Below are 55,775 nucleotides of genomic sequence, written 5' to 3'. Positions count from 1 at the left end.
ATGGGTGTGGTGATCGGGGAGACCTGTGAAATCGGCGATGATGTGGTGATCTATCAAGGCGTTACATTGGGCGGGAGCGGCAAAGAGAAGGGCAAACGCCATCCGACCATCGGCAACAACGTTGTTATCGGGTCCGGAGCGAAGATTTTGGGCTCTTTCACGGTGGGGGATCAAAGCAACATCGGGGCAAATTCGGTTGTTTTGAAAGAAGTTCCCTCCGGAAGCACAGTAGTCGGCATCCCGGGAAAAGTGGTCCGTCAGGGCGGCAAACGTCTGGATCGCCTCAGCCACCAGCTGCCGGATCCGGTTGTCGATGCGCTGCGCTCGCTTCAGCAGGAGATTGAGCGGCTGCAAAGTGAAGTGGAGCGCTTGAGGGGAGAGCGGCAAGAACAGCAGGAGCGACATGAGCGATCTGAGCAGCCTGAGCTGAACGAGCGGCAGATAAAGCAAGATCAACAAGGGGAACATCCTCAACAGGGGAACAAGACCCGGCCGGAAGTGCTGGAGAAAAAATGACAAAATAGATTCACGCATAACGTTTCCCGAAAGAACGACCATGACGGCAGGGAATCAAGGGTACAATAATAATAGAACTTTTTAGCGGAAAGGAACATTGCTATGGCGCTGCAAATCTATAACACGCTGACGCGAATGAAGGAGAATTTTGTCCCGCGGGAGCCAGGAAAGGCTTCCATTTATGTGTGCGGGCCGACCGTATACGGGTATATCCATATCGGGAATGCGCGGCCGGTGATTTTTTTCGACGTCGTTCGTAACTATTTGGAAAATCAAAACTATGAGGTCAACTACGTTGTCAATTTTACGGACGTGGATGATAAGCTGATTCGCAAAGCCGAAGAGATGAAGATGACTGTACCCGAGGTCGCTTCGATGTTTATCGACGCCTATTATAAAGACCTGGAGGGGCTGGGCATCCCCAAAGCGACGGCCAACCCCCGGGTGACGGAGAACATGGAGCTCATCATCGCGTTTATCCGCGAGCTGGAAAGCAAAGGATATGCTTATGAGAGCGGCGGGGACGTCTTTTTCCGCACCAAAAAATTCGCGGGCTACGGCAAGCTCTCGGGTCAAAATATCGAGGAACTGCAGTTCGGCATCCGCATCGAGGTGGACGAACGCAAAGAAAATCCGGAGGACTTCGTGCTCTGGAAAGCCGCGAAACCGGGGGAAATCCATTGGGACAGCCCTTGGGGCAAAGGCCGGCCGGGTTGGCATATCGAGTGCTCGGCGATGGCGCGCCACCATCTTGGCGAAACGATGGATATCCACGGCGGCGGACAGGATTTGCAATTCCCGCACCATGAGTGCGAGGTGGCCCAATCCGAGTCGTTGACCGGCAAGCCTCTGGCCAGCTATTGGATGCATAACGGGTATGTTAACATCGGCGGGGAAAAAATGTCGAAGTCGCTCGGCAACGGCATCCTGGTCAAGGACCTTCTCCAGCGTTACAACAGTGTAGCCATCCGCTACTTCATGCTGTCGACCCATTACCGGAACCAGTTGAATTTTTCGGAGGAAGCGATGCTCCAGGCCGAACGAGGGGTAGAGCGGATCGCGAACGCCGCGAGCAACTTGCGCTACAGGTTGGAGGAATCCGCGGATGCGCCGGATGGCGGTGAGGTCACTCCGGAATGGGAGCGGAAGCTGCGCGAAATCTGGCTGGCTTTCCACGCCAGGATGCAGGACGATTTCAACACGCCGGACGCGATTACGGCGGTGTTCGAATGGGTAAGCGAGGTCAACGGCCTGCTGCAGCGCCAAGAGGTGTCACGCGCCGACCTGGAGGCGGCGCATAAACTGTTCGCGGAGATGAACGGCGTGCTGCGAATCGCCGCGGAAGCGGAGCGGGAGCTGCTCGACGAGGATATCGAAGCGCTGATCGCGGAGCGGGCGGAAGCGCGCAAGAGCAAGAATTGGGCCCGGGCCGACGAAATCCGCGATCTGCTGCAGGAGCAGGGCATCCTGCTCGAGGATACGCCGCAGGGCATGAGATGGCGGCGCAAATGACGGGCCCGGGAACAACCGGCGGCGGCCCGGAGCTGCCCGCCGCTGCCGTCCCGGGCGCGCCGAGCCCGGCCGTGCCGCCGGCGCCCGAGCCCGCGGCGCTCTGGTTCCCGGAGCCGCCGGCCAGGCCGGCCCGGCTGCTGCCGCCGCTCGCGCTGGCCTATATCGGCGACGCCGTCTACGAGGTCGCCGTCCGCCAGCATGTGATGGCCCGGCCGAATCTCCGGCCTCACCACCTGCACGGGCAGTCGACCAAGTACGTCTCCGCCAAGGCCCAGGCCAAGCTGCTGGCCCTGCTGGAGCCGCAGCTGACCGAGGGGGAAAAGGACGTTGTCCGGCAGGGCCGCAACGCCAAATCCGGCACCGTTCCCAAAAACGCGAACGTGCAGGACTACCGTCATGCGACCGCGTTGGAATGCCTGATCGGGTATCTGTACTATACGGGGGCGCATGACCGCATGCGGGATTTGCTTGCCCAGGGCTTTGCCAAGCATGAACAGGACCAGGCTTGAACGTTAACATATATTTTTTTACAGGAGGATACGTATGGAGGACCAGGAATGGATCGCCGGCAAGCATTCGCTGCTTGAAGCGCTGAAGGCCGGGCGAACAATCAACAAAATTTGGGTGGCTGAAGGCGCACAGAAGCATTTGACCCAGCCGATTCTGGCCGAAGCCAAGAACCGCGGCATCGTCGTCCAGTTTGTGGACAAGCGGAAGCTCGATCAAATGGCGCCGGGCATGCAGCATCAGGGCGTGGTGGCCCAGGCGGCCCCTTATGCCTATGTCGAAGTGGAGGAACTTCTGTCGAGAGCCGTCGAGCAAGGGGAACCGCCGTTTTTGCTGATTCTGGACGAAATCGAGGACCCGCATAACTTGGGCTCGATTTTGCGGACAGCGGAATGTACCGGGGTACACGGTGTGATCATTCCCAAGCGGCGTTCGGCGGCCGTGACGGCTACCGTCTCCAAAACATCCGCCGGGGCCGTCGAATACGTCCCGGTGGCCCGGGTGACCAATCTGGTGCAGACGATGGAACAGCTGAAAGAGGCCGGGGTTTGGATCGTGGGTACCGATGTCGCGGCCAAGGATGAGATCTATGGCGGCGGCGATATTTTGACCGGTTCGGTGGCGGTGGTCATCGGAAACGAAAACCAGGGGATGGGCCGGTTGGTTCGCGAAAATTGCGACGTGCTGCTGAAACTTCCGATGAACGGAAGGCTGAATTCCCTGAACGCCTCGGTCGCCGCGGGCGTTGTGATGTATGAAGTGCTGCGCAGACGCCGGGCACAGGGATAGACATTTATGCGCGATATGCGCGACGTTCTTCTGGTGGACGGGTACAACATGATCGGCGGGTGGACGGAGCTGGCCGCTTTGTCCAAAAATGATTTGGAGGAGGCCAGAAACCGCCTGCTGGCGAGGCTCGCCGATTACCAGGCCTTTTCGGGGAGAAAGGTGATTGTGGTTTTCGATGCCTACCGGGTACCCGGCCTCGGAAAATCGTTCGCTCAATACAAAATCGATATCTATTACACCAAAGAGAAGGAGACGGCGGACGAATGCATCGAGCGGCTGGTGGGTGAGCTTTGGCACCGGCGCCGGCAAATTTATGTGGCCACTAGCGATATGGTGGAGCAGCACGTGATTTTTGGGCAGGGGGCTCTACGAATTTCGGCCAGGGAACTATTGACACAGGTCGAACAAAGCGAGAAAGAGATTCAGACGAAATTGACGGAGCGCAGCAGCAATACCGCCCGCAACACGCTGGATGGAAAATTAAGCCCCGAGCTGCGCCAGATGTTCGAAAGATGGCGAAGGGAATAGGCGAGAAATCTGTCGGATTCCTCCTAAATGCCCTTGACAAAGTTCGACTTTACATCTTTTGGTACTTTTTTTGTTGACGCTCATGTGCGGCATCATATATACTGTTCGTATTACTTGACTGAGTGACGGGGCACCGTGCGTTGCAGCCGGAGGGATTTGTGGTGAGTGTCAACCTCGAGACATGGGTTAGATTCGACTATGAGGTTCTGAATGACGAAGACATTGTCGAAGCCGTGCGTAACGGCGACAGTGAAGCTCTGGAGTACTTGATCAACAAGTACCGCAGTTTTGTGCGTGCCAAAGCTAGATCCTATTTCCTGATTGGTGCTGACCGTGAGGATATTATCCAGGAAGGCATGATCGGTCTTTATAAATCAATCCGGGATTTTCGGGGAGACAAGCTGGCTTCGTTCAAGGCATTCGCCGAGCTCTGCATCACACGGCAGATTATTACAGCGATCAAGACGGCGACGCGGCAGAAGCATATTCCGCTGAACTCCTACGTTTCTTTGGACAAGCCGATTTATGATGAGGATTCCGACCGAACGCTGCTGGATGTCATCTGCGGTTCCCGGGTTTGCGATCCCGAAGAGCTCATTATCAACCAGGAGGAATTTACCGGTCTCGAAGACAAAATGTCCGAGATTCTAAGCGATCTGGAACGTAAGGTGCTGATGCTTTATCTGGACGGACGTTCGTATCAGGAGATCGCGGTCGATCTGAAGCGGCACGTCAAATCTATTGATAATGCGCTGCAGCGAGTGAAACGGAAGCTTGAACGTTATCTAGAAGTGCGTGACGGTGGAATTTGAAATCATTATCTTTATCTTTTTATAAGCTATTCCGCGGAAACAAGGGACGAGGACTTAAGGTCGTCCTTTTTTGCTTTTATTGAGGAACTCTTTCATTTGTAACGGGAAGGAAGTTTATCCTCCGAGAAGTTGAGCAATACTGGAACAAGTACGCATTCGATTCCAGCACTTTCCTGGCGATCCATTTTTGACTCGGGGCCCTCGGCGAATTACCTCAATTTTACGATGTCGGAAGCTTGTTTGGCTCGTTGACACGGGTATTGGCATGTGATAAAGTGTTTTAGGTAGGCCTAAATTTGCGCTTTTTTGAATTTCAGGTCAATTCATGAGACTTTCTCATAAAAGAAATGTCTTCGGGAGGTGCACATCATGCGGGTAATTATTACGTTGGCTTGTACGAATTGCAAACAAAGAAACTACACGACAACGAAAAACAAGCGTAACCACCCCGACCGCATGGAGATGAAGAAATTTTGCAAGTTTTGTAACGAGCAAGTTCCTCATCGCGAAACCAGATAGTCTTTGGAGGTGTAGTCGCGGATGAAACGTAGTTTCAAGTCGTTGTTCTCTTTTTTCTCTGAAAGCTGGGCTGAGCTTAAAAAGGTTCGCTGGCCTAATCGTAAAGAGCTGACCAATTATACGCTGATTGTGCTGGGTACAATTGTGGCTGTCGCGATTTATTTTTGGGTTCTTGATATCGGCATCTCTGCTGTGATCGAAGCGATAATTTAAGAAGGGTCCATAGGTGGCTTGATATGGAGAAGAGATGGTATGTAGTTCATACCTATTCCGGGTATGAGAACAAAGTCAAAGCCAATTTGGAGAAGCGTGTCGAGTCCATGGGCATGGAAGACAAGATATTTCGGGTTCTTGTTCCGATGGAAGAAGAAGTGGTGAACAAAGACGGCAAGAAGAAAACCGTCATGCGCAAAGTTTACCCGGGATATGTCTTGGTTGAGATGATCCAGACCGACGATTCTTGGTATGTTGTTCGCAACACACCGGGCGTCACCGGATTTGTCGGCTCTACGGGTTCGGGATCCAAGCCTACGCCTCTGCTCCCTGAAGAAGTGGAACAGATTTTGCAGCATATGGGCATGGAAGAACCGAAGCCAGTTATCGAGTTCGATCTGAAAGAATCCGTACGCATCAAGGTTGGTCCGTTTGCCAATTTTGTCGGGTCGATTGAAGAGATTCTGGTCGACAAAAGCAAGCTTAAGGTTCACGTCAACATGTTTGGACGAGAAACCCCGCTTGAGTTGGACTACACTCAGGTGGAAAAGATATAGGTTTCTTAGGGTTTCTATGTGGGAGGAGCCAAGCTCCGTCTACCACCATTAGGGCAAGGAGGTGTTTTACATGGCGAAAAAGGTTATCAAAGTGGTAAAACTGCAAATTCCTGCAGGGAAAGCGAATCCTGCGCCTCCGGTAGGTCCGGCTTTGGGTCAAGCGGGTGTCAACATCATGGCATTCTGTAAAGAATTCAACGCTCGTACTGCCGATCAAGCAGGTTTGATCATTCCGGTTGAACTTTCGGTGTTTGAAGACCGTTCTTTTACTTTCATCACCAAAACTCCTCCGGCAGCCGTTCTGCTTCGCGTTGCTGCGAAGATCGAGAAGGGTTCCGGCGAACCGAACAAGAAGAAAGTGGCTACCGTGAAGCGCGACGTCGTTCGTCAAATCGCGGAGCAAAAAATGCCTGACCTGAACGCGGCTTCCGTTGAATCGGCAATGCGTATGGTCGAAGGTACAGCCCGCAGCATGGGCATCACGATCCAAGACTAATTCTTGGGGCGTACAAGCAATGAAGTAGTTGCAGAACATCCTAGAAAAACATCAAGACATTTGCAACGGAAGTTGCCTTTAATTAATTTGTTATTCGCTTAGCGAACAAGTTAATTAAAGACCAGTGGGAGGATATTCCGCTAATACCACAAAGGAGGAACAATTTCATGGCTAAACACGGTAAGAAATACCTGGAAGCCGCTAAGCTGATCGACAGCGAAGCGACATATGAGCCTTCCGAAGCCGTTGAACTGGTGAAGAAGGCAGCGACTGCGAAATTCGACGAAACCGTTGAAGCTGCAGTTCGTTTGGGCGTTGACCCTCGTAAACAAGACCAAGCCGTTCGCGGTGTCGTTGTCCTGCCTCATGGCACGGGTAAAACACAACGCGTTCTGGTATTCGCCAAAGGCGAAAAAGCTAAGGAAGCGGAAGCTGCCGGTGCTGACTACGTCGGCGATCAAGATATGATCAACAAAATCCAACAGGGTTGGTTCGAGTTCGACGTCTGCGTAGCGACTCCGGACATGATGAGCGAAGTTGGTAAATTGGGTCGTCTGCTCGGCGGTAAAGGCCTCATGCCTAACCCTAAAGCAGGTACGGTTACGTTTGACGTAGCCAAGGCCGTTCAAGAAATCAAAGCGGGTAAAATCGAGTACCGTCTGGATAAAGCAGGTCAAATCCATGCGCCGATCGGCAAGGTTTCCTTTACTGCCGAGCAGTTGAACGAGAACCTGAAAGCTCTCGTCGACGCATTGAACCGGGCTAAACCGGCTGCTGCCAAAGGGGTATACTTGAAGAACATCGCGATTTCTTCGACGATGGGCCCTAGCGCTCGCGTGAATACAGCCGTTTACAGATAATACCGCTCGCTACGACGGGAAAAGAGATTGACTTGAAGTTGATCTCCTGGTAAACTAAACGAGTTGTTTCCTCAGCGAACAATAAAATTCGAATATGCTTACCGTAGACAGTAGGTGCCAAAGAGGCTTAATTTCCTACCGAGGTGTTGTGATAGAATATCAGTGTACTGCAGTTTTTCTGTAGTTGATGATTCATCAGGCCTTCGTGATTCTACGGAGGCTTTTTTCATGGATATGAAGAGAGCCGAGTAAATCTATCAGGAGGTGTACAGGTTGGCAAACGCAAAAGTGATTCAAGCAAAACAAGAAGCCGTTGATGCCGTAACTGCGAAATTGCGCGAAAGCGCGACAACTGTAGTAGCGGACTATCGCGGTCTGAACGTTGCACAAGTTACGGAATTGCGCAAACAGCTTCGTGAAGCTGGTATCGAGTTCCAAGTGCTGAAGAACACGCTCGTTCGTCGTGCTACGGCGGCTGCTGAACTGACTGAACTGGACGAAGTATTGACGGGTCCTACGGCAATCGCGTTCAGTACGGAAGATGCAGTAGCTCCAGCTAAAATTCTGAGCGATTTCGCGAAGAAGAACGAAGCGTTGAAAGTAAAAGGTGGCGTGGTTGAAGGTCGCGTTGTAGGCGTGGACCAAATCAAAGCGCTGGCGGATCTTCCTTCCCGCGAAGGTCTCCTTTCGATGCTCCTCAGCGTGCTTCAAGCTCCGGTTCGCAACTTTGCTTTGGCTGTCAAAGCCGTTGCAGAGAAAGAAGAAGGCAGCGCAAGCGCGTAAGACTTTCTTCAAAGAGGTCATTTAAAACAATAAAATTCAAATAATGGAGGTTCTATCATGAGTAAAGAACAAATCTTGGAAGCAATTAAAGGCATGACCGTTCTTGAACTGAACGACCTGGTTAAAGCAATTGAAGAAGAATTCGGCGTAACTGCTGCAGCTCCTGTAGTTGTAGCTGGTGGCGGCGGCGGCGCAACTGAAGCGGCTGAGCAAACTGAATTCGACGTAATCCTGACTAACGCAGGCGCATCCAAAATCAACGTTATCAAAGTGGTTCGTGAAATCACTGGCCTCGGCTTGAAAGAAGCCAAAGACCTGGTTGACAACGCACCAAAACCGTTGAAAGAAAAAGTAGGCAAAGAAGAAGCCGATTCCGTCAAAGCAAAATTGGAAGAAGCAGGCGCAACTGTAGAAGTGAAGTAATCACTTTTCTTTAAAAAGCAAACCCCTTGAATATGATTCAAGGGGTTTCTTTTAACCCTGGGGCAAGTCGAATGAAGTTTTAGTTTTTGGGCCTGGTGCTCTTTTGCTCACGGATCCGGATTTGAGATAGATTGCAAGGGATCCCCAGTCTCAAAAGCATTTTAATAGCGTTTAACGGAGGTAGTTCTTGGACGATGCCTGATCACTATTACACGAATGAACCTACTGCGGCACATAACCGAAAAACGTGGGATACTACGTTGCGCGGACATTCCTTTCGCTTTACGAGCGATGCCGGTGTTTTTGCCAAAGGAGGCGTTGATTTCGGGAGCCGCACGTTAATTGAAGCGATGGATATACCGGAGCAGGCCGAAGTGCTGGATGTTGGTTGCGGTTACGGACCGATCGGGCTGGCGGCAGCCAGACTGGCGAGTCAGGGCCATGTCACGATGATCGACGTCAACAGCAGGGCCGTGGAATTGGCACGGGAGAATGCGGCGGCGAACCGGATTGCCAACGTTACCGTGCTGCAAAGCGATTTGTTTGCGGCGCTGGGTGAACGGGAATTCGATGTGGTATTGACCAATCCACCGATTCGGGCAGGAAAGGAAACGGTCCATGCTATTTTTGAAGGAGCATTTGCAAGATTAAGGGATGGTGGCGAATTGTGGATTGTAATTCAGAAGAAGCAAGGGGCGCCGTCGGCAAAGCAGAAGCTCGAGACATTGTTTCGTCAGGTGGAGGAAGTTACGAAGGATAAGGGTTACCGCATCTACAAGGCGGCAAAATAGGGTTTGACTTGCAGAGTCCGTTGTGTTATTATTATAAAATGTCAGTATTAGGATGCCCTCTGTGGCTTTGCTTAACGGAATAGAATGTTTTACGCAGGCGATGTATAAAATCACATCGCTTCACGTATAATATGTACATTTCGGGTAAATCTACTGAATACGGGGGACATCAGGCTGGAAATGGCACGGATAATGATGCTCTTTTTTCGAAAGCATTCGATAAGGGCTTTTCTTTATTTGTGTAGATGAATCCGTATGGTCCTATTATAAGGGCACAAACACGGGTTCGCAATAAATTTTTAAGTGAGTAGACATGAGGGGTGAGTATAAGTTGGCAGGACATCTTGTTCAATATGGTCGACGCACTCGGCGAAGTTATGCACGAATTAACGAGGTACTCGAAGTTCCGAACCTGATCGAAATCCAACAGAAATCCTATGATTGGTTCTTGGAAGAAGGCCTTCGGGAGATGTTCCAAGATATTTCGCCGATTCAGGATTTCACCGGAAATCTGGTGTTGGAATTTATCGATTACAGTCTCGGGGAACCGAAGTATACGGTAGACGACGCGAAGGAACGCGATGTCACGTATGCTGCGCCGCTTCGGGTAAAAGTCCGGCTCATTAATAAAGAAACCGGCGAAGTCAAAGAGCAGGAAGTTTTCATGGGGGATTTCCCGCTGATGACGGAAACCGGCACCTTCATTATTAATGGTGCGGAACGGGTTATTGTCAGCCAGTTGGTTCGCTCTCCTAGCGTCTATTTCAGCACTAAAGTAGATAAGAACGGTAAGAAGACCTATACCGCTACTGTGATTCCGAACCGTGGCGCATGGCTGGAATTGGAGACGGATGCGAAGGACATTATCTACGTTCGGATCGACCGTACCCGTAAAATTCCTGTGACCGTGCTGCTTCGCGCGCTCGGTTTCGGCACGGATGCCGAGATTCTGGATCTTCTCGGGAACGATGAATATATTCGCAACACGCTTGATAAGGATAACACGGATTCTACGGAAAAGGCCCTCATCGAGATCTACGAGCGTCTTCGTCCGGGCGAGCCGCCGACGCTTGAAAACGCCAAGAGCTTGCTGGTAGCCCGCTTCTTTGATCCGAAGCGCTATGATCTGGCTAATGTCGGACGTTATAAAATCAACAAGAAGCTGCACATCAAGAACCGTCTGTTCAACCAGCGTCTGGCGGAATCTTTGATCGACACGAATACCGGTGAAATTATCGCCGAAGCCGGCCAAATGGTAGACCGTCGTCTGTTGGATCAAATTCTTCCGTACCTGGAGAACTCGATAGGATTTAAAAACTACCATGTCGCCGGCGGCGTTTTGGATGCCAACGACGTGCCGCTGCAAACGATCGATATCTTCTCGCCGATCGAGGACGGCAAAGTGGTGAAGGTGATCGCGAACCGCAACATCGATAAATCGGTGAAGCATATTACGCCTGCCGATATTATCTCGTCGATCAGCTACTTCCTGAACCTGCTCCACGGCATCGGCAGCACGGACGATATCGACCACTTGGGTAACCGCAGACTGCGTTCCGTAGGCGAATTACTGCAGAACCAGTTCCGTATCGGTTTGTCCCGGATGGAACGTGTTGTGCGCGAGAGAATGTCGATTCAGGATGCGAACGTGATCACGCCGCAGGCTTTGATCAATATTCGTCCCGTGATCGCTTCGATTAAAGAGTTCTTCGGCAGCTCCCAGTTGTCCCAGTTCATGGACCAAACAAACCCGCTTGCGGAACTTACGCATAAACGCCGTCTGTCCGCACTCGGACCTGGTGGTTTGACGCGGGAACGCGCGGGCTTTGAAGTGCGTGACGTCCATCACTCCCACTATGGCCGGATGTGTCCGATCGAGACGCCGGAAGGTCCGAACATCGGTTTGATCAACTCCTTGTCGACGTTCGCACGGATCAACGAATATGGCTTCATCGAAGCGCCTTATCGTTGGGTCGATCCGAACACCAGCAAAGTTACCGATCAAATCGCTTATCTGACCGCGGACGAGGAAGATAACTACATCATCGCCCAGGCGAACGCGGTCCTCAATGAGGACAATACGTTCCGCGACGCGAATGTTATCGTTCGTTACAATAAGCAGTCCGACAACATTTTGACGATGCCGAGCGATCGTGTTGACTACATGGACGTATCGCCAAAACAGGTGGTATCCGTCGCTACCGCGTTGATTCCGTTCCTGGAAAACGATGACTCCAACCGTGCCCTGATGGGTTCGAACATGCAGCGTCAGGCGGTTCCGCTTCTGATTCCTAAGGCTCCGCTCGTCGGGACCGGGATGGAGCATAAATCGGCCAAAGACTCCGGCGTATGTATCGTTTCGAAATACGACGGGGTTATCGAGCGGTCGGCCGCCAACGAAATCTGGCTTCGCCGGATCGAGACGGTGGACGGCAAGGAAGTGAAGGGCGATCTTGTTAAATATAAATTACACAAATTTATGCGTTCGAACCAAGGAACATGCATCAACCAGCGTCCGATTGTGAAACGCGGCGATATCATCAAGAAGGGCGATATCCTCGCGGACGGGCCGTCCACCGAAATGGGCGAATTGGCGCTTGGCCGCAACGTGGTCGTTGCGTTCATGACTTGGGAAGGCTATAACTACGAGGATGCGATCCTTCTTAGCGAAAAGCTCGTGAAAGAGGATGTTTATACTTCGATTCACATCGAGGAATATGAATCCGAAGCCCGCGATACGAAGCTCGGGCCGGAAGAAATTACCCGCGATATTCCGAACGTCGGGGAAGAGGCGCTCCGCAATCTTGACGAGCGCGGCATTATCCGTGTCGGTGCGGAAATCGGCGCAGGGGACATCCTTGTCGGTAAGGTAACGCCGAAGGGCGTCACCGAATTGACTGCGGAAGAGCGGCTCCTTCATGCGATCTTCGGGGAGAAAGCACGCGAAGTGCGCGATACTTCGCTGCGCGTGCCTCACGGTACTGACGGGATCGTCGTGGACGTGAAGGTCTTTACCCGCGAGAACGGCGACGAATTGCCGCCGGGCGTAAATCAACTCGTTCGGGTATATATTGCCCAAAAACGTAAAATATCTGAAGGCGACAAGATGGCCGGACGTCACGGTAATAAAGGGGTCGTGGCCCGTATTTTACCGGAAGAAGATATGCCGTTCATGCCGGATGGCACGCCTGTTCAAGTCGTATTGAACCCGCTCGGCGTTCCTTCGCGGATGAACATCGGTCAGGTGCTGGAAATCCACCTGGGTATGGCCGCGCTGAAGCTCGGTATCCACGTGGCGACGCCGGTATTCGACGGTGCGAACGAGTACGACGTTTTCGACACGATGGAAGAGGCCGGCATGCAACGCAACGGTAAAACCATCCTGTACGACGGTAGAACTGGCGAACAGTTCGAACGTGAAGTCACCGTCGGCGTCATGCATATGATCAAGCTGGCGCACATGGTTGACGATAAAATCCATGCCCGTTCCACGGGTCCTTACTCGCTCGTTACGCAGCAGCCTCTCGGCGGTAAAGCGCAGTTCGGCGGACAGCGTTTCGGGGAAATGGAAGTTTGGGCGCTCGAAGCTTACGGCGCCGCCTATACGCTGCAAGAGATTTTGACCGTCAAGTCGGACGATGTGGTCGGCCGGGTGAAAACCTACGAATCCATCGTCAAGGGCGAGAACGTGCCAGAACCTGGTGTGCCGGAGTCGTTTAAAGTCTTGATCAAGGAGCTTCAAAGCTTGGGGATGGACGTAAAGATCCTCACCGAGAACGAAGAAGAGATCGAGATGAAGGAAATCGACGACGAAGACGATGCGTCCGGGGACAAACTGAGTCTGAACCTGGAAGGCGCGGAAGTCGGAGTGGAATAAGCATCCCTGGCGGCGGGTTCGCCGCCGCCCAGAGATGATGTATAGCCGGAAAATGTCAATATCAGGACTTGGTTAAGGAGGGATGCTCCTTGTTGGACGTCAACAACTTCGAGTATATGAAAATCGGGCTCGCTTCCCCGGATAAAATTCGTTCTTGGTCCCGCGGAGAAGTGAAGAAACCGGAAACGATCAACTACCGTACGCTGAAACCGGAAAAGGAAGGGCTGTTTTGCGAGAAAATCTTCGGTCCGACCAAAGACTGGGAATGTCATTGCGGTAAGTATAAACGCGTTCGTTACAAAGGCGTTGTCTGCGACCGCTGCGGCGTCGAAGTGACGAGAGCCAAAGTGCGCCGCGAACGGATGGGGCATATCGAACTGGCCGCACCGGTTTCCCACATTTGGTATTTCAAAGGGATTCCAAGCCGGATGGGGCTGGCGCTCGACATGTCGCCGCGTTCGTTGGAAGAGATTATTTATTTTGCATCTTATGTAGTTACGGATCCGGGGGAAACTCCGCTGGAGAAAAAGCAGCTCCTGTCCGAGAAAGAATACCGCAGCTACCGCGAGAAATACGGCTACGGCTTCCAAGCCGGCATGGGTGCCGAAGCGGTGAAGAAGTTGCTTCAGGATCTCGATATCGACAAAGAGCTGGAATTCTTGAAAGAAGAGCTGCGCACGGCCCAAGGCCAACGCCGTAACCGTGCGATCAAGCGCCTGGAAGTTATCGAGGCGTTCAAAAGTTCCGGCAACGAGCCGGAATGGATGATTCTCGACGTGCTTCCGGTCATTCCGCCGGAGCTTCGTCCGATGGTACAGCTGGACGGCGGCCGCTTTGCGACCTCCGACTTGAACGATCTGTACCGCCGCGTCATCAACCGGAACAACCGTCTGAAGCGCCTGCTTGATCTGGGCGCGCCGGACATCATCGTACAAAACGAGAAGCGGATGCTTCAAGAAGCCGTTGACGCTCTGATCGATAACGGCCGCCGCGGCCGTCCGGTTACCGGGCCGGGGAACCGCCCATTGAAATCGCTCAGCCACATGCTGAAAGGGAAACAGGGCCGCTTCCGGCAGAACCTCCTCGGAAAACGGGTTGACTATTCCGGTCGTTCCGTTATCGTCGTAGGTCCTTACCTGAAGATGTACCAATGCGGTTTGCCGAAAGAAATGGCGCTGGAACTGTTCAAGCCGTTCGTGATGAAAGAGCTCGTGAACAAAGGTCTGGCTCACAACATCAAGAGCGCGAAACGGAAAGTGGAACGCGTTAGTCCGGAAGTATGGGATGTCCTCGAAGAAGTGATTAAGGAGCACCCGGTTCTGCTGAACCGTGCCCCTACGCTTCACAGACTCGGAATCCAAGCGTTCGAGCCGATCCTCGTGGAAGGCCGCGCGATCCGGCTTCACCCGCTCGTATGTACGGCGTACAACGCCGACTTTGACGGTGACCAAATGGCCGTGCACGTGCCGTTGTCGGCGGAGGCCCAGGCCGAAGCCCGCATCTTGATGCTGGCCTCCGGCAACATCCTGAACCCGAAAGACGGCAAGCCGGTTGTAACGCCTTCGCAGGATATGGTCCTCGGATCTTACTACCTGACGATGGACAACAAGGAAGCCAAAGGTGCCGGCATGATTCTCGGTTCGGTCAACGAGGCCTTCTCCGCTTACCAACGCGGTACGGCCGCTCTGCATGCCCGCGTGGCGATTCCGGTCAAAGCGCTCGGCAAGACCAGCTTCACCGAGAAACAGCAAGAAGCGCTGCTCATCACGACGGTAGGGAAGATTATCTTCAATGATATTTTCCCGGCAAGCTTCCCTTACATTAATGAGCCTTCCAGAGCGAACCTGTTCCAAGGCACGCCGGAAGACTACTTCATTTATGAAAAAGGCGCCGATATCAAAGAGCGAATTTTTGCGGCGAAGCAAGCGGGCGGCGTAGGTAAAGAATACCTCGGCGAAATTATCGGCCGCTGCTTCGAGATCTATCATACGACCGAAACTTCGGTTATCCTTGACCGGATCAAGCAAACCGGGTTTACCTATTCGACCCGTGCGGGCGTAAGTATCGCTGTGGCCGACGTTATCGTACCTGATGAGAAACAGGCGATTCTGAAGGAATCCGATGAGAAGGTACAAGTGATTACGACGCAATACCGCCGCGGTCTGATTACTAACGAAGAACGCTATGACCGCGTTATCGAGATCTGGTCCAAAGCGAAGGACCGGATTACCGATGTGCTCATGAAGTCGATGGACCGTTACAACTCCATCATGCTCATGGTTGACTCCAAAGCCCGGGGTAATAAATCGCAGATTACCCAGCTGGGCGGTATGCGGGGGCTGATGGCCAACCCGTCGGGTCGGATCATCGAACTCCCGATCAAATCGAACTTCCGCGAAGGCCTTACAGTCCTCGAGTACTTCCTTTCGACGCACGGTGCGCGGAAGGGGCTGGCGGATACCGCCCTCCGGACCGCGGACTCGGGTTACCTGACCCGCCGTCTGGTCGACGTGGCCCAGGACGTTATCGTTCGCGAGGAAGATTGCGGTACGGATAAAGGCTTCATGGTCAGCGTTATTCAGGACGGCAAAGAGGTCATCGAAGGCCTGTATGACCGGATTGAAGGACGTTACTCGTTTGAGACCGTCAAACATCCGCAAACGGGTGAGATTATCATTCACCGCAACGAGTTGATCGATTCCGACAAGGCGCATGAAATCGTCAACGCCGGTGTCGAGAAGCTGCAAATCCGTTCCGTGCTGAGCTGCCGCGCCCGCCATGGCGTATGTAAAAAATGCTACGGCCGCAACTTGGCGACAGGCAAGCACGTTGAAATCGGGGAAGCGGTCGGCATTATCGCCGCGCAATCGATCGGTGAACCGGGAACCCAGCTCACCATGCGTACGTTCCATACCGGGGGCGTAGCCGGTGACGATATCACCCAAGGTTTGCCGCGGATTCAGGAGCTCTTTGAAGCCCGGAACCCGAAAGGTCAAGCCACGATCAGTGAAATCGACGGCGTCATCAAGGAAATCCGCGAAGCCAAGGACCGCCGCGAAATCGAGGTACAAGGCGAAGCGGAAACGAAAGTGTACTCCGTTACCTATGGTTCCCGCCTGCGCGTAAGCGAAGGGCAGGAAATCGAAGCGGGCGACGAGCTCACGGACGGTTCCATCGACCCGAAAGAAATTTTGCGCATCAAGGGGATACGCGGCGTGCAGAACTATATCCTTCAGGAAGTTCAGCGCGTTTACCGGAACCAGGGCGTAGAAATCAACGACAAGCACATCGAAGTTATGGTGAGACAAATGTTGCGTAAGATTCGCATCGTCGATGCCGGAGATACGCCGCTCTTGCCGGGTTCCTTCGTTGACCTGCACGAATATGAAGTTGCGAACAAGGATGCGATCCTGTCCGGCAAAGAGCCGGCCGTGGCCAAACCGGTCCTGCTCGGGATCACCAAGGCATCGCTCGAAACGGATTCCTTCCTGTCCGCCGCCTCCTTCCAGGAGACGACACGGGTGCTTACCGATGCCGCGATCAAAGGCAAAGTGGATAAACTCCTCGGCCTGAAAGAGAACGTCATTATCGGTAAATTGATCCCTGCGGGTACAGGCATGAACCGTTACCGCAGCGTTCAATTCGAAGAGCCGGAAGGCGAAGATACCGCGGAAGAAAGTCTGGAGCCGGTATCTGTAGAATAGAAGTTATGCAGCAGCGGGTGGCGGTTCGGGTTTTGGCTCGAGCGCAGACCGCTGCTGCTTTCTTTTACCGCCAGTTGGTTGTAACGGTTATATGAATAATTTATTCCAAGCTTCAAAACAATCGCTTGACATCATCTACTCGGAATGCTAATATATCAAAGTGCGTGAGTACGGATATCCCTGTTTCTTTGGAGGACGTAGATATGTCTAATGATAAAGGTTTACAGGACGCTCATGTCAAGATCGGCACCAAGCAAACCATGCGAATGGTGGAATTGGGACGAGCCGATGAGGTTTACGTAGCTGAAGATGCAGATCCGCGCCTTACTTCGAAGATCATTGCGCTGTGCAACCAACGTTCCGTCAAGGTAACGATGGTGGATACGATGGTCAATCTCGGCAAAGCTTGCGGGATTGATGTCGGAGCGGCAATGGCTGCGATCGTAAGACAATAGTTGATAGGAATGTTTTTGTTGAAGGGAAGCTTTCGGCAAAAACTTTTCATTTGTTCTTTTATGAACCGCCTGGGTCTGTGGGCTTAAAAAAAGGTTTGTAAGAAGCTTGGAAAATTTGAGGAAGGGGGTGGCAACTAACATGCCAACAATTAACCAACTCGTCCGTAAAGGACGTCAAGACAAAGTGTACAAATCGAAATCGCCAGCACTGCAAAGAGGTTTCAACGCCCTGAAGCGTGAGGCAACGGATTTGAGCTCTCCGCAAAAACGCGGTGTCTGCACTCGTGTGGGTACTATGACTCCTAAGAAACCGAACTCCGCACTTCGTAAATATGCTCGTGTTCGCTTGACGAACCGCGTAGAGGTAACGGCGTACATTCCAGGGATCGGTCACAACCTGCAAGAGCACAGTGTGGTTTTGATTCGCGGCGGCCGGGTTAAGGACCTTCCGGGTGTACGTTATCACATCGTACGCGGAGCCTTGGACACAGCTGGTGTGAACAACCGCATGCAAGCTCGTTCGAAATACGGCGCTAAGCGTCCAAAAGCTAAAAAATCCTAAGTTGACCGCAAGGTGACTTAATGAACCGCTAGGTTTGGATTAATACTGAAAGGGGGATAACTATGCCACGCAAAGGTCCAGTTACAAAGAGAGACGTGTTGCCAGATCCGGTGTATAACAGCAAGCTCGTTACTCGTCTGATCAACCGCATCATGCTCGACGGTAAACGCGGCGTTGCTCAGAGCATTCTGTACAACGCGTTCAACCTCATCCAAGAACGTACGGGGAATGACCCAATGGAAGTGTTTGAAGCCGCGCTGAAGAACATCATGCCTGTACTGGAAGTTAAAGCTCGCCGTGTCGGCGGTGCCAACTACCAGGTACCTATCGAAGTTAAACCGGAAAGACGTACATCCTTGGGATTACGTTGGCTCGTAAACTACTCCCGCAACCGCGGCGAGAAGACGATGGAAGAACGTTTGGCTGCCGAGATTATCGACGCATCGAACAACACAGGCGCTTCCGTGAAGAAACGCGAAGATACGCACAAAATGGCCGAAGCGAACAAAGCGTTCGCACACTACCGCTGGTAGGATCCGGTTTAATCTAATAAACTTTCTATTTTGAAGGGAGACAGATTCATGGCAAGAGAGTTCTCCTTGAAAAATACACGTAATATCGGGATCATGGCGCATATTGACGCCGGTAAAACGACCACGACGGAACGTATCTTGTTCTACACAGGCCGTACGCACAAAATCGGGGAAGTTCACGAAGGTGCTGCTACGATGGACTGGATGGAACAAGAGCAAGAGCGCGGTATCACGATTACGTCCGCTGCTACGACCGCTCAATGGAAGGGCCACCGCGTTAATATCATCGATACCCCGGGACACGTTGACTTCACTGTTGAAGTTGAACGCTCCCTGCGTGTATTGGACGGGGCAGTAGGCGTTTTCAGTGCGAAAGAAGGCGTTGAGCCACAATCTGAAACCGTTTGGAGACAGGCTGACCGTTATGGCGTTCCTCGGATCGCTTATGTAAACAAAATGGATATCATCGGTGCGGACTACCTGAACGTTGTTAGTGATATGCGCGATCGTCTGCAAGCGAACGCAGTTGCTATCCAACTGCCGATCGGTGCGGAAAATGATTTTGTCGGGATCATCGACATTATCGAGAAGAAAGCCTTCATGTACAAAGACGATTTGGGTCAAAACATCGAAGAAGCCGAAGTTCCTGCGGATCTCGCCGATAAGGTAGAGGAACTCCGCGCGGAATTGATCGAGAAGGTTGCCGAGCTGGACGAAGAATTGACGATGAAATACCTCGAAGGCGAGGAAATCACCGTTGAAGAACTGAAGGCCGCACTGCGCAGAGGCGTTTGCGAAGTGAAAATCTTCCCGGTTATCTGCGGTTCTTCTTACCGCAACAAAGGGGTTCAGTTGATGCTGGACGCTGTTATCGACTACCTGCCTGCACCGGTTGACGTACCGAGCATCCAAGGTCACCTGGAAGACGGCAGCGAAGTTGAACGCCATTCTTCCGACGAAGAGCCGTTTGCGGCATTGGCCTTTAAAATCATGACTGACCCGTACGTAGGTAAGCTGACGTTCTTCCGCGTATACTCCGGTGTTTTGCAATCCGGTTCTTACGTGTTGAATGCAACGAAAGGCAAACGCGAACGGATCGGACGCATCCTGCAAATGCATGCGAACAGCCGTCAAGAAATCACTGAAGTTTATGCAGGGGATATCGCGGCTGCCGTAGGTTTGAAAGATACGGGCACAGGTGATACACTGTGTGATGAGAAGAACCCGGTTATTCTCGAGTCGATGAACTTCCCTGATCCGGTTATCGAAATCGCGGTTGAGCCTAAAACCAAGGCCGACCAAGACAAGATGGGCGTTGCTCTCGGTAAATTGACGGAAGAAGACCCTACGCTTCGCGCTCATACAAATGAAGAAACTGGCCAAACGATCCTTGCGGGTATGGGTGAGCTTCACCTGGATATCATCATTGACCGTATGCGCCGTGAATTCAAAGTAGAGACGAATGTTGGTAAGCCGCAAGTTGCTTATCGTGAAACGTTCAAAGCTCCGGCTCGCGTAGAAGGTAAATTCGTTCGCCAATCCGGTGGTCGTGGTCAATACGGTCACGTATGGGTTGAGTTCGAACCTCTGGAGCCAGGCAGCGGCAACCAGTTCGACAGCAAGGTCGTCGGCGGTTCCGTTCCGAGAGAATACATCGGGCCTGCTCAGCAAGGTATTGAAGAAGCCATGAAGAATGGTGTCCTTGCGGGCTTCCCGTTGGTAGACGTTAAAGCAACCATCGTTGACGGTTCTTATCATGACGTCGACTCCAGTGAAATGGCGTTTAAAATCGCCGGTTCCATGGCTTTGAAGGCAGCTAAAGACAAATGTCAAGCTGTTCTGCTCGAGCCAATCATGAAAGTCGAAGTAACGGTTCCTGAAGAGTACATGGGCGACGTTATGGGTATGCTGAACTCCCGCCGCGGACGGATCGAAGGTATGGATTCCCGTGGTGGTGCGCAAATTATCCGTGCGAAAGTGCCTCTCTCCGAAATGTTCGGTTACTCGACAACACTTCGCTCCGGTACACAAGGACGCGGCGTGTTCTCGATGGAACTCTCCCACTATGAAGAAGTTCCAAGAACCATCGCCGAAGAAATCGTGTCCAAAAATAAAGGCGGAGAATAAATTCAGTACCTGCTAGCCGGGGAACTCCTTGAGCCTGAAAGGGAACGGGCTCCCTGGTTAGTCCAACATAACAATCCATATTTTAAGGAGGAAATGTTTAAAATGGCAAAGGCTAAATACGAACGTACAAAACCGCATGTTAACATCGGTACAATCGGTCACGTCGACCATGGTAAAACAACTCTGACTGCAGCCATCACGACTGTATTGTCCAAAACATATGGCGGTGCTGCTGTAGCATTCGACCAAATCGACAAAGCTCCAGAAGAACGCGAACGCGGTATCACAATCTCGACGGCACACGTTGAGTATGAAACAAACAACCGCCACTACGCACACGTTGACTGCCCAGGGCACGCCGACTATGTTAAAAACATGATCACCGGCGCAGCTCAAATGGACGGCGCGATCCTGGTTGTATCCGCAGCTGACGGCCCAATGCCGCAAACTCGCGAGCACATCCTGTTGTCCCGTAACGTAGGCGTTCCTTACATCGTCGTATTCTTGAACAAATGCGATATGGTTGAAGATGCCGAACTGATCGAACTCGTTGAAATGGAAGTTCGCGACCTGCTTAACGAATACGAATTCCCTGGTGATGACACTCCAATCATCCAAGGTTCCGCTCGTGAAGCTCTTCAAAACCCTGAAGGCGACTGGGCTAAGAAAATCGTTGAAATGTTCGAAATCATCGATGAATACATTCCGCTTCCAGAGCGTCCAGTGGACAAACCGTTCCTGATGCCTGTCGAGGACGTATTCTCGATCACTGGCCGTGGTACGGTTGCTACAGGTCGTGTAGAACGCGGTACGGTTAAAGTCGGAGACGAAATCGAAATCGTGGGTATCCGCGAAGAAACTAAGAAATCCGTTGTTACGGGCGTTGAAATGTTCCGTAAATTGCTGGATTCCGCTGAAGCGGGCGACAACATCGGTGCATTGCTCCGTGGTGTTGACCGTAAAGAAATCGAGCGCGGCCAAGTATTGGCTAAGCCGGCTTCCGTTAATCCGCATACTGAGTTCTCCGCTCAAGTATACGTATTGACTAAAGAAGAAGGTGGACGTCATAAGCCTTTCTTCACGGGCTACCGTCCTCAATTCTATTTCCGTACAACTGACGTAACAGGTGTTATCAACCTGCCAGAAGGTACTGAAATGGTTATGCCTGGCGACAACATCGAAGTTACCGTTCAACTGATCAACCCAATCGCGATCGAAGAAGGAACTCGCTTCTCCATCCGTGAAGGTGGACGTACAGTTGGATCCGGCGCTGTTGTTACTATCAGCAAATAATAAGGCTGATTCAGCCTCAAGAAGCTGTCTCCCTATGGGAGGCAGCTTTTTTTTGTCCGAAAACCGGGGGTAGATATCCGCTTGCAGAAAATATTCTCCATAATCAATTAATAATGTGGATATTATCTCCATAATATTCTACTAATGCGGTAACCACTGATGTCCTCCGTTCGGGGGTCCACTTCATAGGGAAAGGATGTTGTGTATGGCGAAAAAGACCGCTCGGCGTTTTAGCTTAATCTTAATTGCACTCATGCTTCTAGTTTTGATGGGGGCGTGCGGAGGAACCAAGTCCGCAAATTCGGGTCCAGTCAACAATATTGCAAGCTCGGAGACAAATAACAAGACGGACAGCAAGGAGCAGGTTACGCTGCAATTCTGGACAATCGCGCTGCAGCCCACATTTAATGATTTTTTTAATGACTTGATTAACCGCTATGAACAGGAACATCCTAATGTAAAAATTATTTGGCAGGATTATCCCTACGATACGATTTCTCAAAAGCTGCTGACCAGCATCGCAAGCAAAAAAAGTCCTGATGTCGTGAACCTCAACACGGAATTCGCCAGCCAAATCGGAAGCAAAGGGGCCCTTGTCAACTTCGAGGATTACATTTCAGCGGAAGCAAAGGGGGCTTATTTCGCTGGAATTTACAACTCGACTGTCGTGGATGGCAAAGCATACGCCTTGCCTTGGTATACGGGAACCGAAGTCTTGTTCATGAACACGAAGCTGGTCAAAGCGGCTGGGCTAGATCCCGCCAATCCTCCCAAGACCCGTGAAGAGTTGGCCGATTGGGCCAGGCAAATCAAGGAGAAAACAGGCAAAGGCGGCTACGCCATCCAGTTTATTTCCAAGCTATTCTCCCTCGAAGGTATCCCGCTTTTGAACGAAGACAAGACGGCAGCCGCCTTTAATACTCCCGAGGCGGAGGCCATGATCGCAGGCCTCCAGCAACTGATTGAGGAAGGAGTGATAATGAAGGATGACGCCAAGTTCGATAAGCAAATCCAATATTATTCCGGCGAGCAGGTTGCGTTTGAACTGGCCGGCCCCACCTTTATCAATTTTTTGAAAACCTCGGCACCGGAAGTATACAAGAATACGATAGCTGTTCCGCTGCCTACGGGGAAGGCGGATTTACGGCTTTCCAACTCCATGAACGTTGTGGTCCCCAAAGCTTCGGCTCATGCGGAAGCCGCTGTGGATTTCGCCCTATTCGTGACCAATGCGGACAATCAAACAGCCTTTTCCAAGCAGGCCAATACATTACCTTCCACCAAGGCGTCCATACGGGATCCCTTCTTCACCGAGTCGGACAATTCGCTGGAAGCAGAGGCCAAAATCACCTCCGCGCAAAGTCTGGATAAAGCCATGGACTTCATGGTTGGCGTGCCAAGTGCTTCGGATATCAACTCCGCATTGGCGAGAGGGCTTCAGAATATTTTGCTGAATCAGCAGGACGTGAAGAAGACGCTGGATTCGGTGGAAAAGGAAGTCAACGATATTCTGAGCAAGTAGCGTAAACAACACTACATCAAGTCCGGCAGGCAGGAGGGAAAAGGATGAAGAAATGGACCCGCTCGGAGTCATTTACAGCATGGGCTTTTATGACGCCGGGCCTACTCATCGTCATAGTCTTTGTTTTTTGGCCAATCCTCTATGGTATACCGCTATCATTGACCGATTACTCCGTCATTTCGGACACCCACTTCATTGGACTAAGCAACTTTACCGAGGCGCTGCGTGACCGTAACTTCCTTGTTTCCTTATGGAACTCGCTCCTGTATGTGATGATCGTTCCGGTGATTCAAATTTTATCGATTCTCATGGCCGTCCTGGTAAACAGCCGGATTCCGGGGGTCAAGGCTTTTCGAACGGCTTTTTATATTCCTGTCGTGACTTCCATGGTGGCCGTGGCTCTGATCTGGAGCTGGTTGCTCAGCAATAACGGGGTCGTTAATTATTTTCTGATCAAGACCCGCATCATCAGCGAGCAAATCTCCTGGCTGTCCGACAGCAGTACGGCATTGTATGTACTAATGTTCATTACGATGTGGAAGGGTCTCGGATACTATATGATCCTGTATCTGGCCGGCTTGCAAGGAATACCCGACGAGCTTTATGAGGCAGCCCGGGTGGACGGAGCCGGAAGGGCCAGGATGATTTATAAAATTACCCTGCCCCTCTTGAAGCCGCACATACTTTTCTGCACGTTGATTTCTCTCATGTCCGCCATCCGGGTATTCGATGAGGTCTATATTTTGACGAAGGGGGGGCCCGGTACAGCGACCCTTACTTCCAGCGTCTACATTTTTCAAAAAGGCCTGGAGCAGTTTAATTTCGGCTACGCAACCGCGCTGGGACTGATTGTTAGTCTTGCCGTCGGATTGCTGAGCGTTTTAATCTTCTATATCAACAGGAAAGGGGGCGTCAATCCTTACTGATGAATGCGAAGAAGAGCGTTAAAGCGTTGGTCGCCGGGATGCGTTATCTCATTATTTATACTCTGCTCCTCGCTTTGGCTTTATTTATGATGGGGCCTTTTCTATGGCTGCTTAGCGTTTCGGTGATGCCCGGCAAAAATGTATTCTCGATGCCGCCCGCCATCTTTCCGACCTTTGTGGATTTTAGAAATTACACAGAAGTTTGGCGGTTCATGGATTTCCCGAAATACATCGGGAACACGGTGATCATCACCGCGCTCGGCATTGCGGCCAACCTGATTCTATCGAGCATGACGGCTTACCCTCTCGCGGCGTTGCGGTTTAAGGGCAAAAATCTGGTGTTCGGCTTGCTGGTTTCCACTATGATTATTCCTTCCGCTACGGCAATTATCGTACATTACTTAACCATTCAGGCTTTCCGGCTGAGCAATTCTTATATAGGAGTGGTTTTGCCGGCTGCGGTGTCCGTGTTCAACATTTTTCTGATGCGGCAGACGTTCCTATCGGTACCGGCGGATATGCGGGATTCCGGAAAGATGGACGGAGCTTCGGAATTTCGAATTTTCTGGCAGTTGATCCTCCCGCTGGTTAAACCGGGGCTCGCAGTCATCGCGCTGCTTGAGATGATGGCTTTCTGGAACAATTTTTTATGGCCGATCGTGGTGCTGAATGACCCGTCGAAATATCCGCTGGCTGCTGCGTTAACCTATTTAAACGGGCAATTTGCCTACAATTTCGGTTGGATCGCCGCGGGTACAATGATCTCGGTCCTGCCGATCATCCTGGTCTTTTTGTTTACCCAACGTTATTACATCGAAGGGATCTCCGGAGCGATTAAAGGATAAGGTTAGGAATTAACGAGATCGGACAGGAGCTGGTAAAAAGTGACGACGAAAATCGTTTATATTCCATTAGACGAGCGCCCTTGCAATGCCTATTTCCCCAAGGCTTTGGCTGCCGCTACGGAGTTTAGCGTAGTGACGCCTCCTCCGGAAATGATGGGGAACAAAAAGTCTCCCGCGGATACAGAGCGGATATGGACATGGCTGCTGGAGGAGGCAAAAGGAGCTGTCGGAGCGATCGTTTCGCTCGATACGCTGGTCTATGGGGGGATCATTCCTTCCCGGCTTCATGATTTAACCGATGAGGAATGCCGGGCAAGGTTGCAGCGGGTCCATGAACTAAAAGCAGCCTGTCCCGGGCTGACGCTATATGCGCTCAATCTGGTTATGCGCTGCCCTCAATACTCCAGCAGCGATGAGGAGCCGGACTACTATGGGGTGTGGGGCCGGGATATTTTCAGGTTGGGCTATATAACCCATCGGGCGAAGCTGGGCCTTGCCACCGAGGAGGAAACAAAGGAACTGGAGGAGATTAACTTCCGATTGCCGGAAGCGGTGCTGAACGATTATTTGCGGCGGCGGGCCGCGAATGTTCGGGTGAACCGGTTGGCCGTTGAGCTGGCGAAAGAAGGGATGCTCGATTTCCTGATCATTCCCCAAGACGACTCCGCCCCTTACGGCTGGACGACGATGGACCAACTGGAGATCCGGAGGGACATGGAGAGCTTGGGAGCAGGCTTGAAGGTATATATGTATCCGGGAGCCGATGAAGTTGGCTGCACCCTGCTCGCCCGAATGGTGAACCGGTTCAGGCAGTGCAGCCCGCAGATCTACCCGAGGTTCTCCAGTGCGCAAGGACCGTTTGTCATTCCGCTCTATGAGGACCGCGTCTTGTTCGAGAGCGTCAAGTATCAGGTTCTGGCTGCCGGGGGGCTGCTCTGCTCCTCTGTGACCGAGGCAGATCTGGTGCTGCTGGTTAACTCTCCGGGAGAAACCATGATGGAAAGCGTATTGCAGCACCAACCGGGAGCGGACGTTCCGATGCACCGTAACCTCGTGGAACTGGTGGAAAGCGCCGACTATTTGATCAGCCGAGCCCGCAAGCCTTGCATCGTGGCCGATGTCGCCTATGCCAACGGTTCGGATCTGCAATTGATTCGGCTGCTTCGCGAGAAAGGACTGCTATTCCGCTTGGCGGGCTATGCGGGTTGGAATACCAGTTCGAATACGCTCGGTACCTGCATTGCTCAGGGGATGATGTTTCACTTATATGGCGAAACGCCCGAGCATCTGGATTTTTTGTCGTTAAGATATACCGAGGACGCCGGTTATTGCTCTTATGTGAGACAACATGTGAAAGAGAATCGGCTGCCGGAGCTGGGGATGGACTATTTTTCGATTGACGGTCAGAGAGGGAAGGTTTCCTGCATTATCCGGGAAGAGCTTAACCGTTTTGTGGACCGGTATTTGAATGACGACGCTTATCGGATTGTGATCGATGATGTCTATATGCCGTGGAGCCGTATGTTTGAGGTAGGCCTCCGCACGCACTTGATGCCATCCGAAAGGAGTTAAGGGTAAATGGACGTATTGGCTGAAATCAACAGCTTTTACCCTTCTCTTACCAAAGCGGAGCAAAAGGTTGCCCTGCGCGTACTGGAGCATGCGAACGAAGTGCTGTATTCCTCCATCACCGAATTTGCGGAGGCTTCGGGCGTTGGAGAAACTACGGTCATCCGATTTTGCCGAAAAATCAGGTTCAAGGGGTATCAAGAATTCAGGCTGGCTCTCGCCCAAAGCCAAACCTTAAAGAAAATGGAGGAATTTCGGCAAGAGGATCATGAAGTAGATTTCGTGGAGCGGTTGTGCAGCCATGCCGTACGCATTCTCCAGGTAAGTTTGAGCTTGATCGACCGAAATCATTTGGAGCAGGCGATTGATACGCTCGATAAAGCCCGGCTTATCCAGTTTTTTGGCGTCGGCTCCTCAGGGATCACGGCGCTGGACGCCAAGAACCGCTTCCTGCGGATTGGACGGCGGTCGGAAGTGGCCTCGGACAGCCATATCCAGGCGATGAGCGCCGTTCTGCTGGAGAAAGGGGACGTGGCTGTCGGATTCAGCGTCTCGGGCAGTACGAAGGACACCAACGACATTTTGGCGAAAGCGAAAAGCAACGGGGCTGCCGTTATAGCCGTAACGAACTATGCGAAATCGCCGATTACCGGGATTGCGGATATTGTGCTGCTGACCGCGGCGAAGGAGTCTCCGCTGGACGGCGGCTCGATGAGCGCAAAAATATCACAGATGTTCGTCATTGATTTGCTGTGCGAAGGGCTATCCTTAAGGGATTCCGAACGGGCAAAGCGGATGAAGGAGAAGACGGCGCGCGCGGTAATCGATAAGATATACTGACGAGAAATCCCCATCAAAGGAGGACTAGTCTTTGAGCCAAATTAGAGAGGCCGATATTGTCGTGATTGGCGGGGGGCTGGGCGGCTGTATGGCTGCTTTATCCGCCGCAAGTATGGGGCATTCCGTCATCCTGACGGAAGAAACGAATTGGATCGGCGGTCAGTTGACGAGCCAGGCGGTTCCCCCCGACGAGCATCCGTGGATCGAAAGCTTTGGTTGTACTGCGACTTTTCGGACTTTTCGCGAACGGGTCCGGAATTATTACCGCAGCCATTATCCATTGATTGAAAAAGCGCGGAAAGATCCGCTGCTGAATCCCGGAGACGGGTGGGTGAGCCGCTTGTGCCATGAGCCCCGGGTAGCGCTCAGGGTGCTGGAAGACATGCTGGCTCCCTATATCAGCAATCGGAGACTTTCTATTATATACAAAGTCCGCGCGGTAGCTGCCGAGACGGAAGGGAGTACGGTTCGGTCGGTCACGGTCAGCAGTACGGACGGGACGGGGACGTGGCACCTGTACGGCAAATATTTTCTCGATGCTACGGAGTTGGGAGATCTTCTCCCGCTGACGGGGACGGAGTATGTAACCGGAGCGGAGTCGATCGCGGACACGGGCGAACCGCATGCCTTGGAGATAGCCCGGCCCTTCGACGTACAGTCATTCACCCATGTGTTTGCGGTGGATTACATCCCCGGAGGAGACTATACTATTTCCAAGCCAGACGCCTTTGAGTTCTGGCGGGAGTATTCTCCGGGATCGTCGAAGTTGCCCAAGCTCAGCTGGGAGGTCGGCGGCGGGGCGCAGTCCGGGGAGCCGGATCGGTTCGCCTTTTTCCCGGATGATAGCGGGCGGATGCCGTTGTGGACGTATCGGCGAATCATCGATCGGAGCCTTTTTGCGGACGGGTTTTATGAAGGGGATATTTCTTTGATCAACTGGGCGCAGAATGACTACGGCCTGGGTATGATCTTTGAAGTCACCGAAGCGGAAAGGCGCAAGCATTTGGAGGGGGCGCGGCAACTGAGCCTGTCGCTGCTGTATTGGCTTCAGACCGAAGCGCCGCGGCCCGATGGCGGGAAGGGATACCCGGGTCTAAGGCTGAGGGGCGATATTCTCGGCACGGATGACGGGTTGGCCAAGGCTCCATATATCCGGGAGTCCCGGCGCATCAAAGCCAAATATACCATTACGGAGCAGGATGTTAGCAAGGCTCACCGGAAAGACGAAGGCATCAAGCGTTACGAGGACAGCGTCGGAGTGGGAAGCTACCCGCTGGATTTGCACGCGACTACGCAGTCCCGGCGGAGCTTCTATGTTCCGATCTATCCGTATGAGATCCCGATGGGCGCCCTGTTGCCGATACGTATGAATAATCTGCTTCCCGCCTGCAAAAATATCGGCACCACACAAATCACTAACGGCTGTTACCGACTGCATCCTACGGAGTGGAACATCGGGGAAGCGGCCGGATATATGGCGGGCTACGCTCTGAAACACGGGATTACCCCGCATGAATTGCATGCACAACCCGGTCATCTCAGGAGCTTCCAGGCTATTCTCCGTGAGCGAGGAGTGGAAATTCATTGGCCGGATGGTTTCCAAGGGGAGCCTATGTAAAATGTCTATATGATAGGTTTATGTTTAAGCGGAAAAATAGGGTGTTTGCATTGGAAGAGCCAATACAAACACCCTTTAAATTTTGATAAACAATTGCTTGCATTCCTTTCTCCGCTTCTGTATAATAATGAATGTTGTTCTGTGACGTTGCGATGATGTGAGAGGTTACTGACACACCCGGCCCCTTTGCCATGGGAGGGCGGTCAGAAAATTTTCACGGAGTATGTCCGATACTAAATTGGGCGATAGAAGGAGGGACTAAAATGGCAAAGCAAAAAATTCGTATTCGTTTGAAAGCTTACGACCACAGAATTCTTGATCAATCCGCAGAGAAGATCGTTGAAACGGCAAAACGTTCGGGTGCCGGTGTTTCCGGGCCGATTCCGCTGCCGACTGAAAAACAAGTGATTACTATTCTCCGTGCGGTACACAAGTACAAGGATTCCCGGGAACAATTCGAACAACGGACGCACAAACGTCTGATCGACATTGTGAACCCGACTCCACAAACTGTGGATGCCTTGATGCGCTTGGACCTGCCGTCCGGTGTAGATATCGAAATCAAATTGTAATTCCCATTAAGCGGTGAAATAGGAAAGGAAAAGAGGTGTCAACATGAAAGGTATCTTAGGGAAAAAGCTTGGAATGACTCAAGTGTTTACTCCGGAAGGGAATGTTATTCCTGTAACGGTTATTGAGGCTAGCGGAAATGTTGTTTTGCAGAAGAAAGATCTGGAGAATGACGGTTATGAAGCGATTCAAATCGGTTACTCCGATAAAAAGGAATCCAGATCCAACAAGCCTGAAGCAGGTCATGCGAAAAAGGCAAACACAACGCCTAAGCGCTACGTTCGCGAAGTTCGCGGTGTTGATCTGGCAGGATACGAAGTTGGCCAAGAGGTCAAAGTTGATATTTTTGCAGAAGGCGAATTTGTTGACGTAACTGGTATTTCGAAGGGTAAAGGGTTCCAAGGCGTTATCAAACGCTGGGGACAAAGCCGCGGCCCTATGGCTCACGGTTCCCGTTACCATCGTAGACCGGGTTCCATGGGTTCGATTCAAGCGAACCGCGTTCCTAAAGGCAAACGCCTTCCGGGGCACATGGGTAGCGAAACCGTTACGATCCAGAATCTTGAAGTGGTTCGCGTGGATGCTGAACGCAATGTTCTGCTCGTTAAAGGTTCGATCCCAGGTCCTAAAAACAGCTTTGTAAAAATCAAACAAACGGTTAAGAAATAATCGAACGAAGAAAGGAGGAACAACAAATGCCAAAAGTAGCACTTTTTAATGTCAGTGGTAGCCAGGTGGGCGAAGTGGAACTGAATGACGCGGTATTCGGTATCGAGCCGAACGTTCATGTTCTTCATGACGCGGTAGTTATGCAGCGTGCTTCCCTGCGTGCGGGTACCCATAAAGTAAAAGGACGTTCTGAAGTTCGTGGCGGCGGCCGTAAGCCTTGGAAACAAAAAGGTACGGGTCGTGCTCGTCAAGGCTCCATCCGTTCTCCGCAATGGGTAGGCGGCGGTACGGTATTCGGACCGACTCCGCGCAGTTATTCTTTTAAATTGCCGAAGAAAGTACGTCGTTTGGCGATCAAATCGGCTCTTTCCTCGAAAGTGATCGATCAGGATATCATCGTACTTGATGCTTTGAGCCTGAGCGCTCCTAAGACCAAAGAGTTCGCAGCGATTCTGAACAACCTGAAAGTGGATCGTAAAGCTCTCGTTGTGGCACCCGCTTACGACGACAATGTGGCGCTTTCCGCTCGCAATATTCCAGGCGTGAAGTTCGTAGCAGCTGACGGCATTAATGTTCTTGACGTGCTGACGCACGACAAACTGATCATTACGAAAGAAGCAGTTCAGAAGGTAGAGGAGGTGCTCGCGTAATGAAAGATCCTCGTGATATTATCAAGCGTCCGGTGATTACGGAACGTACGGCTGGATACATGGAAGACCTGAAATATGTGTTTGAAGTGGATATTCGGGCCAACAAAACCGAAATCAAGAAAGCTGTTGAGGCGATCTTTAATGTAAAAGTGAGCAATGTGAATACCCTGCGTGTTCCTGCCAAGCCGAAACGTTACGGACGTCACTTCGGATATACTCCGGAATGGAAGAAAGCGTTCGTTACTTTGGCGGAAGGCAGCAAGCCGCTTGAGTTTTTTGAATCGGTATAAAAATCGTCTAAAGTAAGGAGGGAAATCTAGTGCCTATCAAAAAGTATAAACCGACATCTCCGGCAAGACGCGCGATGAGCGTGTCGACGTTCGAAGAAATCACTACGGATAAACCGGAAAAATCGTTGCTGGCTCCGCTGAGCAAAACGGCCGGCCGCAACAACCAAGGTAAAATTACGGTTCGTCACCATGGCGGCGGACATAAGCGTAAATACCGCATCATCGACTTCAAACGGAATAAGGATGGAATTCCAGGCCGCGTTGCTACGATCGAGTATGACCCGAACCGGACTTCCAACATTGCCTTGATCCACTATGCCGACGGTGAGAAACGCTACATTCTGGCTCCTAAAGGCCTGAAAGTGGGCGACGTGATCGAATCCGGCGTAGGTTCCGATATCAAAATCGGTAACGCCATGCCGCTCGAGAACATCCCGGTAGGTACCGTTATCCACAACATTGAGCTGAAGCCTGGTAAAGGCGGACAACTCGTTCGCGCAGCCGGTACCGAAGCGCAATTGCTGGGTAAAGAAGAGAAGTATGTAACGATCCGCCTGTCCTCTGGCGAAGTTCGTAAGGTTCTGAAGGTTTGCCGCGCTACAATCGGCGCTGTAGGCAACGGAGACCACGAGCTTGTGAAGATCGGTAAAGCGGGCCGCAGCCGCTGGCTGGGACAACGTCCTGAAGTGCGCGGTGTCGTCATGAACCCGAACGATCACCCTCACGGTGGTGGTGAAGGTCGCGCTCCGATCGGTCGTAAATCGCCATTGTCTCCTTGGGGCAAACCGACCCTGGGTTACAAGACGCGTAAGAAAGGCAAAGCTTCTGATAAATATATCGTTCGCCGCCGCACGAAGTAATCCGCGTTTAGCGGATCACTTCACGGTCGTGGATGTCATAAGGAAACAAGCAGCGTAACGAAGGGAGGATAAACAAATGAGTCGCAGTCTGAAAAAAGGTCCATTTATCGATGGCTACCTTCTCAAGAAAGTGGAAGAAGTGAACGCTTCGAACAAGAAAATCGTGATCAAAACTTGGTCCCGTCGTTCCACAATCTTCCCGCAATTCATTGGCCACACGTTCGGTGTATACGACGGCCGCAAGCATGTTCCGGTTTATGTAACCGAGGATATGGTGGGACACAAATTGGGCGAATTCGCTCCAACCCGTACCTATAAAGGTCATACGGACGACGATAAGAAAACGAGACGTTAATCATAAGTTCTTCGTTTGAGAGGAGGTAACACACATGGAAGCTAAAGCACATGCAAGGTCTATCCGTATTGCCCCACGGAAAGCTCAACTGGTGGTTGACTTGATCCGCGGCAAGCAAGTTGGCGATGCAATCGCGATTCTCCGCCATACGCCAAAGGCGGCTTCCCCGATTGTGGAGAAGCTTTTGAACTCGGCGATCGCCAATGCTGAACACAACTATTCTATGGATGTAAATAAATTGGTCATTACGCAAGCTTACGTAAACCAAGGTCCGACGATGAAACGTTTCCGTCCTCGCGCTATGGGACGTGCAAGCCGGATCAACAAACGCACCAGCCACATTACTTTGGTGGTATCCGAAAAATAAGGAGGGAAAACGTGTGGGCCAAAAGGTAAATCCGGTCGGACTACGAGTAGGGATTATCCGTGATTGGGAATCCAAATGGTACGCAGGCAAAGATTTCGGCGATCTTTTGCTGGAAGACGTAAAAATTCGTGAATACCTGAAAAACAAACTGAAAGACTCCGCTGTATCTCGCATCGAAATCGAGAGAGCGGCTAATCGCGTGAACGTAACGATCCACACTGCGAAACCAGGTATGGTTATCGGTAAAGGTGGTTCGGAGGTTGAAAACCTGCGGGGCGAAATTACCAAAATCGCAGGCGGCAAAAAAGTTCACATCAACATCTCTGAAATCAAACACCCTGATCTTGACGCGATTCTTGTCGCAGAAAGCATTGCACAACAACTGGAACGTCGCGTTTCTTTCCGTCGTGCACTGAAACAAGCGATTCAAAGAACGATGCGTTCGGGAGCGAAAGGGATTAAAACAGCAGTTAGCGGCCGTCTTGGCGGTGCTGAAATTGCTCGTTCGGAAGGCTACAGTGAAGGAACTGTTCCACTTCATACGCTCCGCGCCGACATCGATTACGGTACGGCAGAAGCGCATACGACTTATGGCCGCATCGGCGTAAAAGTATGGATCTATCGTGGAGAGGTTCTTCCTACGGCTAAGAAACAACAAGCTGCTCAGGAAGGAGGCAACTAATCATGTTGGTACCAAAACGTGTAAAACACCGCAAGCAACAACGCGGTAATATGAGAGGCCAAGCGAAAGGCGGCACTGAATTGAACTTCGGTGAATACGGCCTGCAGGCTCTGGAGCCGACTTGGATCACGAACCGCCAAATCGAGGCAGCGCGTATTGCAATGACGCGTTACATCAAGCGTGGCGGTAAAGTATGGATCAAGATTTTCCCTGACAAACCGATTACTCAAAAGCCTCTTGAAGTCCGGATGGGTAGCGGTAAAGGTAACGTAGAAAAATGGGTCGCAGTTGTGAAGCCTGGCAAAATCATGTTTGAGCTTGCCGGTGTTTCTGAGGAGATCGCGCGTGAAGCTATGCGTCTCGCCGCCCACAAACTGCCGATCAAAACGAAGTTTGTGAAACGTGAAGAATTGGGTGGTGAAGCAAATGAAAGCTAATGAACTTCGCAACTTAACCACTGCTGAAATCGAACAAAAAGTCGCGGGTTTTAAAGAAGAACTCTTTAACCTCCGTTTTCAATTGGCTACGGGCCAGCTCGACAACCCGACTCGGATTCGTGACGTGCGTAAGGAAATAGCTCGTGCTAAAACCGTATTACGTGAAAGAGAACTCGGGATCACCAGTTAAGAACGCGCAAAGCGTATGCGAAGCGCCTAAGTCCAGGAAGGAGGCTAACCATGAGCGAAGAACGTAATAGCCGTAAAGTGCAAATTGGTAAAGTCGTCAGCGACAAAATGGATAAAACCATCGTTGTGGCTGTGGAAACTTACAAGAAGCATGACTTGTACCACAAGCGCATTAAATACACGAAGAAATTTAAAGCGCATGATGAAAATAACACTGCGAAAATCGGTGACACTGTTAAAATCGCTGAGACTCGTCCGTTGTCGAAAGACAAACGCTGGAGACTGGTCGAAGTTGTCGAAAAAGCGGTTATTATCTAATAGCAGGATAGCTTAGACCGAAAGGAGGACATATCCATGATTCAACCATTTACACGTTTGCAAGTTGCGGATAACTCCGGCGCGAAGGAATTGATGTGTATCCGTGTTCTGGGCGGTACCGGTCGTCGCACGGCGCAAATCGGCGATCTGATCGTTTGTTCTGTAAAACAAGCAACACCAGGCGGCGTTGTCAAAAAGGGTGACGTTGTCAGAGCGGTTGTTGTTCGTACGAAACGTTCCGTACGCCGTAAAGACGGTTCCTACATCGCTTTCGACGAAAACGCAGCGGTTGTAGTTAAGGAAGACAAGAGCCCGCGCGGTACTCGTATTTTCGGACCGGTCGCTCGCGAACTTCGCGACAGAGACTTCATGAAAATCGTTTCCTTGGCTCCGGAAGTCATCTAATGAACACCCCAAAAAGTGAAGCTTCCGGCTGGGAGCTGACTCCGAATACTTTTCGGGGACCCCGATTAACAGGAGGTGTAAAGAATGCCTAGATTGAAAAAAGTTCTGGAATCCCATAACAATAAACTGCACGTGAAGAAGGACGATACGGTCATCGTGATCTCCGGTAAGGACAAAGGTAAGAAAGGCCGCGTTATCGCCGCTTACCCTCGTGAAAACCGCGTGTTGGTGGAAGGCGTGAACATGGTGAAGAAGCACCAAAAGCCGAACCAACTGAACCCGCAAGGCGGCATTATCGAGAAAGAAGCTCCAATTCACGTATCGAACGTAATGCACGTTGATCCGAAGAGCGGAAAAGTAACCCGTATCGGTTACAAAGTATTGGACAACGGCACAAAGGTTCGCGTTGCGAAGAGATCCGGAGAAGTAATCGACTAATCCACGAATGTTAAGAAAGGAGGTCCATGATTCATGGCAGCAAGATTGAAAGAACGCTTTTTGAACGAAGTGACACCTGCTTTGATTCAAAAATTCAACTATACAACGGTTATGCAAGTGCCTAAAATCGAGAAGGTCGTTATCAACATGGGTGTGGGTGACGCTGTAGCCAACTCGAAGGTACTCGATTCTGCGGTGAACGACATGCAGCTGATCGCTGGCCAAAAACCGGTTATCACTCGCGCTAAGAAGTCGATCGCAGGCTTCAAACTCCGTGAGAACATGCCGATCGGTGTGAAGGTAACCCTTCGCGGCGAGCGCATGTACTATTTCCTCGACAAGCTGTTTAACGTTACGCTTCCGCGTGTCCGTGACTTCCACGGGGTATCGACGAAAGCGTTCGACGGACGCGGTAACTATACGCTCGGTCTCAAGGAACAACTGATCTTCCCTGAAATCGAGTACGATAAAGTTGATAAGGTGCGCGGTATGGACATCGTTATCGTGACGACGGCGAAAACCGACGAAGAGTCCCGCGAACTGTTGGCCGGACTCGGAATGCCTTTTGCGAAGTAAGCAATGTTTCTATTCTCCGAAACTATCTAGGAGGTGTCAGGCTAAGTGGCAAAAACTTCGATGAAAGTTAAACAGCAACGCACACCGAAATTCAAAGTACGGGCTTACACCCGTTGCGAGCGTTGCGGTCGTCCACATTCGGTATTGCAAAAGTACAAAATTTGCAGAATTTGTTTCCGTGAATTAGCTTATAAAGGCCAGATTCCTGGCGTGAAAAAAGCAAGCTGGTAATCCATCAACAACGGGAAGGAGGTTTACACGTATGACTATGTCAGATCCAATTGCAGATATGCTTACTCGTATTCGTAACGCGAACACGGTTCGCCACGAAACGGTAGAACTGCCTGCGTCCTCGATCAAGAAACAAATCGCTGAAATCCTGAAGCGTGAAGGTTTCATCCGTGACGCAGAATATATCGAAGATAACAAACAAGGGCTCATTCGTATTTTCTTGAAATACGGCCCGAACAACGAACGCGTCATCTCCGGACTTAAGAGAATCAGTAAGCCAGGCCTTCGCGTTTACACGAAGAGCAACGAAGTTCCTCGTGTTCTCGGCGGACTGGGTATCGCGATTATCTCCACTTCCAAGGGAGTCATGACCGACAAAGAAGCTCGTCAGGCTAAAGCCGGCGGCGAAGTTGTCTGCTACGTTTGGTAATTAACGTCACAAAATAAGGAGGTGCAGCAAATGTCTCGTATTGGTCGCAAACCAATTACAGTACCAAGTGGTGTGGATGTCACACTTGATAATAGCGTCATTACGGTAAAAGGACCGAAAGGTACTTTGAGCCGTGAACTTCATAAGGACATCAAGGTTTCGGTTCAAGATAACCAAATCCTCGTTGAACGTCCTTCTGACAACAAATTGCATCGTTCCCTGCACGGCACGACCCGCAGTGTAGTGAGCAACATGGTGAGCGGAGTAACCGAAGGTTTCTCCAAATCCCTCGAGCTGGTTGGTGTCGGTTACCGCGCAAGCAAATCCGGCGAGAAACTGGTGCTTAATGTAGGGTACTCCCATCCGGTTGAAATCACTCCGGAATCGGGCATCGCATTCGAAGTTCCTTCGAATACGAAGATCGTCGTGAGTGGAATCAACAAAGAGCGCGTAGGCGAATATGCTGCAAAAATTCGCTCCGTGCGCGAGCCTGAGCCATACAAAGGCAAAGGGATTAAGTACGAAGGCGAACGCATCATTCGTAAGGAAGGTAAAGCCGGTAAGAAGAAATAAACCTCTTCTTAGCGGACCCATCCTTTTGGCGTCTTGATTGGAACTGCTTGTGAAGGTAAACCGAAGGGAGTGAAATGGAAGTCATGATTACAAAAGGCGATAAGAATAAAGCCCGTCTGAAAAGACATTTGCGTGTACGGAAAAAAATCCAAGGAACGGCTGAACGTCCAAGACTTAACGTATACCGTTCTTCCAAACATATCTACGCTCAACTGATCGATGATGTAGCAGGTGTGACTATCGTATCCGCTTCGACGATCGATAAAGAACTGAGCAGCGAAATCGGCAACGGTGGTAACGTAGAATCCGCTCGCAAGGTAGGCGAATTGATCGCAAAACGCGCTCAAGGCAAAGGCGTTAAAGGCGTAGTATTCGACCGCGGGGGATATCTGTACCATGGACGGATTCAGGCACTGGCTGACGCAGCCCGTGAAGCAGGCCTGGAATTCTAAAATAATTTAAAAGGAGGTTAACGACTTGCGTGTAGATCCGAACACTTTAGAACTGACTGAAAGAGTTGTAAACATTAACCGCGTAGCTAAAGTAGTTAAAGGCGGACGCCGTTTTAGCTTCAGCGCGCTCGTGGTTGTCGGTGACGGCAATGGCTGGGTTGGCGCCGGTATCGGTAAAGCAGGCGAAGTTCCTGATGCGATCCGCAAAGGAATTGAAGATGCTAAGAAAAATCTTGTGCATGTTCCACTCGTAGGAACGTCGATCCCTCACCAAGTAGTTGGTCATTTCGGTGCTGGCCGTGTGCTTCTGAAACCGGCATCCGAAGGTACCGGGGTTATCGCTGGCGGTCCTGTTCGTGCGGTCCTCGAACTGGCAGGCGTTGGCGACATTTTGACAAAATCTTTAGGTTCTTCGAATTCCATCAACATGGTCAACGCGACTCTGGAGGGCTTGTCCCGCCTGAAACGTGCTGAGGATGTTGCGAAATTACGCGGTAAATCCGTCGAAGAACTTCTCGGTTAAGGAGGGAATCTCATGGCTAAACTGCAAATTACCCTCGTGCGTAGTTTGATCGGTCGTCCGGAGAACCAACGTACTACCGTGAAAACTTTGGGACTTCGCAAAATTAACCAATCCGTGGTTCACAACGACAATCCAGCCATCCGTGGCATGGTGAATCAAGTAAGCCACCTGGTTTCGGTTCAAGAAATCGCGGAATAATTCCCAGCACAAGCTGCGAAACATCGCTTTGAGTCGATCAAGATAATCCGTCTATCGGATTATCGAGATGCTCAAATGCCAACAATAAATAAGGAGGTGCAACGAACGATGAAGTTACATGAGCTCTCCCCAGCTCCAGGATCCCGCCAAGAGCGTAAGCGTGTGGGCCGCGGTACTGGTAGCGGTATGGGTAAAACATCTACGCGTGGTCACAAAGGTCAAAACGCTCGTTCCGGCGGTGGTGTGCGTCCGGGCTTCGAAGGCGGTCAAAACCCGCTGTATCGTCGCTTGCCAAAACGCGGATTTACAAATCCAACGCGGAAAGAGTACGCGATCGTGAACATCGAGGAACTGAACAGCTTTGCAGCGGGTACGGAAGTAACTCCTGAACTGTTGTTTGAACAAGGAATCGTGAAGAACGCGAAAAGCGGAATCAAGGTTCTGGGTAACGGCGAAGTTACTGTCAAACTGACAGTTAAAGCGAATAAGTTCTCTCAATCTGCGGTAGAGAAAATCGAGGCTGCCGGCGGTAAAACCGAGGTGATCTAATGTTTAAAACCATGAAGAACATTTGGCACGTTCAGGACCTGCGCAACCGCATTCTCTTCACCCTGTTCATTTTCATTATTTACCGGATCGGTTCCTTCGTTCCGGTTCCGGGCGTTAATACCTCGGTATTTGAGAACACGAACAGTGCGGGGAGCGAATTGTTCGGGCTCTTGAACACTTTCTCGGGCGGCGCTCTCCACAACTTCTCGATTTTTGCCCTCGGGATTATGCCGTACATCACGGCGTCCATTATTGTTCAACTGCTCTCCATGGACGTTATTCCGAAATTTGCGGAATGGGCGAAACAGGGAGAACACGGCAAGAAGAAAATGGCCCAGGTTACCCGTTACGGTACGGTTATCCTGGCGATCATCCAAGCCTTCGCGACATCGATCGGTTTTAACCGGATGTATAACGTCGAAATGGTTCCTAACGCCACCTTCGCCGACTACCTGGTCATTGCCATCGTGTTGACGGCTGGTACGTCGTTCCTGATGTGGCTAGGTGAGCAGATCACCGAGAAGGGGATCGGTAACGGGATCTCGCTGATTATCTTTGCGGGTATCGTTGCGGCAATTCCAACCCATATTCAGTCGATTGCCCAATCGGAGTTTATCGTGGAAGGCCAAACCTTCATGAACGTAGTGAAGTCGATCGCGATCGTGCTTGTTTGCGTGTTGATCGTGATTGGGGTTATCTACATCCAACAGGCGATCCGGAAAATTCCTGTTCAATATGCCAAACGGGTGGTAGGTAACAAAATGTACGGTGGCCAGAATACTCACATTCCGCTGAAGATTAACGCCGCGGGCGTGATTCCGGTTATCTTTGCGGTATCGCTCCTCCAGTTCCCTGTAGTGATCGCCAGCTTCTGGTCGACGCATGCCTGGGCTCGCTGGATTAGCAGCAACCTGTCCCACGACCGTCCACTTGGCATGGTGCTTTATGTGGTTATGATCATCGGCTTTACGTTCTTCTATACATTCGTACAGATGAATCCGCAGCAGATGGCAGATAACATGAAGAAAAACGGGGGATACATTCCGGGGATTCGTCCGGGGAAAACAACCGCCACTTACCTCACTCGGGTGCTTACCCGTTTGACAATGACGGGAGCGATCTTCCTCGCGCTGATTTCGATTCTTCCGGTAGGCCTTGGCGCTTTGGCTAGTTTGCCGCGTACCGTTCAAATTGGCGGTACCTCGATTCTGATCGTGATCGGCGTTGCGCTGGATACGATGAAGACGATCGAAAGTCAATTGATCAAACGCCACTATAAAGGTTTTATCAATAAGTAAGCGATAGGTTCCAGGGACGAGCTCGAAAGGCTGAACTCACCTGGCGCCTATTGTTCTGTTTTTGCAGTTCAGTGAGTCTTGGAGGGAGTGATAGACATGAACATTCTATTCATGGGACCTCCTGGAGCAGGAAAAGGAACACAAGCAGAGGTCATCGTCAACGAATTCGGCATTCCTCACATCTCCACCGGTGATGCGTTTCGCCTTGCGATCAAACAGCAAACCCCTGTAGGGATCAAGGCGAAGGAATACATGGATCAAGGGCTTCTGGTGCCTGATGATGTTACGGTCGGTATCGTTCGCGAGCGTCTTCAGCAGTCCGATTGCGAAAAAGGTTTCTTATTGGACGGATTTCCAAGAACCCTTTCGCAAGCGGAAGCGCTGGAAGAGTTGCTTAGCGGATTAGGTAGAGAACTGGATCATGTCATCAACTTGAAGGTGGACCGGAATAAACTGCTGGCGCGTCTTACGGGACGACGCATTTGCAAATCATGCGGATCCACTTATCATGTGATCTTTAATCCTCCTGTTCAGGAAGGTGTTTGTGATAAGTGCGGCGGCGAGCTGTACCAGCGCTCCGACGATAACGAAGAGAGCGTGGGAACTCGACTCGACGAGTATATCAACAAAACGGCACCTCTCCTCACGTTCTATGAAGATAAGGGCCTGCTGCGTCAAGTAGATGGTGAACAGGAAATCGGAACGGTTTCGAAAGAAATCGTATCTATACTGCGAGGTTAGGTGTAATGATCATTTGTAAATCCGAAACGGAACTGGGCTTTATGAGAGAAGCGGGGCGTATCGTAGCGGAAACGCACAGGCTCATGGCGAAATCGATCGAGCCTGGGATTACGACCGGAGAACTCGATCAAATCGCCGACAAGTTCATTCGCAGTCAAGGCGCTGTGCCGTCTTTTAAAGGTTATAACGGTTTTCCTTACAGCATTTGCGCTTCGGTCAACGAAGAATTGGTACATGGATTTCCCGGCAAACGCAAATTGAATGAAGGCGACATCATCACACTTGACATCGGCGCTGAATACCGGGGATATCACGGAGATTCGGCTTGGACCTATCCGGTCGGTACGATTTCGGAAGAAGCCCAACGGCTTCTGGAAGTCACCGAAGGATCGCTGTATGCCGGTCTTGCGCTCGTCAAACCGGATGTCCGCTTGTATACCATTTCGCATGCGATCCAGCAGCATATTGAAAATGCCGGTTTCTCGGTAGTACGGGAATATGTCGGTCACGGCATCGGAACCGAGCTGCATGAAGAACCGCAAATTCCGAACTACGGCACCCCGGATCGCGGGCCGCGGCTGAAGCCTGGCATGGTGCTGGCGATCGAGCCGATGGTCAACGCCGGCAAGCGGTACGTTAGAACGCTGGAAGATGATTGGACGGTCGTTACGGTGGACGGTTCATTGTGTGCTCATTTTGAGCATACCGTAGCGGTAACCTCGGATGGTCTGGAAATTTTCACGAAACTGGATGCGTAGGTGATGGCAGTGAAAGAACTTCCTGAACCTCAAATCGGGCAAATCGCGAAAACGTTGAGGGGAAGAGACGCAGGCTCCGTTTATGTAATCGTCGGGATCGTGGATGAGAGATTCGTCTTGATCGCGGATGGGGACAAACGCAAGTTTGACCAGCCTAAACGGAAAAATGTACAGCATCTTGATCTTCAACCTATGATCAGCAGCGAGGTCATTCATAGTTTGCAGGAAAGCGGTCGGGTAACCAACGGGAAACTGCGGCATGCCGTGAACGCTTATATGGAATCCGCCAAACCAAATGCTGAAGAGAAAGGAGAATGACAGTGGCCAAAGAAGATGTCATTGAAGTCGAAGGTACGGTGATCGAACCGTTGCCGAACGCTACTTTTCGCGTAGAGCTGGAGAACGGACATCAGATCCTCGCTCACGTTTCCGGGAAGCTGCGCATGCACTTTATCCGGATTCTGACGGGAGACAAAGTGGTAGTACAATTGTCGCCTTATGACCTGAGTAAAGGTCGTATTACGTATCGTAAATAGATTCCAATACCAATTGGAACAAATATGTGTTATGATATTCAGGTTGAGTAATCGATGAGTTGAGAAGTTCGTTTTACATCTGTAAAACTTAGTTCATAGTTCATCCTTGCAAGAGAGTTTTGCTTCGCAAAGCTGGGCATATGCTCTCGAAGTCAGTTTTACATCCGTAAAACTTTTAGGAGGTAATCAACATGAAGGTAAGACCTTCTGTAAAGCCCATTTGCGAAAAATGCAAAGTCATTCGTCGCAAAGGCAATGTCATGGTGATTTGCGAAAATCCGAAGCACAAACAAAAACAAGGTTAAAGAAGGGGGTGTAGCGTAAAATGGCACGTATAGCTGGTGTGGATTTGCCACGTGATAAACGCGTTGAGATCGCCTTAACTTACATTTTCGGAATCGGTAAAACGACTTCTCAGAAAATCCTGGCTGAAACAGGCATCAATCCGGACACTCGTGTTCGTGATTTGACGGAAGATGAGGTTAGCAAACTACGCGAAACGATCGACAAAACGGTCAAGGTGGAAGGTGACCTGCGTCGTGAAATTTCCTTGAATATTAAACGTTTGATTGAAATCGGCTGCTACCGCGGTGTGCGTCACCGTCGTGGATTGCCGGTTCGCGGACAACGTACTAAGACGAATGCCCGTACTCGTAAGGGTCCTCGTCGTACTGTAGCGAACAAGAAGAAATAAGAAGGGGGGATAACAGACAATGGCTAAACCAAAAAAAGTCGTACGTACGAAACGTCGTGACCGTAAGAACATTGAATCTGGTGTGGCACATATCCGCTCCACCTTCAACAACACGATCGTTACAATTACGGATCCGCACGGTAACGCAATTTCCTGGGCCAGCTCCGGCGGTCTTGGTTTCAAAGGTTCCCGTAAATCCACTCCGTTTGCCGCTCAAATGGCTGCGGAATCCGCTGCGAAAGCGGCTATGGAACATGGCATGAAGAGCGTCGAAGTTATGGTTAAAGGTCCTGGAGCCGGTCGTGAAGCCGCTATCCGCTCCTTGCAAGCTGCAGGCCTGGAAGTTAACATGATTAAAGACGTGACTCCAATTCCTCATAACGGATGCCGTCCTCCGAAACGTCGTCGTGTGTAATGAAGTTTGCTCTTATGTGGTATAACAACATCATCGTTTGGTAACAATGGTTGTTTAGGCATACTACATGATAGACTTCAGTAAACATGACGGTTTTCAAGGAACGACGTTTTGAAGGAGGGGTAATTTCGTGATAGAAATCGAAAAGCCGAAAATCGAGACCGTAGAAGTTAACGATGAAGGCACCTATGGGAAATTTGTAGTAGAACCACTTGAGCGTGGATATGGCACCACACTGGGCAACTCGCTTCGCCGGATTTTGCTCTCTTCTCTGCCGGGTGCTGCGGTAACCTCGGTCCAAATCGATGGTGTTCTGCATGAATTCGCGACGATTCCGGGGGTTATGGAGGACGTTACGGAGATCATTCTGAACCTGAAGGCTCTTTCGCTGAAAATTCACTCCGATGAAGAGAAAATTCTCGAAATCGATGCTGAAGGCGAAGGCGTCATCACAGCAGGAGATATCCGTGCGGACAGCGATGTTGAAATATTGAATCCGGATCTGCATATCGCAACGCTGGAACCGGGTTCGAGACTTCACATGCGCATCTATGCCGGCCGTGGTCGTGGTTATGTTCAGGCAGATCGGAACAAACGAGATGATCAACCGATTGGTGTCATTCCCGTCGATTCGATCTATACCCCGATTGCTCGCGTCAATTACGTTGTAGAGAATACACGTGTTGGCCAAGTGACCAACTACGACAAGCTTACGCTTGAAGTATGGACCGATGGCAGCATTAGACCTGAAGAAGCGGTAAGCCTCGGTGCGAAAATTCTGACCGAGCACCTCTTCCTCTTCGTGGGACTCACGGATGAAGCGAAGGACGCCGAAATCATGGTCGAGAAGGAAGAAGACAAGAAAGAGAAAGTGCTTGAAATGACGATTGAAGAGCTCGATCTTTCCGTCCGCTCCTATAACTGCCTCAAACGTGCCGGTATTAATACGGTACAAGAGCTCACAACCAAAACCGAAGAAGATATGATGAAAGTCCGCAACCTCGGACGCAAATCTTTGGAGGAAGTTCAAGAGAAGCTTGAAGAGCTTGGTTTGGGTCTACGTACGGAAGAATAGACTGCTTAATCGTTCTAGCGAAGGAGGGAAAACTCATGGCATACCAAAAGTTGGGCCGCGATTCCAGTGCGCGTAAAGCTTTGTTCCGTGACCTGGTAACCGACCTGTTCTTATACGAGCGCATCCAAACAACTGAGGCCAAAGCGAAAGAAGTTCGTTCGATCGCCGAGAAGCTGATCACTAAAGCAAAACGCGGTGATCTGCATGCCCGTCGTCAAGTGGCTGCATATGTTCGTCGCGAATCGATCGACGGCCAGCAAGACGCAATCCAAAAATTGTTCTCGGAGCTGGCTACCCGCTATTCCGAGCGTCCAGGCGGATACACCCGTATCCTGAAACTGGGACCACGCCGCGGCGACTCCGCCCCTATGGTTTATCTGGAACTGGTAGACCGGGCGTAATTCGGGGATATCCCCAACCACAGTTAAACTCTCTGAGACTCGCCGTTTTGGCTTGGCTGCGGAGAGTTTTTCTATGTCCGCTAGGTATACGAAGAAGGGGGAGGCGGCATGCGCAATCTGCTGATGACGCTAAGTTATGACGGTACCCACTATTTTGGCTTTCAGACCCAGCCCGGCGGGAATACCGTTCAGGATCATCTGGAGGAAGCGATCCGCCAGTTGACGGGGGAAGAGATAAAGATCCATGGGTCCGGAAGGACGGATGCGGGCGTACACGCCCGGGCGCAAACCTTTCATTTTACGACCGCCTCGCAAATTCCGGTGGAGCGCTGGCGTCATGCCTTAAATGGCCGTCTTCCCTCCGATATCCGCATTACGTCGGCCATGGAGGTGCCCCTGTCTTTTCACTCCAGGCGGTCCGCGAAACGGAAAACTTATCGCTACACCATCAACGGCAATCGGGTGTTCGATGTGTTTTACCGCCAGTATCAACTGCATCACCCGGGGACCTTGGATGTGGAGGCCATGCGTGAAGGATTGAGACACCTGGTGGGGACGCATGATTTTACCTCGTTTGCATCAAGGCACTCCACGAAGCAAAGTCATGTGAGAACCATCTATGAAGCCCGGATTGAGATCGATGATCGCCTTGATGGAGCGGGTACCCATGAACAGGGGATTATTCATATCTACTTGACCGGGAACGGTTTTTTGCAGCATATGGTTCGAATCATTGTAGGGACTTTGCTTCAGGTGGGCGAAGGGAAACGCAGGCCCGAGGATATGAAGACCGCCCTGGAGGCCAAGGATCGGGCCGAGGCAGGTCCGACAGCCGAGAGCAAGGGGCTTATGCTATGGAGTGTAGAATATGAGGGCCTGGCGGGGGCTCCCGATCCTACGGCGAAATCTTAAATTTTAACGAAACTCCTAAACTTCTTATACGTAACAATACGAAAGCGGAATGCGACAGCATCTATATAAGTTGAACTAAAGAATTAGCAATAGGCAAGAGTGTGAAATGATTCTGGAGAAGCTACAAGCTTTCTGCAAGAAAGCTGCATCGGAAGCATAAGCCAAGGCTAGCCTTTGCGATCGGAAGAACATTTCACACGGCTGCCCCACATGCAAATCAATAGTTCAATTTATATAGCAAATAAAACTATAGAACCTTAGGAGGGCTTTTACCCAATGAAGTGTCCTGTATGTCATGATGTGCGTATGAGAGAAGTTGAAAAAGACGGAGTTCTGATTGATGTTTGTCCCGACTGTAAAGGCGTATGGCTGGATCGGGGCGAATTGGAGAAGCTGATGAATGAGGTGCGGCAAATACGACCGGCTTTTAATGAATGGTATGAGAGCCATGACCGGGAACCGTCTTATGACCGGAGAGAGAAGGATTCCCGGTATGCGGATTCGGACTACGGCCATCGGCCTTCCTCGAAGCACGATAACAGACCGCCGCAGCCAGGTCATTACCAAGGGTATCCGCAGGGGCATTATAAGCACAAGAAGAAGAAATCGGTCCTGGATGTGTTCGGAGATCTGTTTGAATAATATCGGGAGCTTTTTTATCAGAAAAAGACTTGCGCAACCCAGCCTCATCCTGTAAAATAAAAGTTGTGTTTTCTTAACGGCTATCCCACAGCCCCCAGTTAAGAAGACCGCATAGCAAGGCCTTTAGAATTAACAAACATGTATATAACGACGATGAAACATAAATGGCAGAAAGCGGTCTTGGTACCCGAAGCGCCAGATCGTTTTATGCATTGACGAACCATTTTGAACGAGAATGAAGGAGGATCTTTTAAATGCGTACCACCTATATGGCGAAGCCAAGCGAAGTAGAGCGCAACTGGCACCTTGTTGATGCCGAAGGCAAAACGTTGGGCCGTTTGGCAAGCGAAGTAGCTGCACTGATCCGCGGCAAACACAAACCACAATTCACTCCACACGTTGACGGCGGCGACTTCGTCGTAGTCATCAATGCCGAGAAGATTACTCTGACCGGTAAGAAATTGGAGAACAAAAAATACTATCGTCACTCCCTGCACCCAGGCGGTTTGAAAGTGACAGTTGCCAAGGATCTTTTGAACTCGAAGCCTGAACGTGTAATTGAGTCCGCTGTACATGGCATGCTGCCTAAAACTCGCCAAGGCGAGAAAATGAAGCTGAGACTGAAAGTCTATGCCGGCACGGAGCATCCACATGCAGCACAAAAACCTGAAGTTTACGAACTTCGCGGATAATTAAAAGGGAGGACAGTTTCATGGCACAAGTACAATACTATGGGACAGGTCGTCGTAAACATTCGGTAGCTCGTGTTCGCCTTGTACCGGGTGAAGGACGCATTGTCATCAATAAACGCGATATCAATGAATATTTCGGTTTGGAAACCCTCAAACTGATCGTTAAACAACCTTTGAGTTTGACCGAAACGCTCGGCAGCTATGACGTCATCGTCATCGCTCACGGCGGCGGCATCTCCGGTCAAGCCGGCGCAATTCGTCACGGGATCGCTCGCGCTCTGCTGAAAGCAGACCCTGAGTTCCGTGGTTCGTTGAAGAAAGCAGGATTCCTGACTCGTGACCCACGGATGAAAGAACGTAAGAAATACGGTCTCAAAGCCGCTCGTCGCGCGCCACAATTCTCGAAACGTTAATATTTGGAAGGAAGCTCTTGGCCATTATTGGCCAGGGGCTTTTTTTTATTTTTGCCTGAGCAGATCCGTAAAACCCTTAATGTCATGCAAAAGAAATCGGCATGTCATGCGTTCACGGGACAATCGCCCTGCAAATATAATAGTGTTGACTTATCGAAAGAATACCCTATACTAAATATATAATTCTAATCTGTTTAGTAGGTATTATTTCGCGTGCGCACACCGTCTTTTTTTATTTTGTTTTTTTATAATTGGAGGGGCGAATAAAGATGAATTTGCTTGAAAAAGAAGCGTTGATCACTACGAAGGCGGAGGAGTTGGAATCGGCAACTCCGCAGGAAGTGATTGCTTGGGCGGTAGAAACTTTTCCGAACATTACTTTTGCCTGCAGTTTCGGGGCCGAGGACGTTGTGATTGTCGATATGCTGCAGCAGATCAGTCCGTCCACGGACGTGTTTTATCTGGACACGGACTTCCATTTTAAAGAGACGTATGAAACCCGCGACGCCATGGCGGAGCGCTACAATCTGGATTTTGTTAGGGTCTCGCCGGAGATTACGCCCGAGGAACAGGCGCTTCAGTACGGCAACGAATTGTGGAAATCCGAGCCGAATGCTTGCTGTAATATCCGCAAAGTGGAACCCCTGACACGCATCCTTTCGAAATATGATGCCTGGATCACCGGGATTCGCCGTGATCAGGCCCCTACGCGTGCCAATGCGAAAAAGATCGAATACGACGTCAAATTCGGCCTCGTCAAATTCAATCCGCTGGCCAGTTGGACGAGTGAGGACGTATGGAATTATATCCGGGAAAATGACGTTCTGTACAATCCGCTGCATGACCGGAACTATCCGAGTATCGGATGCGAACACTGCACCCGTCCGGTGATGCCGGGCGAAGATCCGCGAGCAGGACGCTGGGCGGATTCGGAGAAGACGGAGTGCGGACTGCATAAATAATTCAGCACGGGCTGGGATAAGGGGAGAAATGAGATGACGGCAATTTTACCGCATGGCGGGAGTTTGATCAATAGGCTGGCTACCGGGGAAGAACGGGAGCGCTTGTTGAAAGAGGCGGAGAAACTGCGAACCATATCTATCAACAAATGGAGTATCTCCGATCTGGATCTGATTGGTGTTGGAGCTTTTTCTCCACTGACCGGCTTTTTGAACGAAGAGGATTACCGCTCTGTTGTCAAGAAGATGCGCCTGGCCGACGGAACTGTATGGAGCATTCCGATTACACTTTCTGTCAGCGAGGCGGATGCGGCTCAAATCTCGATAGGGGAAACCATCGCCCTTACCGGCGAACATGATGGTGTGATTTACGGTCTGTTGGAAGTAGGCAGCATTTACAAAGTGAATCAGCGCGATGAGGCTGTGCATGTTTTTAAAACGGATGACCTGGAACACCCGGGTGTAAAAAAACTGTTCGAACGTTCCCCGTTCTATGTCGGCGGAGAGGTGACGGTGTTAAACCGCCCGCAACCGGAACGGTTCGGCGAGTTTTATTTTGACCCTGCGGAAACCCGCCGGATCTTTGCGGAGAAGGGATGGAAACGCGTCGTCGGCTTCCAGACCCGCAATCCGGTGCACCGGGCCCATGAGTATATTCAGAAGAGCGCGCTGGAGATCGTAGATGGACTCTTCCTCAACCCGCTTGTCGGGGAGACGAAATCGGATGACGTTCCGGCTGACGTCCGGATGAAGAGCTATCTGGTGTTGTTGGAGAACTATTATCCGCAAGATCGCACTTTCCTTGGGGTATTTCCCGCTGCTATGCGTTATGCAGGGCCGAGAGAGGCGATATTCCATGCCATGGTGCGCAAAAATTACGGCTGTACCCATTTCATCGTCGGCCGCGACCACGCGGGCGTAGGCGATTACTATGGCACGTACGAGGCACAGGAGATCTTCTCCAACTTTACGGCCGAGGAACTGGGCATCTCGCCGCTGTTTTTCGAGCATAGCTTCTTTTGTACCAAATGCGGGAACATGGCGTCCAGCAAAACGTGCCCGCACCCGAAAGAGGATCATATGACCCTTTCCGGCACGAAAGTAAGAGGCTTGCTCCGCGATGGGATTTGCCCGCCGCCGGAATTCACCCGTCCGGAAGTAGCTCAAGTTCTGATTGAAGGCATGAGCCACCAGGTAACTATATAATACTAGCTTAATAGCATTAGCTTACGGCTATCGGCATATTTGTCCACCTCGTCCCATATGATGATTAATGTCATTATGGACGGAGGTGGATTTTTTATGGACTCCCAAGATAAAGTGACGGTGTGGATTCCCCTCGGTCACATCAAGAAGGCGTTGATCGGGCTTTGTCTGTTGGCCGTATTGGTGGGGCTGACGATCTATGAAATGCCTGCGGCAAAAGTATGGAACTACTGGAGTCTCCCGCTCGCGGGCCAGAAGATCGTACTGGACGCCGGACATGGCGGTCCGGATGGGGGGGCTGTCAGCAAGCAAGGGCTGATCGAGAAAGATATCAACCTCGCGGTGGCGTTATATTTGCGCGATTATTTGCAGCAGGCCGGAGCCATTGTAGTGATGACCCGGGAAGTCGATAAAGATTTGGCGGGGGCCGAGACGAGAGGGTACAGCAAGCGGAAGACCGAGGACTTGAAGCAGCGCGTCCGTTTCATTGAGGAACAGCAGGCCGACCTATTTATAAGCATTCACATGAACAGCGTGCCTTCCGAGCGCTGGCGGGGGGCGCAGACGTTTTATTATTTGAACAACGGAAACAGCGCCAATTTGGCGGATTTGATCCAACAGGAATTGCGGCGGAATCTGGAGAATACGGACAGGGTGGCAAAAGTATCGGATAAACCGGTATATGTGCTTCAGGCTTTGAAAATCCCGGCTGCCCTCGTAGAAGTGGGGTTTCTTTCTCACCCTGAGGAATCCGGGTTGCTGGGGGATGAGAGCTATCAGCGAAAAGTGGCGGCTTCCATTTACCAGGGGCTTCTGAGGTACGCGTCGGGGGAAGGGGCGGGAAAATCAGCGGACAGCGGCAAGTAATGATATAATAAATGTCATAATAGACGTAGTTGCTTATATCATATAAAGTCGAGGTGCTGTCATTGATTACGAAGGAGCAGCTGGAAGCGGTGCTGCGCCCTGTCGCAGAACCTGCGTTACAGCGGAGTCTGGTCGACTTGCAGTGGATTCGGGATATCATGATAAAGGAAGATAAAGTCGCCCTCACCGTCGTTTGCCTGAATAAAGACGGGGTGTCGCAGCAGGGAATCGAGGAAGAAATCCGCTTTCGTCTAGCGGAAACCGGCATTACAAACGTGCACCTCCGCTTTCGCGAAGCGTCGGAACAAGAGCGGGCGAACGCGGGAGCGGGACCGGATGAGGCGGCCTCATCTTCCGCATCATCCTCTTCAGCTTCGGGTACGGAGGGGCCTCTCAAGGGACATGGCGCGGGACTGGAGCGCCTGCCGATTTTGGATCCGAAGTCAGGCGTGCATTTTATTGCGATTGCCAGCGGAAAGGGCGGGGTCGGCAAATCGACCGTAACCGTGAATCTGGCGGCGGCCCTGGCCAGGCAAGGCAAACGGGTCGGCCTGATCGACGCGGACATTTACGGATTCAGCGTCCCGGATATGATGGGGATCGAAACGGCCCCCACCGTGGAAGAAGGAGCGATCATTCCGGTAGAACGCTTCGGCGTCAAGGTGATGTCCATGGGCTTTTTTATCCAGGATAACAATCCTGTTATTTGGCGCGGTCCGATGCTGGGGAAAATGCTTCGCCAATTCTTCAACGATGTGCATTGGGGCGAGCTGGACTACATGCTGCTCGATCTCCCTCCGGGAACGGGGGATATCGCCCTGGATGTGCATCAGATGATTCCGCAGAGCCGGGAAATCATCGTGACCACCCCTCATGCGACCGCGGCCTTCGTCGCCGCCAGAGCGGGAGCTATGGCGCTAAAAACCGAGCATGAGGTGCTAGGGGTTATTGAAAATATGGCGTACTACGAATGTTCGGCTTGCGGACAGAAGGATTATATTTTCGGCCGGGGCGGGGGAGGGCGTCTTGCGGAAACGCTGCATACCGAGTTGTTGGCGCAAATTCCGGTCAGCGCGCCGGACAACCATCCGGCCGAGCCCGATTTTTCGCCTTCCGTGTATAAGGCTGACACACCTGTCGGACAAATTTACAGTGAGCTAGCTTCCCAAATCATCGCAAAGTTTACAAAAGACTGACCCCCTGGGTCAGTCTTTTTTTCGGATCAGCTTCGGATGACTAGGATCCTCCGCCACCGCCGCCTTCGCCTCCACCGCTACCGCCTGCTTGGCTGCCGCCTCCTTGTCCGCCTTCTTCACCCGACTTAGGAGCCTTTTCCACCTTCGGCTGAAGCTGTTCTTGAACGACGGTTTTCAGCAGTTCCATCACTTCCATTTTGAATAGAGGGCTTTGCATGGCTTCCTGCATTACAGTCATGGACTGTTTACGGAAATCTGAAGTCTTCGTCAAATCCAGAAACATCTTCATGACTTCCGGCGACTTCATAATTTCGCTGATGGATTTTTGATACGTCGGATCTTTAATGAGATCCATATGCATCTGTTTGCTTTGGGTATTAATCGCTTTGGCAAAGTCCCCGGCAAACTTTGGATCCGTCATGATTTTTTCGAATTCCTTCTTATACTCGGGCGAGGTGATCGTGTCTTTGACGGCCATGCGGATCTGGTCGGAGGATTGCCCAGGAAGAATCATTTTGATGCCCATCGTACCTCCGCTGGCGGAGCCACCGCCCCCTGAACCGCCGCCGGAAGCACCCCCCGAACCGCCTCCGCTGCCGCCGGATTCACCGCCGCCGGAGCCGGATTCGGTGCCTTCTCCGCCACCTTCTCCGCCGCCGGAGCTGGTTCCCCCGCTAAGGGCTTCGTAAATGGCTTTTTTACCGTCATCGGTCTTCAGGATATCAATGACCATGGATTTAGTGTCTTTATAGCTGACTCCGCCTTGTGATGAGGAGGAGCCTTGTTCAGAACCGCAGGCTGCCAGCGGAAGAGTGAATAAACATAAGATGCATACAAACCATCGATAACCCTGCCACTTCATGGTTCCTTCCTCCTTATGCTTGTTGCTGGTCATTAGTATGCGGTCGGAAAAAAGGAATTATCCAACCGAAAACCATGGTTTTTTACCGGGATCGTTGGTAAAATATTTCGTTAGTGGGGGTGTCGCGGTTGAACTTAAAAAGATGGCTTTATTTGTTTTGGACGACGCTGGTTGTCGGTGCCGCAGGTTCATTGATCGTAGGTTTGCTGCTGCAAGGGACAAATACGGTCGAGCTGAAAGGAACGGCGGATTTCCTCGTAAATGTCGGCATCCTGCTTGGCGTTGGCATAATGGTCAGTGTTTACTCCCAAATGGGTTTCTTTGCGTATATGATGGTGAACTACATGGGGACCGGTGTTTTTTCCCGCATGACCTGGCAATACATTCAAATTGTTCTTACTGCGCTGGCGCTGCTGGAGCTGATGTTCTTCCGCACGTTTGTGGGTGGGGAGAGCAGAGGAGCCTCGGATATGATTCTGGGCCTGATTTTGTTCGTTGTAGCCGTTGTGGTTGCTTATTTAAAAGCAAGGATGACCAACGCCACAGCCTGGATACCCACATTATTCTTTATGATTGCGGTCACGATTGTGGAAACCGTCGGCGTACTGAAAATCGGAGTGGATCAGGCGACGGCTTGGATTGCGGCACCGCTAATCGCGTGCAACGCGTACCAAATTTTGATTTTGCATCGCATATTGCAGCCTAAGAACGCATAACAAAAAGAAGTCCGGTTATCCATACCGGGCTTCTTTTTCCTTTCACATTCCCGCTGCCGTATCGACCTGCTGCCAAATCCAAGCCTGATCCCTAACCTGATTTCCCTTTACTCCAGCTTCCTGCAACATGTCTGAAACCGTGACAAATTCGTATCCTTTCTTCCGTAACTCGTTGATGATGATCGGCAGCGCTTCGTGCGTTTGCTTGACGGAATCGCTGGCATGGAACAGTACGATATCGCCTGGATGCGCTTTGCTCACGACTCTGTTCACAATCGTATCCGTCCCCTTGTTCATCCAGTCCTGGGAGTCGGTATCCCATTGGATCACTTTGTACCCGAGGTCATCGGCGATACTTAGCACGCGTTTGTCAAAGTCTCCGTTAGGCAGACGAAGCAGATTTGGTGCTTTTCCGGTCACATCGGTTAAAATAGTATGAGCCGTTCTCAATTGCTTGGTAATCTCTTCGTCGCTTAGCTCGCTGTAATTGGTGTGTTTGTGTCCATGGCTTCCGATTTCATACCCTTGCTGTTGGATGGCTTTGACGGTGTCCGGATGGGTCCTGCTCCATGGGGAAGAGAGGAAGAAGGTCGCCTTTTGAACGTTGTTGTCCTTGAGAACTTTCAGAATAGGTTCCGCACGCTTATCTCCCCAACTGATATCGAAGGTCAACGCGATGACCTTTTGGTTTGTGGAAACGCTGTAAATGGCAGTCGGGCTGCTCTCTTCGGAGAAAACGGTAATATGGCTTTGTTCCACATAAATTACGCCTGCCGCAAACAGGGCTGCTGCGAAGACAAAAAAGAACCTTTTGATCTTCTTCCCGTTCAGGACATAGAAGAAATTGTTCATTGATGGTTGCCCCTCTCGTCATCAGAATAGAATTACTCCGCTTGTCTAATGTATGCTCGTACCTTTTTGCTTTATGACTTTGATTAGGAGGCTTATGCATATGCTTTCACCTCGACTATTCTTTATGGATCTGGGACGTTACAAAAAGATGATGTTTTTATCGCTTGCCCTTTTTGTGGCGGGAATTGCGCTGGGGGCGGCTGGATCCGACACCATTGCCGGGTTGGTGGCGCCGGATATTGCCAAGCTTCAGGAGTACAGCCATGAGCTATCGAAATCCTCGACGCCGGAGCTTAGCTTTTTTACGTTTATTTTCTTAAATAATGCGCTAAAAAGCGTGGCGGTAATTTTTCTTGGAGCCTTGTTGGGAGTAATGCCGGCCATTTTTCTGCTTATGAATGGGATGGTCCTTGGGCTGGTTGTGTCGCTTGCCGCCGCGCAAGGAGCAAACCTGTTTGAGCTTGTTGTATTTGGCTTGCTGCCGCACGGAATTATCGAGATTCCCGCTATTTTGGTAGCGGCGGGCTTTGGCATGCAGTTTGGTTTCGTTGTTCTAAAAGGATTGGGCGAATTGGGGGCGAGAGATCGGGCGGACCGGACCGTGAAGTGGCGGGGTTTTTTTGCTTCGGCGGGGAGGGGAGCTTTCTGGATTGTGGTGTTCCTCCTGATCGCGGCCGTTATAGAAAGCACGATTACTTATCACCTTATGCGTTGAAGTGAAGTGTCATAATTTTCCCGGAAAGTGAGCATAACAGTAAAGCGGTTCAAAAGAACGAGTTTATACGGACGGGTAAGAGGTTAAACATTTGATACCCAGGAAATGTAAGTTATAAACAGTCGCCATACGTCCTAACTTAGTCCTTGTATAAATCTCAACTATCGATGAAGAGGAGCTGTTATGCCATGCTGGGAATGCTGTTTAACGAAAAGGAATGCAAGGAACTTGATTACGTGCTGCGCAAAGAACTGGATGAAATGCTGCTTGATTTGAGCGACCAGCGGCTGGATCGCGAAATCAGACGCGCCATTGCCAACCGATATAAGACCGTTTTTCGGATGTACGCCAGGTTCGCCCCTTCCAAAGAGCTCTCAAAGTATGCTAGGCGGATTGTTCTGTAAGATTGGCAGGTAGATAAATTGGGGATTGACATCCCCTTTGGAGATGTGATAAATTATCAAGCGTTCCGTTTTTTTTGGGGACAGCTAAGTGAGCTTCATTCGAAGTAAAGATTTGGATATAAAAAACTTTCGAAAAACTCTTGCAAAAACCTAGCTCACTGTGGTATATTATAAAAGTCGCCGCTGAAACACAACGATGACGAAAGAAACGAAGTTGATCTTTGAAAACTGAACAACGAGTGAGTATTAAAATGAGAATTATTTGGATGAATTCCAATCCGGTTTACGCCGGCATTGAAATTCAATCCTTTCTCGTCAGATTCAAAATGAGCTATCAGCTTATTCAATGAGTTTCAACTTTATTGGAGAGTTTGATCCTGGCTCAGGACGAACGCTGGCGGCGTGCCTAATACATGCAAGTCGAGCGGACTTGATGGAGTGCTTGCACTTCTGATGGTTAGCGGCGGACGGGTGAGTAACAC

At 51.0% G+C, this 55,775-nt stretch carries 71 protein-coding genes, 1 rRNA gene and 1 other annotated feature (1 of these 73 running past the window's edge); of the genes, 70 read left to right on the top strand and 2 right to left on the bottom strand.

Going from position 1 to position 55,775, the window contains the following annotated elements; all coding sequences use genetic code 11:
- The 66 genes from cysE to V4U88_RS23645 form a co-directional block, all read left to right on the top strand.
- Nucleotides 1-516, top strand: partial view of a serine O-acetyltransferase gene (cysE, locus tag V4U88_RS23970; protein WP_334075725.1) — the 3' portion only. The gene continues 249 nt to the left of window position 1, outside the view; 516 of the gene's 765 nt are visible here — the last part of the coding sequence; its start codon lies off the left edge, out of view; its stop codon occupies nt 514-516.
- Nucleotides 517-618: 102 nt separating this feature from the next.
- Nucleotides 619-2,028 (top strand): cysteine--tRNA ligase, encoded by a 1,410-nt coding sequence (cysS, locus tag V4U88_RS23965; protein WP_334075724.1) that lies wholly within the window; start codon nt 619-621, stop codon nt 2,026-2,028.
- Complete coding sequence (locus V4U88_RS23960; RefSeq protein ID WP_334075723.1) at nt 2,013-2,537, top strand: Mini-ribonuclease 3; 525 nt, start codon at nt 2,013-2,015, stop codon at nt 2,535-2,537. The genes cysS and V4U88_RS23960 overlap by 16 nt, the downstream gene beginning before the upstream one ends.
- A gap of 34 nt (nt 2,538-2,571) precedes the next feature.
- Entirely contained in the window at nt 2,572-3,324 is a 753-nt protein-coding gene (gene rlmB / locus V4U88_RS23955) for a 23S rRNA (guanosine(2251)-2'-O)-methyltransferase RlmB (protein ID WP_334075722.1), read from the top strand.
- Nucleotides 3,325-3,330: 6 nt separating this feature from the next.
- The gene (locus tag V4U88_RS23950) at nt 3,331-3,852 is read left to right on the top strand and encodes an NYN domain-containing protein (RefSeq protein WP_334075721.1); all 522 of its coding nucleotides are present in this window, start codon (nt 3,331-3,333) and stop codon (nt 3,850-3,852) included.
- A gap of 161 nt (nt 3,853-4,013) precedes the next feature.
- Nucleotides 4,014-4,664 carry an RNA polymerase sporulation sigma factor SigH gene (gene sigH / locus V4U88_RS23945; RefSeq protein ID WP_334075720.1) on the top strand — a complete coding sequence of 217 codons (651 nt, stop codon included), beginning with the start codon at nt 4,014-4,016 and terminating at the stop codon, nt 4,662-4,664.
- Nucleotides 4,665-5,033: 369 nt separating this feature from the next.
- Complete coding sequence (gene rpmG, locus V4U88_RS23940) at nt 5,034-5,183, top strand: 50S ribosomal protein L33 (RefSeq protein WP_071784256.1); 150 nt, start codon at nt 5,034-5,036, stop codon at nt 5,181-5,183.
- A 21-nt stretch (nt 5,184-5,204) separates the two neighbouring features.
- A complete protein-coding gene (gene secE / locus V4U88_RS23935) occupies nt 5,205-5,396 on the top strand; it encodes a preprotein translocase subunit SecE (RefSeq protein ID WP_148458018.1) in 192 nt (63 codons plus the stop codon).
- Nucleotides 5,397-5,419: 23 nt separating this feature from the next.
- Nucleotides 5,420-5,953 carry a transcription termination/antitermination protein NusG gene (gene nusG, locus V4U88_RS23930; protein ID WP_044482538.1) on the top strand — a complete coding sequence of 178 codons (534 nt, stop codon included), beginning with the start codon at nt 5,420-5,422 and terminating at the stop codon, nt 5,951-5,953.
- Nucleotides 5,954-6,023: 70 nt separating this feature from the next.
- A complete protein-coding gene (gene rplK, locus V4U88_RS23925; RefSeq protein ID WP_148458019.1) occupies nt 6,024-6,449 on the top strand; it encodes a 50S ribosomal protein L11 in 426 nt (141 codons plus the stop codon).
- Between the two features lie 167 nt (nt 6,450-6,616).
- Nucleotides 6,617-7,309, top strand: coding sequence for a 50S ribosomal protein L1 (rplA, locus tag V4U88_RS23920; RefSeq protein ID WP_334075719.1), 693 nt, complete (start codon nt 6,617-6,619; stop codon nt 7,307-7,309).
- Between the two features lie 83 nt (nt 7,310-7,392).
- Nucleotides 7,393-7,545, top strand: a sequence feature (ribosomal protein L10 leader region).
- A gap of 37 nt (nt 7,546-7,582) precedes the next feature.
- Nucleotides 7,583-8,092, top strand: coding sequence for a 50S ribosomal protein L10 (rplJ, locus tag V4U88_RS23915; RefSeq protein WP_334075718.1), 510 nt, complete (start codon nt 7,583-7,585; stop codon nt 8,090-8,092).
- A gap of 57 nt (nt 8,093-8,149) precedes the next feature.
- The gene (rplL, locus tag V4U88_RS23910; RefSeq protein WP_334075717.1) at nt 8,150-8,515 is read left to right on the top strand and encodes a 50S ribosomal protein L7/L12; all 366 of its coding nucleotides are present in this window, start codon (nt 8,150-8,152) and stop codon (nt 8,513-8,515) included.
- 194 nt (nt 8,516-8,709) lie between these two features.
- The gene (locus V4U88_RS23905; RefSeq protein WP_334075716.1) at nt 8,710-9,306 is read left to right on the top strand and encodes a class I SAM-dependent methyltransferase; all 597 of its coding nucleotides are present in this window, start codon (nt 8,710-8,712) and stop codon (nt 9,304-9,306) included.
- A 331-nt stretch (nt 9,307-9,637) separates the two neighbouring features.
- The gene (rpoB, locus tag V4U88_RS23900) at nt 9,638-13,183 is read left to right on the top strand and encodes a DNA-directed RNA polymerase subunit beta (protein WP_334075715.1); all 3,546 of its coding nucleotides are present in this window, start codon (nt 9,638-9,640) and stop codon (nt 13,181-13,183) included.
- Nucleotides 13,184-13,272: 89 nt separating this feature from the next.
- Nucleotides 13,273-16,887: a DNA-directed RNA polymerase subunit beta' gene (gene rpoC / locus V4U88_RS23895; protein WP_334075714.1), complete on the top strand. Its 3,615-nt coding sequence runs from the start codon at nt 13,273-13,275 to the stop codon at nt 16,885-16,887.
- Between the two features lie 203 nt (nt 16,888-17,090).
- Complete coding sequence (locus V4U88_RS23890) at nt 17,091-17,342, top strand: ribosomal L7Ae/L30e/S12e/Gadd45 family protein (RefSeq protein ID WP_148458026.1); 252 nt, start codon at nt 17,091-17,093, stop codon at nt 17,340-17,342.
- 139 nt (nt 17,343-17,481) lie between these two features.
- On the top strand, nt 17,482-17,904 hold the full coding sequence (gene rpsL, locus V4U88_RS23885) for a 30S ribosomal protein S12 (protein ID WP_018753998.1): 423 nt from the start codon (nt 17,482-17,484) through the stop codon (nt 17,902-17,904).
- Between the two features lie 62 nt (nt 17,905-17,966).
- Nucleotides 17,967-18,437, top strand: coding sequence for a 30S ribosomal protein S7 (rpsG, locus tag V4U88_RS23880; protein ID WP_044482526.1), 471 nt, complete (start codon nt 17,967-17,969; stop codon nt 18,435-18,437).
- A 48-nt stretch (nt 18,438-18,485) separates the two neighbouring features.
- Nucleotides 18,486-20,564, top strand: a complete 2,079-nt coding sequence (fusA, locus tag V4U88_RS23875; RefSeq protein WP_334075713.1) for an elongation factor G — start codon at nt 18,486-18,488, stop codon at nt 20,562-20,564.
- A 102-nt stretch (nt 20,565-20,666) separates the two neighbouring features.
- A complete protein-coding gene (gene tuf / locus V4U88_RS23870; RefSeq protein WP_334075712.1) occupies nt 20,667-21,857 on the top strand; it encodes an elongation factor Tu in 1,191 nt (396 codons plus the stop codon).
- Between the two features lie 253 nt (nt 21,858-22,110).
- Nucleotides 22,111-23,379, top strand: a complete 1,269-nt coding sequence (locus V4U88_RS23865; protein WP_334075711.1) for an ABC transporter substrate-binding protein — start codon at nt 22,111-22,113, stop codon at nt 23,377-23,379.
- Between the two features lie 44 nt (nt 23,380-23,423).
- Nucleotides 23,424-24,305 (top strand): carbohydrate ABC transporter permease, encoded by an 882-nt coding sequence (locus V4U88_RS23860; protein WP_334075710.1) that lies wholly within the window; start codon nt 23,424-23,426, stop codon nt 24,303-24,305.
- Entirely contained in the window at nt 24,305-25,150 is an 846-nt protein-coding gene (locus tag V4U88_RS23855) for a carbohydrate ABC transporter permease (protein ID WP_334075709.1), read from the top strand. The genes V4U88_RS23860 and V4U88_RS23855 overlap by 1 nt, the downstream gene beginning before the upstream one ends.
- A gap of 39 nt (nt 25,151-25,189) precedes the next feature.
- Nucleotides 25,190-26,722 carry a DUF4127 family protein gene (locus tag V4U88_RS23850; protein ID WP_334075708.1) on the top strand — a complete coding sequence of 511 codons (1,533 nt, stop codon included), beginning with the start codon at nt 25,190-25,192 and terminating at the stop codon, nt 26,720-26,722.
- A 6-nt stretch (nt 26,723-26,728) separates the two neighbouring features.
- A complete protein-coding gene (locus V4U88_RS23845) occupies nt 26,729-27,559 on the top strand; it encodes a MurR/RpiR family transcriptional regulator (RefSeq protein WP_334075707.1) in 831 nt (276 codons plus the stop codon).
- 31 nt (nt 27,560-27,590) lie between these two features.
- Nucleotides 27,591-29,177 carry an FAD-dependent oxidoreductase gene (locus tag V4U88_RS23840; RefSeq protein ID WP_334075706.1) on the top strand — a complete coding sequence of 529 codons (1,587 nt, stop codon included), beginning with the start codon at nt 27,591-27,593 and terminating at the stop codon, nt 29,175-29,177.
- A 263-nt stretch (nt 29,178-29,440) separates the two neighbouring features.
- A complete protein-coding gene (rpsJ, locus tag V4U88_RS23835; protein ID WP_009226637.1) occupies nt 29,441-29,749 on the top strand; it encodes a 30S ribosomal protein S10 in 309 nt (102 codons plus the stop codon).
- 43 nt (nt 29,750-29,792) lie between these two features.
- Nucleotides 29,793-30,416: a 50S ribosomal protein L3 gene (gene rplC, locus V4U88_RS23830; RefSeq protein ID WP_334075705.1), complete on the top strand. Its 624-nt coding sequence runs from the start codon at nt 29,793-29,795 to the stop codon at nt 30,414-30,416.
- A gap of 26 nt (nt 30,417-30,442) precedes the next feature.
- Nucleotides 30,443-31,066 (top strand): 50S ribosomal protein L4, encoded by a 624-nt coding sequence (gene rplD / locus V4U88_RS23825; protein WP_334075704.1) that lies wholly within the window; start codon nt 30,443-30,445, stop codon nt 31,064-31,066.
- Nucleotides 31,066-31,356, top strand: coding sequence for a 50S ribosomal protein L23 (rplW, locus tag V4U88_RS23820; RefSeq protein ID WP_213509089.1), 291 nt, complete (start codon nt 31,066-31,068; stop codon nt 31,354-31,356). Before rplD ends, rplW begins: the two co-directional genes overlap by 1 nt.
- A gap of 29 nt (nt 31,357-31,385) precedes the next feature.
- Nucleotides 31,386-32,216 carry a 50S ribosomal protein L2 gene (rplB, locus tag V4U88_RS23815; protein ID WP_334075703.1) on the top strand — a complete coding sequence of 277 codons (831 nt, stop codon included), beginning with the start codon at nt 31,386-31,388 and terminating at the stop codon, nt 32,214-32,216.
- 76 nt (nt 32,217-32,292) lie between these two features.
- Complete coding sequence (rpsS, locus tag V4U88_RS23810; RefSeq protein ID WP_334075702.1) at nt 32,293-32,571, top strand: 30S ribosomal protein S19; 279 nt, start codon at nt 32,293-32,295, stop codon at nt 32,569-32,571.
- Between the two features lie 34 nt (nt 32,572-32,605).
- The gene (gene rplV, locus V4U88_RS23805) at nt 32,606-32,938 is read left to right on the top strand and encodes a 50S ribosomal protein L22 (RefSeq protein WP_009226643.1); all 333 of its coding nucleotides are present in this window, start codon (nt 32,606-32,608) and stop codon (nt 32,936-32,938) included.
- Nucleotides 32,939-32,951: 13 nt separating this feature from the next.
- Nucleotides 32,952-33,620 carry a 30S ribosomal protein S3 gene (rpsC, locus tag V4U88_RS23800; RefSeq protein ID WP_334075701.1) on the top strand — a complete coding sequence of 223 codons (669 nt, stop codon included), beginning with the start codon at nt 32,952-32,954 and terminating at the stop codon, nt 33,618-33,620.
- Nucleotides 33,621-33,622: 2 nt separating this feature from the next.
- The gene (gene rplP / locus V4U88_RS23795; protein ID WP_059040326.1) at nt 33,623-34,057 is read left to right on the top strand and encodes a 50S ribosomal protein L16; all 435 of its coding nucleotides are present in this window, start codon (nt 33,623-33,625) and stop codon (nt 34,055-34,057) included.
- The gene (gene rpmC, locus V4U88_RS23790) at nt 34,047-34,247 is read left to right on the top strand and encodes a 50S ribosomal protein L29 (protein ID WP_148458035.1); all 201 of its coding nucleotides are present in this window, start codon (nt 34,047-34,049) and stop codon (nt 34,245-34,247) included. Before rplP ends, rpmC begins: the two co-directional genes overlap by 11 nt.
- Before the next feature lie 50 nt (nt 34,248-34,297).
- Nucleotides 34,298-34,564, top strand: coding sequence for a 30S ribosomal protein S17 (gene rpsQ, locus V4U88_RS23785; RefSeq protein ID WP_148458036.1), 267 nt, complete (start codon nt 34,298-34,300; stop codon nt 34,562-34,564).
- Nucleotides 34,565-34,600: 36 nt separating this feature from the next.
- Nucleotides 34,601-34,969 (top strand): 50S ribosomal protein L14, encoded by a 369-nt coding sequence (gene rplN, locus V4U88_RS23780; RefSeq protein ID WP_148458037.1) that lies wholly within the window; start codon nt 34,601-34,603, stop codon nt 34,967-34,969.
- An 84-nt stretch (nt 34,970-35,053) separates the two neighbouring features.
- Nucleotides 35,054-35,407, top strand: coding sequence for a 50S ribosomal protein L24 (rplX, locus tag V4U88_RS23775; protein ID WP_334075700.1), 354 nt, complete (start codon nt 35,054-35,056; stop codon nt 35,405-35,407).
- Nucleotides 35,408-35,440: 33 nt separating this feature from the next.
- A complete protein-coding gene (gene rplE, locus V4U88_RS23770) occupies nt 35,441-35,983 on the top strand; it encodes a 50S ribosomal protein L5 (RefSeq protein ID WP_148458038.1) in 543 nt (180 codons plus the stop codon).
- A gap of 45 nt (nt 35,984-36,028) precedes the next feature.
- Nucleotides 36,029-36,214 (top strand): type Z 30S ribosomal protein S14, encoded by a 186-nt coding sequence (locus V4U88_RS23765; RefSeq protein WP_009226651.1) that lies wholly within the window; start codon nt 36,029-36,031, stop codon nt 36,212-36,214.
- Between the two features lie 31 nt (nt 36,215-36,245).
- On the top strand, nt 36,246-36,644 hold the full coding sequence (rpsH, locus tag V4U88_RS23760) for a 30S ribosomal protein S8 (RefSeq protein ID WP_148458039.1): 399 nt from the start codon (nt 36,246-36,248) through the stop codon (nt 36,642-36,644).
- Between the two features lie 30 nt (nt 36,645-36,674).
- Complete coding sequence (gene rplF / locus V4U88_RS23755) at nt 36,675-37,217, top strand: 50S ribosomal protein L6 (RefSeq protein ID WP_334075699.1); 543 nt, start codon at nt 36,675-36,677, stop codon at nt 37,215-37,217.
- Between the two features lie 83 nt (nt 37,218-37,300).
- Nucleotides 37,301-37,669 carry a 50S ribosomal protein L18 gene (gene rplR / locus V4U88_RS23750; RefSeq protein WP_334075698.1) on the top strand — a complete coding sequence of 123 codons (369 nt, stop codon included), beginning with the start codon at nt 37,301-37,303 and terminating at the stop codon, nt 37,667-37,669.
- Nucleotides 37,670-37,694: 25 nt separating this feature from the next.
- Nucleotides 37,695-38,192, top strand: coding sequence for a 30S ribosomal protein S5 (rpsE, locus tag V4U88_RS23745; RefSeq protein ID WP_018753978.1), 498 nt, complete (start codon nt 37,695-37,697; stop codon nt 38,190-38,192).
- A gap of 12 nt (nt 38,193-38,204) precedes the next feature.
- Nucleotides 38,205-38,390, top strand: a complete 186-nt coding sequence (gene rpmD / locus V4U88_RS23740; protein ID WP_148458042.1) for a 50S ribosomal protein L30 — start codon at nt 38,205-38,207, stop codon at nt 38,388-38,390.
- Between the two features lie 108 nt (nt 38,391-38,498).
- Entirely contained in the window at nt 38,499-38,939 is a 441-nt protein-coding gene (rplO, locus tag V4U88_RS23735) for a 50S ribosomal protein L15 (protein WP_148458043.1), read from the top strand.
- Entirely contained in the window at nt 38,939-40,237 is a 1,299-nt protein-coding gene (gene secY, locus V4U88_RS23730) for a preprotein translocase subunit SecY (RefSeq protein WP_334075697.1), read from the top strand. The genes rplO and secY overlap by 1 nt, the downstream gene beginning before the upstream one ends.
- A 96-nt stretch (nt 40,238-40,333) precedes the next feature.
- Nucleotides 40,334-40,978: an adenylate kinase gene (locus V4U88_RS23725; RefSeq protein WP_334075696.1), complete on the top strand. Its 645-nt coding sequence runs from the start codon at nt 40,334-40,336 to the stop codon at nt 40,976-40,978.
- Nucleotides 40,979-40,983: 5 nt separating this feature from the next.
- Nucleotides 40,984-41,736, top strand: a complete 753-nt coding sequence (gene map, locus V4U88_RS23720; RefSeq protein ID WP_334075695.1) for a type I methionyl aminopeptidase — start codon at nt 40,984-40,986, stop codon at nt 41,734-41,736.
- Nucleotides 41,737-41,739: 3 nt separating this feature from the next.
- Nucleotides 41,740-42,054: a KOW domain-containing RNA-binding protein gene (locus tag V4U88_RS23715; protein WP_334075694.1), complete on the top strand. Its 315-nt coding sequence runs from the start codon at nt 41,740-41,742 to the stop codon at nt 42,052-42,054.
- A 2-nt stretch (nt 42,055-42,056) separates the two neighbouring features.
- On the top strand, nt 42,057-42,272 hold the full coding sequence (gene infA, locus V4U88_RS23710) for a translation initiation factor IF-1 (protein WP_006676514.1): 216 nt from the start codon (nt 42,057-42,059) through the stop codon (nt 42,270-42,272).
- A gap of 191 nt (nt 42,273-42,463) precedes the next feature.
- Complete coding sequence (rpmJ, locus tag V4U88_RS23705) at nt 42,464-42,577, top strand: 50S ribosomal protein L36 (protein ID WP_003333770.1); 114 nt, start codon at nt 42,464-42,466, stop codon at nt 42,575-42,577.
- Between the two features lie 20 nt (nt 42,578-42,597).
- Nucleotides 42,598-42,966, top strand: a complete 369-nt coding sequence (gene rpsM, locus V4U88_RS23700; RefSeq protein WP_148458048.1) for a 30S ribosomal protein S13 — start codon at nt 42,598-42,600, stop codon at nt 42,964-42,966.
- 19 nt (nt 42,967-42,985) lie between these two features.
- Nucleotides 42,986-43,381, top strand: coding sequence for a 30S ribosomal protein S11 (rpsK, locus tag V4U88_RS23695; RefSeq protein WP_018753969.1), 396 nt, complete (start codon nt 42,986-42,988; stop codon nt 43,379-43,381).
- Between the two features lie 130 nt (nt 43,382-43,511).
- Nucleotides 43,512-44,456, top strand: coding sequence for a DNA-directed RNA polymerase subunit alpha (locus V4U88_RS23690; RefSeq protein WP_148458049.1), 945 nt, complete (start codon nt 43,512-43,514; stop codon nt 44,454-44,456).
- A gap of 35 nt (nt 44,457-44,491) precedes the next feature.
- Entirely contained in the window at nt 44,492-44,857 is a 366-nt protein-coding gene (gene rplQ, locus V4U88_RS23685; protein ID WP_334075693.1) for a 50S ribosomal protein L17, read from the top strand.
- Nucleotides 44,858-44,965: 108 nt separating this feature from the next.
- Nucleotides 44,966-45,769 (top strand): tRNA pseudouridine(38-40) synthase TruA, encoded by an 804-nt coding sequence (gene truA, locus V4U88_RS23680; RefSeq protein ID WP_334075692.1) that lies wholly within the window; start codon nt 44,966-44,968, stop codon nt 45,767-45,769.
- Between the two features lie 276 nt (nt 45,770-46,045).
- Nucleotides 46,046-46,411, top strand: a complete 366-nt coding sequence (locus V4U88_RS23675; protein WP_334075691.1) for a TFIIB-type zinc ribbon-containing protein — start codon at nt 46,046-46,048, stop codon at nt 46,409-46,411.
- Between the two features lie 254 nt (nt 46,412-46,665).
- Nucleotides 46,666-47,103: a 50S ribosomal protein L13 gene (gene rplM, locus V4U88_RS23670; RefSeq protein WP_334075690.1), complete on the top strand. Its 438-nt coding sequence runs from the start codon at nt 46,666-46,668 to the stop codon at nt 47,101-47,103.
- 20 nt (nt 47,104-47,123) lie between these two features.
- A complete protein-coding gene (rpsI, locus tag V4U88_RS23665; protein WP_148458053.1) occupies nt 47,124-47,516 on the top strand; it encodes a 30S ribosomal protein S9 in 393 nt (130 codons plus the stop codon).
- 269 nt (nt 47,517-47,785) lie between these two features.
- Complete coding sequence (locus V4U88_RS23660) at nt 47,786-48,478, top strand: phosphoadenylyl-sulfate reductase (protein WP_334075689.1); 693 nt, start codon at nt 47,786-47,788, stop codon at nt 48,476-48,478.
- 33 nt (nt 48,479-48,511) lie between these two features.
- Nucleotides 48,512-49,681, top strand: coding sequence for a sulfate adenylyltransferase (gene sat, locus V4U88_RS23655; protein WP_334075688.1), 1,170 nt, complete (start codon nt 48,512-48,514; stop codon nt 49,679-49,681).
- Between the two features lie 96 nt (nt 49,682-49,777).
- Entirely contained in the window at nt 49,778-50,548 is a 771-nt protein-coding gene (cwlD, locus tag V4U88_RS23650) for an N-acetylmuramoyl-L-alanine amidase CwlD (protein ID WP_334075687.1), read from the top strand.
- A gap of 62 nt (nt 50,549-50,610) precedes the next feature.
- Nucleotides 50,611-51,744 (top strand): Mrp/NBP35 family ATP-binding protein, encoded by a 1,134-nt coding sequence (locus V4U88_RS23645; protein WP_334075740.1) that lies wholly within the window; start codon nt 50,611-50,613, stop codon nt 51,742-51,744.
- Nucleotides 51,745-51,784: 40 nt separating this feature from the next.
- Here the strand turns inward: V4U88_RS23645 and gerD are convergent, their stop codons facing one another.
- Entirely contained in the window at nt 51,785-52,606 is an 822-nt protein-coding gene (gene gerD, locus V4U88_RS23640; protein ID WP_334075686.1) for a spore germination lipoprotein GerD, read from the bottom strand.
- A 128-nt stretch (nt 52,607-52,734) separates the two neighbouring features.
- Between gerD and V4U88_RS23635 the strand changes: the two genes are divergently transcribed.
- The gene (locus V4U88_RS23635) at nt 52,735-53,322 is read left to right on the top strand and encodes a KinB-signaling pathway activation protein (protein ID WP_334075685.1); all 588 of its coding nucleotides are present in this window, start codon (nt 52,735-52,737) and stop codon (nt 53,320-53,322) included.
- 42 nt (nt 53,323-53,364) lie between these two features.
- Here V4U88_RS23635 and pdaB read toward each other — a convergent pair whose 3' ends face one another.
- Nucleotides 53,365-54,174 carry a polysaccharide deacetylase family sporulation protein PdaB gene (gene pdaB / locus V4U88_RS23630; RefSeq protein ID WP_334075684.1) on the bottom strand — a complete coding sequence of 270 codons (810 nt, stop codon included), beginning with the start codon at nt 54,172-54,174 and terminating at the stop codon, nt 53,365-53,367.
- A 100-nt stretch (nt 54,175-54,274) separates the two neighbouring features.
- Here pdaB and V4U88_RS23625 point away from each other — a divergent pair, with 100 nt between their 5' ends.
- From V4U88_RS23625 to V4U88_RS23615, 3 genes are all read left to right on the top strand, one after another.
- Nucleotides 54,275-54,889, top strand: coding sequence for a stage II sporulation protein M (locus tag V4U88_RS23625; RefSeq protein WP_334075683.1), 615 nt, complete (start codon nt 54,275-54,277; stop codon nt 54,887-54,889).
- Nucleotides 54,890-55,077: 188 nt separating this feature from the next.
- Complete coding sequence (locus V4U88_RS23620; RefSeq protein WP_148458062.1) at nt 55,078-55,293, top strand: hypothetical protein; 216 nt, start codon at nt 55,078-55,080, stop codon at nt 55,291-55,293.
- A 359-nt stretch (nt 55,294-55,652) separates the two neighbouring features.
- A 16S ribosomal RNA gene (locus V4U88_RS23615) occupies nt 55,653-55,775 on the top strand; the annotation flags it as partial.

Origin of the sequence: Paenibacillus sp. A14 (assembly GCF_036864815.1) — a bacterium.
Classification (GTDB): domain Bacteria; phylum Bacillota; class Bacilli; order Paenibacillales; family Paenibacillaceae; genus Fontibacillus; species Fontibacillus sanfengchensis.
The sequence above is the reverse complement of the archived record's forward strand: the minus strand, read 5'-3'. Positions and strand labels throughout refer to the sequence as shown.

Coding starts and splice junctions, on each gene's coding strand:
- rplQ (WP_334075693.1), top strand. CDS start 44,492: ATGGCATACCAAAAGTTGGGCCGCGATTCCAGTGCGCGTAAAGCTTTG.
- secE (WP_148458018.1), top strand. CDS start 5,205: ATGAAACGTAGTTTCAAGTCGTTGTTCTCTTTTTTCTCTGAAAGCTGG.
- rplD (WP_334075704.1), top strand. CDS start 30,443: ATGCCAAAAGTAGCACTTTTTAATGTCAGTGGTAGCCAGGTGGGCGAA.
- rplK (WP_148458019.1), top strand. CDS start 6,024: ATGGCGAAAAAGGTTATCAAAGTGGTAAAACTGCAAATTCCTGCAGGG.
- rplF (WP_334075699.1), top strand. CDS start 36,675: ATGTCTCGTATTGGTCGCAAACCAATTACAGTACCAAGTGGTGTGGAT.
- V4U88_RS23845 (WP_334075707.1), top strand. CDS start 26,729: ATGGACGTATTGGCTGAAATCAACAGCTTTTACCCTTCTCTTACCAAA.
- V4U88_RS23860 (WP_334075710.1), top strand. CDS start 23,424: ATGAAGAAATGGACCCGCTCGGAGTCATTTACAGCATGGGCTTTTATG.
- tuf (WP_334075712.1), top strand. CDS start 20,667: ATGGCAAAGGCTAAATACGAACGTACAAAACCGCATGTTAACATCGGT.
- rpsQ (WP_148458036.1), top strand. CDS start 34,298: ATGAGCGAAGAACGTAATAGCCGTAAAGTGCAAATTGGTAAAGTCGTC.
- V4U88_RS23725 (WP_334075696.1), top strand. CDS start 40,334: ATGAACATTCTATTCATGGGACCTCCTGGAGCAGGAAAAGGAACACAA.
- rpmJ (WP_003333770.1), top strand. CDS start 42,464: ATGAAGGTAAGACCTTCTGTAAAGCCCATTTGCGAAAAATGCAAAGTC.
- rpsG (WP_044482526.1), top strand. CDS start 17,967: ATGCCACGCAAAGGTCCAGTTACAAAGAGAGACGTGTTGCCAGATCCG.
- gerD (WP_334075686.1), bottom strand. CDS start 52,606: ATGAAGTGGCAGGGTTATCGATGGTTTGTATGCATCTTATGTTTATTC.
- rpmD (WP_148458042.1), top strand. CDS start 38,205: ATGGCTAAACTGCAAATTACCCTCGTGCGTAGTTTGATCGGTCGTCCG.
- rpsM (WP_148458048.1), top strand. CDS start 42,598: ATGGCACGTATAGCTGGTGTGGATTTGCCACGTGATAAACGCGTTGAG.
- rplX (WP_334075700.1), top strand. CDS start 35,054: ATGCCTAGATTGAAAAAAGTTCTGGAATCCCATAACAATAAACTGCAC.
- V4U88_RS23715 (WP_334075694.1), top strand. CDS start 41,740: ATGGCAGTGAAAGAACTTCCTGAACCTCAAATCGGGCAAATCGCGAAA.
- rplW (WP_213509089.1), top strand. CDS start 31,066: ATGAAAGATCCTCGTGATATTATCAAGCGTCCGGTGATTACGGAACGT.
- rplV (WP_009226643.1), top strand. CDS start 32,606: ATGGAAGCTAAAGCACATGCAAGGTCTATCCGTATTGCCCCACGGAAA.
- truA (WP_334075692.1), top strand. CDS start 44,966: ATGCGCAATCTGCTGATGACGCTAAGTTATGACGGTACCCACTATTTT.
- V4U88_RS23855 (WP_334075709.1), top strand. CDS start 24,305: ATGAATGCGAAGAAGAGCGTTAAAGCGTTGGTCGCCGGGATGCGTTAT.
- rpsH (WP_148458039.1), top strand. CDS start 36,246: ATGACTATGTCAGATCCAATTGCAGATATGCTTACTCGTATTCGTAAC.
- V4U88_RS23960 (WP_334075723.1), top strand. CDS start 2,013: ATGGCGGCGCAAATGACGGGCCCGGGAACAACCGGCGGCGGCCCGGAG.
- rpsJ (WP_009226637.1), top strand. CDS start 29,441: ATGGCAAAGCAAAAAATTCGTATTCGTTTGAAAGCTTACGACCACAGA.
- rplE (WP_148458038.1), top strand. CDS start 35,441: ATGGCAGCAAGATTGAAAGAACGCTTTTTGAACGAAGTGACACCTGCT.
- cwlD (WP_334075687.1), top strand. CDS start 49,778: ATGGACTCCCAAGATAAAGTGACGGTGTGGATTCCCCTCGGTCACATC.
- rplA (WP_334075719.1), top strand. CDS start 6,617: ATGGCTAAACACGGTAAGAAATACCTGGAAGCCGCTAAGCTGATCGAC.
- rpsI (WP_148458053.1), top strand. CDS start 47,124: ATGGCACAAGTACAATACTATGGGACAGGTCGTCGTAAACATTCGGTA.
- sat (WP_334075688.1), top strand. CDS start 48,512: ATGACGGCAATTTTACCGCATGGCGGGAGTTTGATCAATAGGCTGGCT.
- rpsS (WP_334075702.1), top strand. CDS start 32,293: ATGAGTCGCAGTCTGAAAAAAGGTCCATTTATCGATGGCTACCTTCTC.
- map (WP_334075695.1), top strand. CDS start 40,984: ATGATCATTTGTAAATCCGAAACGGAACTGGGCTTTATGAGAGAAGCG.
- secY (WP_334075697.1), top strand. CDS start 38,939: ATGTTTAAAACCATGAAGAACATTTGGCACGTTCAGGACCTGCGCAAC.
- V4U88_RS23625 (WP_334075683.1), top strand. CDS start 54,275: ATGCTTTCACCTCGACTATTCTTTATGGATCTGGGACGTTACAAAAAG.
- fusA (WP_334075713.1), top strand. CDS start 18,486: ATGGCAAGAGAGTTCTCCTTGAAAAATACACGTAATATCGGGATCATG.
- rpsL (WP_018753998.1), top strand. CDS start 17,482: ATGCCAACAATTAACCAACTCGTCCGTAAAGGACGTCAAGACAAAGTG.
- rlmB (WP_334075722.1), top strand. CDS start 2,572: ATGGAGGACCAGGAATGGATCGCCGGCAAGCATTCGCTGCTTGAAGCG.
- V4U88_RS23675 (WP_334075691.1), top strand. CDS start 46,046: ATGAAGTGTCCTGTATGTCATGATGTGCGTATGAGAGAAGTTGAAAAA.
- V4U88_RS23950 (WP_334075721.1), top strand. CDS start 3,331: ATGCGCGATATGCGCGACGTTCTTCTGGTGGACGGGTACAACATGATC.
- rplN (WP_148458037.1), top strand. CDS start 34,601: ATGATTCAACCATTTACACGTTTGCAAGTTGCGGATAACTCCGGCGCG.
- rpmC (WP_148458035.1), top strand. CDS start 34,047: ATGAAAGCTAATGAACTTCGCAACTTAACCACTGCTGAAATCGAACAA.
- V4U88_RS23620 (WP_148458062.1), top strand. CDS start 55,078: ATGCTGGGAATGCTGTTTAACGAAAAGGAATGCAAGGAACTTGATTAC.
- rpmG (WP_071784256.1), top strand. CDS start 5,034: ATGCGGGTAATTATTACGTTGGCTTGTACGAATTGCAAACAAAGAAAC.
- rplR (WP_334075698.1), top strand. CDS start 37,301: ATGATTACAAAAGGCGATAAGAATAAAGCCCGTCTGAAAAGACATTTG.
- rplC (WP_334075705.1), top strand. CDS start 29,793: ATGAAAGGTATCTTAGGGAAAAAGCTTGGAATGACTCAAGTGTTTACT.
- rplM (WP_334075690.1), top strand. CDS start 46,666: ATGCGTACCACCTATATGGCGAAGCCAAGCGAAGTAGAGCGCAACTGG.
- pdaB (WP_334075684.1), bottom strand. CDS start 54,174: ATGAACAATTTCTTCTATGTCCTGAACGGGAAGAAGATCAAAAGGTTC.
- rplO (WP_148458043.1), top strand. CDS start 38,499: ATGAAGTTACATGAGCTCTCCCCAGCTCCAGGATCCCGCCAAGAGCGT.
- rpsK (WP_018753969.1), top strand. CDS start 42,986: ATGGCTAAACCAAAAAAAGTCGTACGTACGAAACGTCGTGACCGTAAG.
- V4U88_RS23660 (WP_334075689.1), top strand. CDS start 47,786: ATGAATTTGCTTGAAAAAGAAGCGTTGATCACTACGAAGGCGGAGGAG.
- V4U88_RS23905 (WP_334075716.1), top strand. CDS start 8,710: ATGCCTGATCACTATTACACGAATGAACCTACTGCGGCACATAACCGA.
- cysS (WP_334075724.1), top strand. CDS start 619: ATGGCGCTGCAAATCTATAACACGCTGACGCGAATGAAGGAGAATTTT.
- nusG (WP_044482538.1), top strand. CDS start 5,420: ATGGAGAAGAGATGGTATGTAGTTCATACCTATTCCGGGTATGAGAAC.
- V4U88_RS23865 (WP_334075711.1), top strand. CDS start 22,111: ATGCTTCTAGTTTTGATGGGGGCGTGCGGAGGAACCAAGTCCGCAAAT.
- rplP (WP_059040326.1), top strand. CDS start 33,623: ATGTTGGTACCAAAACGTGTAAAACACCGCAAGCAACAACGCGGTAAT.
- rplL (WP_334075717.1), top strand. CDS start 8,150: ATGAGTAAAGAACAAATCTTGGAAGCAATTAAAGGCATGACCGTTCTT.
- V4U88_RS23890 (WP_148458026.1), top strand. CDS start 17,091: ATGTCTAATGATAAAGGTTTACAGGACGCTCATGTCAAGATCGGCACC.